Origin of the sequence: Kribbella sp. NPDC058693, from assembly GCF_042715335.1 — a bacterium.
In the GTDB taxonomy this organism is placed as follows: domain Bacteria; phylum Actinomycetota; class Actinomycetes; order Propionibacteriales; family Kribbellaceae; genus Kribbella; species Kribbella jiaozuonensis.
The window spans coordinates 307721-363249 of record NZ_JBHXSQ010000004.1; the positions used below are offsets into that span (position 1 = coordinate 307721).

58 protein-coding genes and 1 pseudogene (1 of these 59 cut by a window edge) are annotated in these 55529 nt (G+C 68.4%); 30 read left to right on the forward strand and 29 right to left on the reverse strand.

Features of this window, described 5'->3' with window-relative positions; all coding sequences use genetic code 11:
• Positions 1 to 203, forward strand: partial view of a DUF4188 domain-containing protein gene (locus ACFWUU_RS27720; RefSeq protein ID WP_137255951.1) — the final stretch only. The gene continues 277 nt to the left of window position 1, outside the view; 203 of the gene's 480 nt are visible here — the last part of the coding sequence; its start codon lies beyond the left edge, outside the window; it ends in the stop codon at positions 201 to 203.
• Between the two features lie 34 nt (positions 204 to 237).
• Positions 238 to 1575 (forward strand): MFS transporter, encoded by a 1338-nt coding sequence (locus tag ACFWUU_RS27725; RefSeq protein ID WP_380179586.1) that lies wholly within the window; start codon positions 238 to 240, stop codon positions 1573 to 1575.
• Here ACFWUU_RS27725 and ACFWUU_RS27730 read toward each other — a convergent pair.
• The 4 genes from ACFWUU_RS27730 to ACFWUU_RS27745 form a co-directional block, all read right to left on the reverse strand.
• Positions 1477 to 2664 (reverse strand): ABC transporter permease, encoded by a 1188-nt coding sequence (locus ACFWUU_RS27730; RefSeq protein WP_380179588.1) that lies wholly within the window; start codon positions 2662 to 2664, stop codon positions 1477 to 1479. The two genes, ACFWUU_RS27725 and ACFWUU_RS27730, sit on opposite strands and share 99 nt — an antisense overlap.
• 203 nt (positions 2665 to 2867) lie before the next feature.
• Complete coding sequence (locus tag ACFWUU_RS27735; protein WP_380179590.1) at positions 2868 to 3560, reverse strand: ABC transporter ATP-binding protein; 693 nt, start codon at positions 3558 to 3560, stop codon at positions 2868 to 2870.
• Positions 3557 to 4849 carry a peptidoglycan-binding protein gene (locus ACFWUU_RS27740; RefSeq protein WP_380179592.1) on the reverse strand — a complete coding sequence of 431 codons (1293 nt, stop codon included), beginning with the start codon at positions 4847 to 4849 and terminating at the stop codon, positions 3557 to 3559. Before ACFWUU_RS27740 ends, ACFWUU_RS27735 begins: the two co-directional genes overlap by 4 nt.
• Positions 4846 to 5910 (reverse strand): hypothetical protein, encoded by a 1065-nt coding sequence (locus ACFWUU_RS27745; protein WP_380179594.1) that lies wholly within the window; start codon positions 5908 to 5910, stop codon positions 4846 to 4848. Before ACFWUU_RS27745 ends, ACFWUU_RS27740 begins: the two co-directional genes overlap by 4 nt.
• 113 nt (positions 5911 to 6023) lie before the next feature.
• On the opposite strand from ACFWUU_RS27745, the gene ACFWUU_RS27750 reads away from it, so the two are divergent.
• Genes ACFWUU_RS27750 through ACFWUU_RS27770 form a run of 5 tightly spaced genes read left to right on the forward strand, consistent with a single transcriptional unit; the run spans position 6024 to position 10290 of the window.
• Positions 6024 to 6719, forward strand: a complete 696-nt coding sequence (locus tag ACFWUU_RS27750; protein ID WP_380179596.1) for a response regulator transcription factor — start codon at positions 6024 to 6026, stop codon at positions 6717 to 6719.
• Positions 6709 to 8586: a sensor histidine kinase gene (locus ACFWUU_RS27755; protein ID WP_380179598.1), complete on the forward strand. Its 1878-nt coding sequence runs from the start codon at positions 6709 to 6711 to the stop codon at positions 8584 to 8586. Before ACFWUU_RS27750 ends, ACFWUU_RS27755 begins: the two co-directional genes overlap by 11 nt.
• A complete protein-coding gene (locus ACFWUU_RS27760) occupies positions 8583 to 9206 on the forward strand; it encodes a hypothetical protein (protein WP_380179600.1) in 624 nt (207 codons plus the stop codon). The genes ACFWUU_RS27755 and ACFWUU_RS27760 overlap by 4 nt, the downstream gene beginning before the upstream one ends.
• A gap of 10 nt (positions 9207 to 9216) precedes the next feature.
• Entirely contained in the window at positions 9217 to 9639 is a 423-nt protein-coding gene (locus ACFWUU_RS27765; RefSeq protein WP_380179602.1) for an MmcQ/YjbR family DNA-binding protein, read from the forward strand.
• A 21-nt stretch (positions 9640 to 9660) separates the two neighbouring features.
• Positions 9661 to 10290: a hypothetical protein gene (locus tag ACFWUU_RS27770; RefSeq protein ID WP_380179604.1), complete on the forward strand. Its 630-nt coding sequence runs from the start codon at positions 9661 to 9663 to the stop codon at positions 10288 to 10290.
• Positions 10291 to 10392: 102 nt separating this feature from the next.
• Here ACFWUU_RS27770 and ACFWUU_RS27775 read toward each other — a convergent pair whose 3' ends face one another.
• The gene (locus tag ACFWUU_RS27775; RefSeq protein ID WP_380179606.1) at positions 10393 to 11358 is read right to left on the reverse strand and encodes an LLM class F420-dependent oxidoreductase; all 966 of its coding nucleotides are present in this window, start codon (positions 11356 to 11358) and stop codon (positions 10393 to 10395) included.
• Positions 11359 to 11495: 137 nt separating this feature from the next.
• Here ACFWUU_RS27775 and ACFWUU_RS27780 point away from each other — a divergent pair, with 137 nt between their 5' ends.
• Positions 11496 to 12146 carry a hemerythrin domain-containing protein gene (locus ACFWUU_RS27780; protein WP_380179608.1) on the forward strand — a complete coding sequence of 217 codons (651 nt, stop codon included), beginning with the start codon at positions 11496 to 11498 and terminating at the stop codon, positions 12144 to 12146.
• 4 nt (positions 12147 to 12150) lie between these two features.
• On the opposite strand, the gene ACFWUU_RS27785 is transcribed toward ACFWUU_RS27780, so the two are convergent.
• Genes ACFWUU_RS27785 through ACFWUU_RS27805 form a run of 5 tightly spaced genes read right to left on the reverse strand, consistent with a single transcriptional unit; the run spans position 12151 to position 16616 of the window.
• Entirely contained in the window at positions 12151 to 12894 is a 744-nt protein-coding gene (locus ACFWUU_RS27785) for an SDR family oxidoreductase (protein WP_380179610.1), read from the reverse strand.
• Between the two features lie 8 nt (positions 12895 to 12902).
• Positions 12903 to 13556, reverse strand: a complete 654-nt coding sequence (locus ACFWUU_RS27790; RefSeq protein WP_380179612.1) for a histidine phosphatase family protein — start codon at positions 13554 to 13556, stop codon at positions 12903 to 12905.
• Positions 13557 to 14606, reverse strand: coding sequence for a phosphotransferase family protein (locus ACFWUU_RS27795; protein ID WP_380179614.1), 1050 nt, complete (start codon positions 14604 to 14606; stop codon positions 13557 to 13559). It abuts the gene before it with no gap.
• Positions 14599 to 15378, reverse strand: a complete 780-nt coding sequence (locus ACFWUU_RS27800; RefSeq protein ID WP_380179616.1) for an SDR family NAD(P)-dependent oxidoreductase — start codon at positions 15376 to 15378, stop codon at positions 14599 to 14601. The genes ACFWUU_RS27795 and ACFWUU_RS27800 overlap by 8 nt, the downstream gene beginning before the upstream one ends.
• On the reverse strand, positions 15375 to 16616 hold the full coding sequence (locus ACFWUU_RS27805; RefSeq protein WP_380179618.1) for an acyl-CoA dehydrogenase family protein: 1242 nt from the start codon (positions 16614 to 16616) through the stop codon (positions 15375 to 15377). The genes ACFWUU_RS27800 and ACFWUU_RS27805 overlap by 4 nt, the downstream gene beginning before the upstream one ends.
• A 56-nt stretch (positions 16617 to 16672) precedes the next feature.
• On the opposite strand from ACFWUU_RS27805, the gene ACFWUU_RS27810 reads away from it, so the two are divergent.
• The gene (locus ACFWUU_RS27810; protein ID WP_380179620.1) at positions 16673 to 17260 is read left to right on the forward strand and encodes a TetR/AcrR family transcriptional regulator; all 588 of its coding nucleotides are present in this window, start codon (positions 16673 to 16675) and stop codon (positions 17258 to 17260) included.
• A 735-nt stretch (positions 17261 to 17995) separates the two neighbouring features.
• On the opposite strand, the gene ACFWUU_RS27815 is transcribed toward ACFWUU_RS27810, so the two are convergent.
• Complete coding sequence (locus tag ACFWUU_RS27815; protein WP_380179622.1) at positions 17996 to 19456, reverse strand: M81 family metallopeptidase; 1461 nt, start codon at positions 19454 to 19456, stop codon at positions 17996 to 17998.
• A 103-nt stretch (positions 19457 to 19559) separates the two neighbouring features.
• On the opposite strand from ACFWUU_RS27815, the gene ACFWUU_RS27820 reads away from it, so the two are divergent.
• The 3 genes from ACFWUU_RS27820 to ACFWUU_RS27830 are packed head-to-tail and all read left to right on the forward strand — an operon-like array spanning position 19560 to position 21576.
• Complete coding sequence (locus ACFWUU_RS27820; protein WP_380179624.1) at positions 19560 to 20009, forward strand: hypothetical protein; 450 nt, start codon at positions 19560 to 19562, stop codon at positions 20007 to 20009.
• Complete coding sequence (locus tag ACFWUU_RS27825) at positions 20006 to 20383, forward strand: YciI family protein (protein WP_380179626.1); 378 nt, start codon at positions 20006 to 20008, stop codon at positions 20381 to 20383. Before ACFWUU_RS27820 ends, ACFWUU_RS27825 begins: the two co-directional genes overlap by 4 nt.
• Positions 20384 to 20385: 2 nt before the next feature.
• The gene (locus ACFWUU_RS27830; RefSeq protein WP_380179628.1) at positions 20386 to 21576 is read left to right on the forward strand and encodes an RNA polymerase sigma factor; all 1191 of its coding nucleotides are present in this window, start codon (positions 20386 to 20388) and stop codon (positions 21574 to 21576) included.
• On the opposite strand, the gene ACFWUU_RS27835 is transcribed toward ACFWUU_RS27830, so the two are convergent.
• The gene (locus ACFWUU_RS27835; protein WP_380179630.1) at positions 21573 to 22586 is read right to left on the reverse strand and encodes a LacI family DNA-binding transcriptional regulator; all 1014 of its coding nucleotides are present in this window, start codon (positions 22584 to 22586) and stop codon (positions 21573 to 21575) included. The genes ACFWUU_RS27830 and ACFWUU_RS27835 overlap by 4 nt on opposite strands.
• 113 nt (positions 22587 to 22699) lie before the next feature.
• Here ACFWUU_RS27835 and ACFWUU_RS27840 point away from each other — a divergent pair, with 113 nt between their 5' ends.
• On the forward strand, positions 22700 to 24595 hold the full coding sequence (locus ACFWUU_RS27840; RefSeq protein WP_380179632.1) for a discoidin domain-containing protein: 1896 nt from the start codon (positions 22700 to 22702) through the stop codon (positions 24593 to 24595).
• Here ACFWUU_RS27840 and ACFWUU_RS27845 read toward each other — a convergent pair.
• Positions 24555 to 25796 carry an amidase gene (locus tag ACFWUU_RS27845; RefSeq protein ID WP_380179635.1) on the reverse strand — a complete coding sequence of 414 codons (1242 nt, stop codon included), beginning with the start codon at positions 25794 to 25796 and terminating at the stop codon, positions 24555 to 24557. The genes ACFWUU_RS27840 and ACFWUU_RS27845 overlap by 41 nt on opposite strands.
• A gap of 67 nt (positions 25797 to 25863) precedes the next feature.
• On the opposite strand from ACFWUU_RS27845, the gene ACFWUU_RS27850 reads away from it, so the two are divergent.
• Positions 25864 to 26313: a GNAT family N-acetyltransferase gene (locus tag ACFWUU_RS27850; protein WP_380179638.1), complete on the forward strand. Its 450-nt coding sequence runs from the start codon at positions 25864 to 25866 to the stop codon at positions 26311 to 26313.
• Here ACFWUU_RS27850 and ACFWUU_RS27855 read toward each other — a convergent pair.
• Entirely contained in the window at positions 26310 to 26921 is a 612-nt protein-coding gene (locus ACFWUU_RS27855; protein WP_380179640.1) for a hypothetical protein, read from the reverse strand. The genes ACFWUU_RS27850 and ACFWUU_RS27855 overlap by 4 nt on opposite strands.
• An 18-nt stretch (positions 26922 to 26939) precedes the next feature.
• Here ACFWUU_RS27855 and ACFWUU_RS27860 point away from each other — a divergent pair, with 18 nt between their 5' ends.
• Positions 26940 to 27695, forward strand: coding sequence for an aminotransferase class IV (locus tag ACFWUU_RS27860; RefSeq protein ID WP_380179642.1), 756 nt, complete (start codon positions 26940 to 26942; stop codon positions 27693 to 27695).
• Here the strand turns inward: ACFWUU_RS27860 and ACFWUU_RS27865 are convergent.
• Both ACFWUU_RS27865 and ACFWUU_RS27870 read right to left on the reverse strand, forming a co-directional pair.
• Complete coding sequence (locus tag ACFWUU_RS27865; RefSeq protein WP_380179644.1) at positions 27692 to 28324, reverse strand: hypothetical protein; 633 nt, start codon at positions 28322 to 28324, stop codon at positions 27692 to 27694. The genes ACFWUU_RS27860 and ACFWUU_RS27865 overlap by 4 nt on opposite strands.
• Positions 28325 to 28364: 40 nt before the next feature.
• A complete protein-coding gene (locus ACFWUU_RS27870) occupies positions 28365 to 29825 on the reverse strand; it encodes a CCA tRNA nucleotidyltransferase (RefSeq protein WP_380179647.1) in 1461 nt (486 codons plus the stop codon).
• A gap of 24 nt (positions 29826 to 29849) precedes the next feature.
• Between ACFWUU_RS27870 and ACFWUU_RS27875 the strand changes: the two genes are divergently transcribed.
• The 9 genes from ACFWUU_RS27875 to ACFWUU_RS27915 all read left to right on the forward strand — a co-directional run bounded on the left by ACFWUU_RS27875 (position 29850) and on the right by ACFWUU_RS27915 (position 40179).
• Entirely contained in the window at positions 29850 to 32147 is a 2298-nt protein-coding gene (locus ACFWUU_RS27875) for a hypothetical protein (RefSeq protein ID WP_380179649.1), read from the forward strand.
• Positions 32140 to 33786, forward strand: a complete 1647-nt coding sequence (gene murJ, locus ACFWUU_RS27880) for a murein biosynthesis integral membrane protein MurJ (protein WP_137255924.1) — start codon at positions 32140 to 32142, stop codon at positions 33784 to 33786. The genes ACFWUU_RS27875 and murJ overlap by 8 nt, the downstream gene beginning before the upstream one ends.
• Positions 33787 to 33888: 102 nt before the next feature.
• Positions 33889 to 35556, forward strand: coding sequence for a hypothetical protein (locus ACFWUU_RS27885; protein ID WP_380179651.1), 1668 nt, complete (start codon positions 33889 to 33891; stop codon positions 35554 to 35556).
• Complete coding sequence (gene sigM / locus ACFWUU_RS27890) at positions 35553 to 36269, forward strand: RNA polymerase sigma factor SigM (protein WP_380179653.1); 717 nt, start codon at positions 35553 to 35555, stop codon at positions 36267 to 36269. Before ACFWUU_RS27885 ends, sigM begins: the two co-directional genes overlap by 4 nt.
• A 117-nt stretch (positions 36270 to 36386) precedes the next feature.
• Positions 36387 to 37148, forward strand: coding sequence for a hypothetical protein (locus ACFWUU_RS27895; RefSeq protein WP_137255922.1), 762 nt, complete (start codon positions 36387 to 36389; stop codon positions 37146 to 37148).
• A gap of 96 nt (positions 37149 to 37244) precedes the next feature.
• A complete protein-coding gene (trxB, locus tag ACFWUU_RS27900) occupies positions 37245 to 38225 on the forward strand; it encodes a thioredoxin-disulfide reductase (protein WP_137255921.1) in 981 nt (326 codons plus the stop codon).
• A 33-nt stretch (positions 38226 to 38258) separates the two neighbouring features.
• On the forward strand, positions 38259 to 38588 hold the full coding sequence (trxA, locus tag ACFWUU_RS27905; protein ID WP_137255920.1) for a thioredoxin: 330 nt from the start codon (positions 38259 to 38261) through the stop codon (positions 38586 to 38588).
• A 41-nt stretch (positions 38589 to 38629) separates the two neighbouring features.
• Positions 38630 to 39766 (forward strand): N-acetylmuramoyl-L-alanine amidase, encoded by a 1137-nt coding sequence (locus tag ACFWUU_RS27910; protein ID WP_137255919.1) that lies wholly within the window; start codon positions 38630 to 38632, stop codon positions 39764 to 39766.
• A 62-nt stretch (positions 39767 to 39828) separates the two neighbouring features.
• Positions 39829 to 40179 (forward strand): VOC family protein, encoded by a 351-nt coding sequence (locus ACFWUU_RS27915; RefSeq protein ID WP_137255918.1) that lies wholly within the window; start codon positions 39829 to 39831, stop codon positions 40177 to 40179.
• A gap of 2 nt (positions 40180 to 40181) precedes the next feature.
• Here the strand turns inward: ACFWUU_RS27915 and ACFWUU_RS27920 are convergent, their stop codons facing one another.
• Positions 40182 to 42317 carry an MMPL family transporter gene (locus ACFWUU_RS27920; protein WP_380179655.1) on the reverse strand — a complete coding sequence of 712 codons (2136 nt, stop codon included), beginning with the start codon at positions 42315 to 42317 and terminating at the stop codon, positions 40182 to 40184.
• Between the two features lie 84 nt (positions 42318 to 42401).
• Between ACFWUU_RS27920 and ACFWUU_RS27925 the strand changes: the two genes are divergently transcribed.
• Positions 42402 to 42728, forward strand: a complete 327-nt coding sequence (locus ACFWUU_RS27925; protein WP_137255916.1) for a PadR family transcriptional regulator — start codon at positions 42402 to 42404, stop codon at positions 42726 to 42728.
• Here ACFWUU_RS27925 and ACFWUU_RS27930 read toward each other — a convergent pair.
• From ACFWUU_RS27930 to ACFWUU_RS27945, 4 genes are all read right to left on the reverse strand, one after another.
• Complete coding sequence (locus ACFWUU_RS27930) at positions 42708 to 43346, reverse strand: permease prefix domain 1-containing protein (RefSeq protein WP_380179657.1); 639 nt, start codon at positions 43344 to 43346, stop codon at positions 42708 to 42710. The genes ACFWUU_RS27925 and ACFWUU_RS27930 overlap by 21 nt on opposite strands.
• A 29-nt stretch (positions 43347 to 43375) precedes the next feature.
• Complete coding sequence (locus ACFWUU_RS27935; protein WP_380179659.1) at positions 43376 to 43768, reverse strand: DUF2784 domain-containing protein; 393 nt, start codon at positions 43766 to 43768, stop codon at positions 43376 to 43378.
• On the reverse strand, positions 43765 to 44418 hold the full coding sequence (locus tag ACFWUU_RS27940) for a GNAT family N-acetyltransferase (RefSeq protein ID WP_380179661.1): 654 nt from the start codon (positions 44416 to 44418) through the stop codon (positions 43765 to 43767). The genes ACFWUU_RS27935 and ACFWUU_RS27940 overlap by 4 nt, the downstream gene beginning before the upstream one ends.
• 61 nt (positions 44419 to 44479) lie before the next feature.
• Positions 44480 to 44680, reverse strand: coding sequence for a hypothetical protein (locus tag ACFWUU_RS27945; protein ID WP_137255913.1), 201 nt, complete (start codon positions 44678 to 44680; stop codon positions 44480 to 44482).
• Between the two features lie 196 nt (positions 44681 to 44876).
• Between ACFWUU_RS27945 and ACFWUU_RS27950 the strand changes: the two genes are divergently transcribed.
• From ACFWUU_RS27950 to ACFWUU_RS27970, 5 genes are all read left to right on the forward strand, one after another.
• Positions 44877 to 46187, forward strand: a complete 1311-nt coding sequence (locus ACFWUU_RS27950) for a PLP-dependent aminotransferase family protein (protein WP_380179663.1) — start codon at positions 44877 to 44879, stop codon at positions 46185 to 46187.
• A gap of 143 nt (positions 46188 to 46330) precedes the next feature.
• Entirely contained in the window at positions 46331 to 47278 is a 948-nt protein-coding gene (locus ACFWUU_RS27955) for a D-alanine--D-alanine ligase (RefSeq protein WP_380179665.1), read from the forward strand.
• An 8-nt stretch (positions 47279 to 47286) separates the two neighbouring features.
• Positions 47287 to 48099 (forward strand): SURF1 family protein, encoded by an 813-nt coding sequence (locus ACFWUU_RS27960; RefSeq protein WP_380179667.1) that lies wholly within the window; start codon positions 47287 to 47289, stop codon positions 48097 to 48099.
• The gene (locus ACFWUU_RS27965) at positions 48096 to 48449 is read left to right on the forward strand and encodes a DUF3817 domain-containing protein (protein WP_233714838.1); all 354 of its coding nucleotides are present in this window, start codon (positions 48096 to 48098) and stop codon (positions 48447 to 48449) included. Before ACFWUU_RS27960 ends, ACFWUU_RS27965 begins: the two co-directional genes overlap by 4 nt.
• A 42-nt stretch (positions 48450 to 48491) precedes the next feature.
• On the forward strand, positions 48492 to 49289 hold the full coding sequence (locus ACFWUU_RS27970; protein WP_380179669.1) for a class I SAM-dependent methyltransferase: 798 nt from the start codon (positions 48492 to 48494) through the stop codon (positions 49287 to 49289).
• Positions 49290 to 49302: 13 nt separating this feature from the next.
• Here ACFWUU_RS27970 and ACFWUU_RS27975 read toward each other — a convergent pair whose 3' ends face one another.
• The 8 genes and pseudogenes from ACFWUU_RS27975 to rpmH form a co-directional block, all read right to left on the reverse strand.
• Positions 49303 to 50265, reverse strand: a complete 963-nt coding sequence (locus tag ACFWUU_RS27975) for a ParB/RepB/Spo0J family partition protein (protein ID WP_380179671.1) — start codon at positions 50263 to 50265, stop codon at positions 49303 to 49305.
• Between the two features lie 77 nt (positions 50266 to 50342).
• Positions 50343 to 51278, reverse strand: a complete 936-nt coding sequence (locus ACFWUU_RS27980; protein ID WP_170989828.1) for a ParA family protein — start codon at positions 51276 to 51278, stop codon at positions 50343 to 50345.
• Between the two features lie 521 nt (positions 51279 to 51799).
• Positions 51800 to 52474: a 16S rRNA (guanine(527)-N(7))-methyltransferase RsmG gene (gene rsmG, locus ACFWUU_RS27985; protein ID WP_380179673.1), complete on the reverse strand. Its 675-nt coding sequence runs from the start codon at positions 52472 to 52474 to the stop codon at positions 51800 to 51802.
• Positions 52475 to 52484: 10 nt separating this feature from the next.
• Entirely contained in the window at positions 52485 to 52997 is a 513-nt protein-coding gene (locus ACFWUU_RS27990) for a R3H domain-containing nucleic acid-binding protein (protein WP_130443839.1), read from the reverse strand.
• A 338-nt stretch (positions 52998 to 53335) separates the two neighbouring features.
• A pseudogene (gene yidC / locus ACFWUU_RS27995) lies at positions 53336 to 54256 on the reverse strand (membrane protein insertase YidC); the annotation flags it as partial.
• A gap of 66 nt (positions 54257 to 54322) precedes the next feature.
• Positions 54323 to 54655, reverse strand: a complete 333-nt coding sequence (yidD, locus tag ACFWUU_RS28000; protein ID WP_371406099.1) for a membrane protein insertion efficiency factor YidD — start codon at positions 54653 to 54655, stop codon at positions 54323 to 54325.
• On the reverse strand, positions 54652 to 54993 hold the full coding sequence (gene rnpA / locus ACFWUU_RS28005) for a ribonuclease P protein component (protein WP_137255906.1): 342 nt from the start codon (positions 54991 to 54993) through the stop codon (positions 54652 to 54654). The genes yidD and rnpA overlap by 4 nt, the downstream gene beginning before the upstream one ends.
• Positions 54994 to 55019: 26 nt before the next feature.
• Positions 55020 to 55157 carry a 50S ribosomal protein L34 gene (gene rpmH, locus ACFWUU_RS28010; RefSeq protein ID WP_130386492.1) on the reverse strand — a complete coding sequence of 46 codons (138 nt, stop codon included), beginning with the start codon at positions 55155 to 55157 and terminating at the stop codon, positions 55020 to 55022.
• Positions 55158 to 55529 lie beyond the last annotated feature (372 nt).

The following is a 55529-nucleotide window of genomic DNA, read 5'->3' on the forward strand; positions in this document are numbered from 1 at the left end:
GGCCGGCGTGGGTCGAGTACTTCCGCAAATCGTTCAAGGGCGGCGCGGTCGGCATCTGGCACGAGACGTACGTCGTACCAGCCGGCAACACCGAAACCATCTACGGAAACATGCCCCTGTTCGGCCTGGGCCGCGTCAAGGGCGTCCAGCCGGTCAGCCAACGCACCGACACCGCAGCCCAACGCTTGCATCAAACCGACTAGTCCGGGCGACATGTAGTGCGGTTACAGTGCAGGCGTGCGGTTTCTCCGGGATTTGTGGACGTTGCTGCAGCGTCGCGATTTCCGGCGGCTGTTTGCGGTGCGGCTCACGTCGCAGTTCGGCGACGGGGTGTTCCAGGTGGCGCTGGCGTCGTACGTATTGTTCTCGCCGGAGCGGGCGCCTGACGCGGCAGCGATCGCCGGGCTGTTCGCGGTCGCGCTGCTGCCGTACTCGATCCTCGGCCCGTTCACCGGCGTACTCCTCGATCGATGGTCGCGACGGCAGATCCTCTTCGCCGCGAACCTGACCCGCGCCGTCCTCGTCATCGGCGTCGGCGCGATCGTCGCGGCCGACAACGCCGGCGTGCTGTTCTACATCGCCGTACTGCTCACGCTCGGCGTCAACCGCTTCCTGCTGTCCGGCTTGTCCGCCGGCCTCCCGCACGTCGTCGAGCGCGACGAGCTGGTGATGGCCAACGCAGTCACCCCGACCAGCGGTACGGCGTTCTTCCTCATCGGCGGCGGTGTCGGCGCCGGGGTGAAGCTGCTCGTCGACTCCGACCTGACCGTCCTCACGCTGACCGTCGTCATCTACACGGCCGCCGCATTTCTCGCCCTCCGGCTGCGGCGCGACCAACTCGGCCCGGACCTGAACGGCGACGAGCCCAGCATCGGCGAAGCGCTCCGCACCATCGCAGCCGGCCTGATCGACGGCGCCCGGCACCTCAAGTCACGCCCGCAACCAGCGCTCGGACTAGCCGCGATCGGCTCGCTCCGGTTCTTCTTCGGGCTGATGACGGTCTCGATGATCCTGCTGTACCGCAACTACTTCTACGGCCCCAGTCAGCTGGATCAAGCGTTCGGTGCACTGGCGATCGCGACCGGCGCGGTCGGGGCCGGGCTGTTCGTCGCCGCGCTCGTCACGCCCTGGGGTACGCGCGTGATGTCGCTGCGGCAGTGGATCACCTGGCTGTTCGTCGCCGCGGCAGTCGTGAGCGCCGTACCGATCGGGTTCTACACCAAGCCCGCGCTGGTGCTCGGCGGATTCCTCACCGGGTTCTGCGCGCAGGGCGTCAAGATCAGCGTCGATACCCTCGTACAGACAGGTATCGACGACGTGTACCGCGGACGGGTGTTCTCGCTCTACGACATGATCTTCAACGTCGGGCAGGTCTCCGCGGCCGCACTCGGCGCGGCGATCCTGCCCGACAGCGGGAAGTCCTACGCTGTGCTCGCTCTGATCGTGGTCGGGTTCGCGGTCACCGCGCTGCTCTACTCACGTGCCTCGAAGCGCAGTGATGGGCTGGATGGCGGAGGCCTTCCAGGCGGGATACGTGCCGGCGACCAGACCGATGAACGCACCCAGCAGGGGTGAACCGAACGCCAGCCGGTTGTCGAGGATCGGTGTCCAGTCCCTGATCCACGACACGCTCACGGTGAGGATCACGCCGACCGCCGTACCGAGCAATCCGCCGAGGAACCCGACGATCACGCTCTCGACCAGGAACTGAACCGCGATATGTCTTCGCGCCGCGCCCAAGGCTCTTCGCAGGCCGATCTCCGAGATGCGTTCCAGGACTGACAGCAGGGTGACGTTGGCGATGCCCAGACCGCCGACGAGGAGTGCGACGGCGCCTAGCAGCAGGAAGAGCGCGTTGAGGTCGGACTCGACACCTTTGCGTACGGCGCCTTGTTTGGGCGGAGCGTCGACGCGCACCGTGCTCGGGTTGTTGGGCTCGATCGCGATCGGTGCTTGTTCCGCGATCAGTTGCGCGGCGCCCACCGCCGTACGGATCTCGACTGCGTCCGGGGACTCGAGGTTGTAGGCGTTGCGGGCGGCGCCGTTCGGCATGATCACGGCGTCGTTGAGCTCGGCGCGGCCGCTGACGGAGTCGAGGATGCCGATCACCGTGTACGGCTCGTCGCCGATGAAGACCGCGGGTTGGGAGTCGACGCGGTTGATTCCCAGCCGCTCGGCCGCATGCTTGCCAAGGACAACCACTTTGTCGGCGCGCTGGTCGTGGCCGGCGTCGAAGAACCGGCCTGTTTGGAGAGTCGCGCGTACGGCGTCCCAGAGGCCGGCTGATCCGGCCATGACCTGCAGGGCTTTGCCGGCGCCGTTGTCGAGGCCGGTCACGTTCTGGACGAGGTCGTCGCCGATCTCCAGGTTGCTGACGGTGCCGACTGCTTCTACTCCGTTGAGTCGCTTGATGCGGTCGGGTGCGTCCCATGGGAGTTGGGTTGCTGCTTCGCCTTCCTGGCCGCCTTTGTCGTCCGGTTGGACGACGACGCGGGTTGCCGCAGCCAGGTCGAACCGCTGCGTGATCTGCCCGGCGGCTGTTTGCCCTAGGCCCACAGTTCCAACCAACGCGGCAACGCCGAGCACAGTCCCCAGCGTGGTGAGAACCAGCCGGGTGGGCCGAGCGGCGACACCCGCCAATGCTTCGTCCAGCAGGTCCCGCACGGCGGGACGAGATCTTCGCCGCGGCCGTGGTGGGTGAGGCGGGGTGTGGTGGGTGCGGGAGGGGCGCCCGATGAGCCGCGCGAGCGCGACGCGCGGACGCGCGCGGCGGCGGCCCGGCGGCACCCCGGCGCCGGGGTGGATGGAGGGCCCGGCGCCGGGTGGGGTGGACGGCCCGCCGGCGGGATCCGGGGGGCCTGCTTGGGTTACCACTGGAGGGTTCCGTCGACGATGCGGACCTGGCGTTGGGCGCGGCGGCTGACCTGGGCGTCGTGGGTGATGACGGCCAGCGTCATACCTTCGGAATGCAGTTCGTCGAACACTTGCAGGATCGCCTCCGCGTTGGCGCTGTCTAAATTGCCGGTCGGTTCGTCCGCCAGCAGCAGGCTCGGTTCCGCGACCAGCGCCCGCGCGATCGCAACCCGCTGCCGCTCACCACCCGAGAGCGTCGTCGGCGCGAACTCCATCCGATGCGCCAATCCCACCCGCTCCAACGCGACGCGCGCGCGGGCCAATCGCTCCCGGCGCGGCACCCCGACGTACACCATCGACAGCGCCACGTTCTCCAGCACAGTCCGGTGATCGAGCAGGTGGAACGACTGGAACACGAACCCGATCCGCTCCCCCCGCAGTACGGCGCGACGCCGCTCGCGCAGGCTCATCGTGTCCACGCCGTCGAGCCGATAGACCCCGCCCGTCGGGTTGTCGAGCAGCCCGAGCAGATGCAGCAACGTCGACTTCCCCGACCCGGACGGCCCGACGATCGACAGGTACTCCCCCTGCCCGATGGTCAGATCGACCCCGTTGATCGCCCGTACCTCGGGCGGCCCCTCGAAGAACCGCCGTACGCCGATCATCTCGACCACCGGCGCGGGCAGGGCCACCGCGGTCGCGCTCATTTCCCGACCACCACCTGGTCGCCGTCGGACAACTTCGCGTCGCCCTTCGGCGTGACCTGCGCGAACCCGTCCGCGGACAGCCCGACCGTGACCGGCACCAGCTCCACCTGCCCGTTCCGCAGTACTTCGACCCGCGAGCTGCCGTCCGACCCGGACGACAACGCGGCCAGCGGTACGGCGAGAACCTTGCCGCTCGTGCTCTTCACCGGGATCGTCACCCGCACGTTCGCGTCCCGCAGCAGCGCCAGCTGGCTCGCGGTCAGCGTGTTCGGCGCGACCACGACGTCGTACGTCGTGCCGTTCTTCGCGACCCGGCGGACCTTCGCCGCGATCGCCGTACCGTCGAGGTCGAGCGACGCGACCATGCCGGCCTTCAACCGCTGCGCCGTCTCCGCGTCGACCTTCAACGTCACGACCAGGGACGATCCGCTGGCCGACATCACCACGCCGTTCACCGTCCCGCCGCGCTCGACCTTCACGTCGTCGACCCGGCGCGGCAGCGTCTTCACGTAGACCACCTCGGCGACCGGCAGCGGCGTACCGGCCTTGAACTCGGCCTCGCTCCGCGCGTCCTGGGCGTCGGCGAGGTTCGCCTCGGCGTCGTCGACGGCGCCCTGCTGCACCGACGTGTCCTTCGCCTTCGCGTCCTTGGCGGCCTTGAGCTGAGCCTGCGCCTGCCGCAGCTGCTTCTTCGCGGCGTCGACCTGCTTCTTCGCGGCGTCCACTTCCTGGGTCAGCTGCTTGTCCGGCTCAGGTGCGTCGTACCCGGCCTCCTCGTACAGCCGCTCCACGGCGGCGGACGTGTCGAGGTCGTACTCGTCGTCGACGGTCCCCGGGTCGAGCCCGAGCCGGTCAAGAGTCTGCTCCAGTTGCAGCACGTCCGGTCCCTTGCTCCCGGGCGAGAGCGACCGATACATCGGCAGTACGCCGGCCAGCCCGATCACCGGCCGGCCGGTGATCTCGAGCAGCGCCTTGCCCTCCGTGATCGTCGACCCGACCGCGGGTACCTTCCCGGTCACGATCGCCGGCGTACTGAGCCCGCTCGTCTCGACCCGGATGTTCACCGCGCCGTCGAACGAGGCGTCACCGCGGCCGACCACCTTGCTCGACAGCGCCTTCTTCGCCACCGGCACGGTGATCTGGGAGGCCTTCGGCGGCGCGGTCTTCGCGGCCGCGTCCTCCGGCGAGCTGATCCGGCTGCCCGCGACCACACCAACACCGAGCGAGGCCACGGCTATCCCGGCCACGCTGACGAGGACCCGGCGACGGGACTTGGGCGAAGCGGTCACCGGTTCGCCATCTCGTCACGGTACGACTCGAGCTCGGCCTTGTGCTGGTCGACGAACTCCTTCTCGGCGTCGTACTGCACCTTCTTGTACGCGTCGTCGTACCCCTTGGCCTTGCACTTCTGGTCGGCCACCGCGAGGTCGATCTCGAACTTGCGCAGCTCGGACAGCTTGGCCGAGTCGACCTTGTCGAACGACGGCGGTCCGGTGATGGTCTTGCCCGGGCCGCCCTTGGGCGGCGGCGTGCTCCCGGTCAGCGCGTCCAGCTTCTGCTGGACCTTGGTGCGCGGGTCGTCGACCTTGGTGAATCCGGCATGCCCCGCGTCGGCCATGCAGTCGGACCACGCGCTGGTCGCGTCGACGACCCGCTGGTCGGAGTCGATCCGCTTCTGCAACGCCTGGATGTCCTTGAACAGGCTGTCGAACTTCTTGAAGTCCGCGGCCCGGTCCTGGCCCTTGCCGTAGACCTGCTCGACCGCCTGGCCCCGGCAGCCGAGATCCTGCTTGCCGCTGTTGGTCCGGCTGTCGCCACCGCCCTGGATCACCACAGCGCCGCTGCCATTCGCGTTCGGTCCGTTCAGCGCCTTGTCGTACGCCTTCTGCGCGGCCGGCGAGAGCGCGTTGCGGATCTTGGTGTTCGGGTTCGTGTCGTCGTCGCCGGCCTTGGACCAGTCGATCGTGCTGATGCCGTACCCGTACTGCTGGGCGAACTTGTCCGGCGGCAGGTTGAACGCGTCGGTGAACTTGCTCTTCGCGTTCTGCTCCGGCGGTACGGCGACGTACTCGAAGCCGGCCGTCTTCATACACGACGCGGTGGCGTCCTCGACCTTGCGCTGCTTGGCCAGCTCCTCCTCGCTCGGCTGCTGCCCGCCACCGGCCCGCAGCGCGACCTTGAACCCGCCACCGCCGGACGAACTGACGAACCCTTCGCCCATGTACTCCGCCAGCGGGCTCTTGTCGCCGTTCTGGTCGCCGGACGCGACCGGTGCCTTGTCGTTCCCGCAGCCGGCCACCGCGAGGACGGCCAGGATCGCTAACGCGGATGCAGTTCGTGAGGTCTTCATGGCGGTCGAGCGTGCCGCCGCGGCAGTGAAGAACCTGTGAAGGACCGGTTTGCACTCGATGCTCTCAGCCGATCTTCATCGGATTCTCATCAACTTCGGGGACATTGAGGGCTATGCCAGCGCGGATCCTGGTCGCGGAAGACGACCTGAAGCAGGCGGAGCTGATCCGGCGGTATCTCGAGCGGGAGGGGCACCTGACCGTCGTCGTCCACGACGGCCGGGCCGCGATCGACGAGGCCCGCCGGCGCAGCCCGGACCTGCTGGTGCTCGACGTGATGATGCCGAAGGTCGACGGCCTGGACGTCTGCCGGGTACTGCGTGCCGACGGGGAGGTGCCGATCATCATGCTGACCGCCCGCTCCACCGAGGACGACCTGCTGCTCGGACTCGACCTGGGCGCGGACGACTACCTGACCAAGCCGTACAACCCGCGCGAGCTCGTCGCCCGGGTGCGGACGGTACTGCGGCGGACCCGCGTTCGCGCCGAGGGCGAGGTGTACCGCGTCGGCGAACTGGAGATCGACCCGAGCCGGCACGAGGTCCGGCTGGCCGGGGAGCTGATCGACCTGACGCCGGCTGAGTTCAAGATCCTTGCCTGTCTCGCCGCATCGCCGGGGCGTGCGTTCTCGCGGCAGCAGTTGCTCGAGCACGCGTTCGGGTTCGACCACTACGTGTTCGACCGCACCGTCGACGTTCACGTGATGAATCTGCGCAAGAAGATCGAGCCCTCGACGGTTCCGACGTACCTCAAGACTGTGTACGGCGTGGGCTACAAGCTGGCCGACAAGGTGGCCAGCCATGCGTCGTAGCGTGCTCGTCCGGTTCCTCGGACTGTCGCTGGCGGTCGCGCTCGGCGCGGTGATAGCGACCGCGTTGATCGCGACGTACAGCACGTCGGAGAAGCTGCAGGGCGAGATCGACGCGAACACCGGGCAGCTCCAGGTCGACGGCGAGATCTACGGGCAGCTGTCGAAGTACGCCGCGGACCACCCGACCTGGTCGGGTGTGGACAAACTCGTGCACGAGCTGGGCGACAAGCTCGGCCGACGGGTCGCGGTCACCGCCGCCGACGGCTCGGTGATCGCCGACTCGGCCCGGATGCTCGGCGCCGCGCCGGCACTCCCATCGGTGCCTGCAGCAACCATCGACGCACGCGGCGGGGGTGTCTCGAAGCTGGCCGCGCTGTCGGACGCGACGGTCTACACCGCCCGTAAGACTTTCGCCGCCGGGACGACGGGCGGCTTCGTGGCGACGACGGCAAGTCCGCCGTTCGTCGCCGCCCCCGACTGGGGCATGACCGACGAGGAGCAACGGCAACGCGAACAGCTGGCCCAGAAGGCGGTCGCGTGCTGGGCGACGAAAGGCAGGTCCGCGACCGTCGCGAAGGCCGGCAGCGTTCCACAGGTGATGATCGAGTCCACCCAGTCGGTCGCCGGGATCCGCGTGATGGAGAAGCCGGGCCTCGCGGCGAACGACGACGCGTGCACGCCGCCTGGGCTGTACGCGCCGAGCGCCAAGGCGAAGGTGGTGAACGACGACGAGATCCGCCGGGCGACCGCCTGCCTCGATGCCGCGGGCATCAAGTACCTGGTCAACGACTTCGAGGGCCTGAAGTCGGTCGAGCCGAAGGCCAAGGGTGACGTCACCGACAAGTTCCTCGACTGCACCACGCAGGCGCGGGTGCAGGCGTTGACGCCGTACGTCGCTCCGCCGGCGAAGCTGTATCTCGGCGCGAAGAGCACGTTCAACGTGTTCTCCGGCGAGGGCTTGCTGCGTACGGCGGCGACCGCGCTCGGCGTACTGCTGATCGCCGCGCTGGTGATGATCTTCGCGGGTCGTCGGCTGGTCCGTCCGATCGTGGCGCTGACCGGTGCCGCGCAGCGGATGCGGAACGGGGATCACGCGGCGCGCGTACCGGTGAGTGGGAAGGACGAGGTCGCGCGGCTCGGGCACGCGTTCAACGACATGGCCGAGTCGATTCAGCGACACGACTTCCAGCGGAAGGCGATGGTGAGCGACGTCGCGCACGAACTGCGTACGCCGCTGGCCAACATCAAGGGGTATCTGGTCGCGTCCGAGGACGGCGTGGTTCCGCTCGACAGCGAGCTCGTCACATCGTTGCTGGAAGAGACTGAGCTGCTCGAGCACCTGGTCGCCGACCTCCAGGACCTGGCGCTCGCCGATGCCGGCATGCTCCGCCTCCACCCCGCTCCCCGCGACCTCACCGAACTCGCCCAGCAAGTCGTCGCCGCCCACCGCCCCACCGCGGAAGAGGCCTCTGTCACCCTTTCGTCCACAGCTTCTGGGTCTACTCCGGCAGTCATCGACAGCGCACGCATTCGGCAGGCGCTGGGCAACCTCGTCGCCAACGCGATCCGGTACACACCACCGGGCGGTCAGGTGCAGGTCGGCGTACGGCGGGTCGGCGACGGCTACAACCTGAGCGTCACCGACAACGGGACGGGGATCGCCGAGGAGCACCTGCCGTATGTGTTCGACCGCTTCTACCGGGCCGAGCACTCCCGCAGTCGCAGTACCGGCGGAAGCGGGCTCGGGTTGGCGATCACCAAGCACCTGGCCGAGGCGCACGGCGGGAAGATCACAGTCGCCAGCCGGCTGGGCTCCGGCTCCACCTTCACGATCTGGCTCCCTGCGGCTGCCACACTGTCCGGGTGACACAGCCTCCGTACTCGTCCGGCCCGCAGAACAGTGGCTCGCAGCAACAGCCCCCGGGCGGACCGGCCTGGGACGGGCGGGGATACGCACCCGGCTTCGCGCCGCGTCGCAAGAGTCCGCGGACCACGCTGTACGTCGTGATCGCGGCTGCCGGCATCATCGTGTTCCTCGGCGTCGTGGCGCTGCTCCTGCCCGGCCTCATGGGTGGTGACGACCCGGGCGGTCCGACCGCGCCGTCCCCCGCGGCTGCCCGGCCGACGGCGCCAGCGCAGCCGTCTGCTCAACCGTCCGAGACCCCGGGCGGCCCGCGCCTCACCGAGGCCACGACGCTCGCCACCAGGTTCCTCGCGTACCTCAACGCGAACGACCAGAAGCACGCGACCACGCTCGCCTGCGCGGACAGCAAGAACCTGCTGGCCGGCCAGCTCATCGTCATGATCGACCCGCCGACCAGGCTGGCGGTCAGCGGACCCGCCGCCTCGGTGAGCAGCTACTACCCGCGGATCTCGGTCCCGTTCTCCGGCACCACGAAGGGCGGCGTACCGCTGGCGGGTACCGTCGACATCATGGACCAGCCGACCCGTCCGCTCTGCGTTCGCCTGACCTCGCTCGCGCACTAACTGGTTGCGAATGGCACCGAAGAAGGCCCGCGTGGCCGACGTACACGAGATCGCATCGGGGATGCCGCACGTCACCAAGTGGGAACGCGACGACGGCACCGATCGCCCGGTCTACCAGGTCGGCGGGAAGTCGTTCGTCTTCTTCCGTACGCCGCGACCGGACGCCGTCGATCCGGACACCGGCGAGAAGTACGACGACGTGATCATGATCTGGGTCGAATCCGAGGACGAGAAGCTGGCCCTGGTCTCGGACGAGTCGACCCCGTTCTTCACCACACCCCACTTCGACGGCCATCCGTCCGTCCTCGTCCGCGGCAGCCAACTGCCCGAGATCTCGAAGCAGGAACTCACCGAGATCATCCAGGACGCCTGGCTCTCGAGAGCCTCCAACCGCCGCGCAACGACGTGGCTCAAAGAACACCGCTTGAGCTGACCGCGCTGCCACACTATTCCCGTGAGCTCAACGCCGCCCGGCCCGAACTACAGCTGGCAACCCCAACCCAGCAACTTCAAGTCAGCCCCGCCATACGGCCAACCACCTCGCAAGAGCCGAGCCGGCCTGATCATCGCGCTGATCGTCCTCCTGATCTTCGTTGCCATCGGCGCCGTCGGCATACTCGCCTACCGCCTGGTCGCCAACCACCAGGACTCCAAGTCGAACCCCGCCCCAAGTAAGTCGGTCGCACCCCCGCCCGCGACGACGACTCATCCCACGGCCTCCAAGCCCACAAAGCCGAGCACCCCCGCGACCAAGCCCACTTCGACACCTCCGGCAACCTCTGTCGCCGACCTAGGCCGCCGCTTCGTAGCCCAACTGAACGCGAACAACTCCAAGGGCGCCGCAGCGTACGCGTGCAGGGAATCGCAACAGGTGATCCCCCTCCTGATGCAAACCCTCGTAGGCCCACCCACCAAACTCACCCCCGGCACCCCCACCGGTCACGCCCCCATCTTCACCATCCCCCTGTCCGGCACCTCCAAAGGCGCAACAGTCACCGGCTTCCTGGTAGTCAGCCAAATCTCCCCGGACCCGATCTGCATCCGAGCCTTCACCATCACCACCAAATCAACCACCACCAACTAACCGCGGACCCACCCGCTCCGTTCGCGCACATCACCAGCTCCCCCAAGACGCCGCGCCCGCCGCCGGAGGCGGCCAGCAAACAGCCGCCGCGGAGCGTGTCCTTTAGTTGGGGGCGAGGGCTCGGGCTGTGTCCAGCAAGTTGGTGCCGGTGGGGAGGGCGGCGATTATGGGGGTGTCCAGGCCGTTTTCTACATAGCGGTTGATGTGGGTGCGGCATTGTTCCGGTGTGCCGTGGACGATCAGGTCGTCTAGGACCTCGACGGGTACGGCGGCCATCGCGGCGTTGCGGTCTCCCGCGGCCCACGCGTCGCGCATGGGTTTCATCGCCGTACCGCGGCCCAACCAGTCGTGGAAAGCGGCGTACCCAGGCACCGTCAAGTACGTCGCGATCAAGAACCGCCCGATGTTCCGCGCCATCTCCGCATCCTCCGTGACACACACGAAGATCCGCGCAGCCAGCTCCTTGTCAGCCCCCAGCTCAGCCCGCACCTGGCGCACATCGTCCGCCGACAGCCAGTTCGTGATCGCCCCATCGGCCTCCCGCGCCGCCAACCGCAGCATCTGCGGCCGGAGCGCGGCGAGCATCAGCGCCGGCGGCACCTCCGGCGCCTTCTCCAACCGGAAGCGGTTGATCGTGAAGCTGTCGAACGACCCGTCCACCTTCTCCCCCGCGAACGCCTGCCGCAGAAACCGCAGTACGTCGCGGGTCCGCGCGAACGGCGGGTCATAAGCGATCCCGTTCCACCCGGTCACGATCGTCTCCGACGACGCCCCGATCCCGAGCACGAACCGCCCCGGCGCCAGATCCGCCAACGCCGCCGCGCTCATCGCCAGCGCAGCCGGCCCCCTCGTATGCACCGGTACGACGGCCGTCCCGAGCCGCAACCGCTGATCCCACTCCGACGCCAGCACGAGCGGCGTGAACGCATCCGCCCCAGCCACCTCCGCCGACCACAGATCCGTATACCCCAGCTCGAACAACGAGGAGATCAGCGCGCGATGATCCCGCAGCGGCACCCCGGTCAGCGGAACAGTCAGACCCCAACGCTTCTGAGCATCAGCAGGCATGCGGTCCATCATCCTCTCCGGCAGCGCCGGACGCGGGGAGCGAGGCGCGAGATGTTCCTCGCGAGTTCAATTGCCGGCAGACGACGCGCGCCTACGCTTCTGACGTCAAGGGGAGGACCGACCGGGTGGGGAGTCGCATGACCGGGATCAACACGACCGAGCAGGCCGACATTCGCGAGATGCTCGTCGTCCATCGCGTGTTCCGCCGCGAGTTCGCCGTACTGCCGGACTACGTGCGCGGCGTACCGGAGGACGACCACGAGCGGCGGAAGATCGTCGCCGACCATGCCCGACTGGTCCTCGACGGGCTGCATTTCCACCACGAGGGTGAGGACGCGGAGTTGTGGCCGCTGCTCGCAACTCGGGTCGAGTCCAGCGCTGAGCTGACCAAGCGGATGGAGGCCCAGCACACCGAACTCGCGTCCCTGGTCGCCGATGCAGAGCGGATTCTCCCGACCTGGGACCCGTCCACAGCCGAAGAGTTGGCACAGGTCCTCGACGCCATCAACGCCGCCGTACTCACGCACCTCGCGGAGGAAGAGGCCGAGATCCTCCCACTGGTCGCCGAGCACATCACCCCCGCGGAGTGGGCCCGGCTCGGCGAACACGCCCGGCGCGCGATGCGGCCGAACCAGCTCCCGTTGATGTTCGGCGCGGTTCTCGAGGACTGCGACGCCGACGAGCGCATCCTGATGCTCGCCGGCCTGCCGCTGCCTCTGCGCCTGCTGGTCAAGCCGGTGATCGAGCCCAGGTACCGCCGCTACATCTCGAAGGTCAGAGCCCGGTGACGCGTCACAGCATCCTCTTCAGTACGGCGAGTGGCGCGAACCGCATCACCTGAGCCAGCGGCGCCCACGGCCACGGCGGCACGTACGCCTTCGACTTCTCGGACTCGATCGCGGCGACGATCGCCCGTACGCCGGGTTCGGTGTCCACGATCAGCGGGGTGTTCGCGACATGCTCGTTCATCTCGGAGCGGATGTAGCCGGGATAGATCGTGCTGACCTTGATCGGCTTCCCGAGCAGCTCCATCCGCAGGCCCTCGGCGAGTGAGGCGATCCCGGCCTTGGTCGCGGCGTACGTCGTCACCGTCTTCGGCAGCCCGCGCAGCCCGGAGATCGACGAGATGAAGACCAGGTGCCCGGCGTTCCGGGAACGGAAGAGCTCCATGGCCGCCTCCGCCTGAGCGAGGGCACCGACGAAGTTCGTCAGCGCCGTCTGACGGTTCGCGTCGAAGCGGCCGGTGCCGAGCGGAGCGCCCTTACCGAGGCCGGCGTTGACGACGATCCGGTCCAGCGGCAGCTCGGCGTCGATCTTGCGGAACACCTCGAACACCTGGTCGTGATCGTTCACATCCAGGCTGTGGATAACTGCCTGGACCTGTGGATAACGCGAGACCAGCTCAGCCTGCAGCGCCTCCAACCGCTCCGTACGGCGTGCAGTCAGCGCCAGATTGTGCCCCTTCGCGGCGAACTGCCGCGCCATCTCCGCACCGAGCCCCGAACTGGCACCCGTGATCAGGATGTTCCGTCGCATCGCGATCCTTACCTATAGGAGAGCATCTCAGCGCCGACGTGGACATGCTCGTTGTAGCTCACCACAGTCAGCCCGCCCCGCCCGGACACGACCTTGGTGATCGCGGTGTTGATCGTCACCGGGTTCAGCTTCGCCCACAGCCCGTCCCCGCCGGACAGCAGCCGGCTCACCACGGCCGCGATCGGCCCGCCCGACGTGAACACCAGCGCCGTTCCGCCCTTGCCGAGTCGCTCGGCAGTACGCCGTACCGCCGACTCGGACCGCTCGCAGAACCCCGCAAAGCTCTCGGTGTACCCGTCGCCGCCGTCGATCCACCGCTGCGTGGCCGCTGTGAACATGTCCTGGAACGCCCGCTGCGGGTTCCCGGTCCGCGCCAGATCCGCAAGCATCACCGGCCGCACGCGGTACGCCGGTTTGTGCGCGATGATCACCTGCTCGTGGTCGAACTCGTCGTACCCGTTGTCGACCTCAGGCGTGAATCCGGCGAGCGTCGCCGTCTGCTCATGCCTGCGCATCGAACCTGCAACCACAAGATCCGGCTTCACGTCCGACAGCGTCTCGCCCAGCCGTGCAGCCTGCTGCTCACCCAGCGATGACAGCTTGTCGTAGTCGCGGGCGCCGAATGACGCCTGCGCGTGCCGGATCAGGTAGATGACCGCCATCTACGCCTGCCGGATGATGCGACGGCAGCGCCGCTCGAGCAGGTTGACCGGGAGCCAGAAGTTCTTGAACCGCGGGTTCCGGGTCTGCTTGTGGTGGTAGCGGTAGTAGATCTGCTGCGCGATCACCGCCAGCCGGAACAGCCCGAACACCTCGTAGAACGCCCAGTTGTCCGCCACGATCCCCGACCGCTTCGCGTAGTACTCGACGATCTCGTCCCGGGTCAGCATCCCGGGTACGTCGGACGGCTGGAGCCGGAACCGGCGGAACGCCCAGTCGTCGTCGGCCTGCACCCAGTACGCGAGCGCGCTGCCGAGATCCATCAGCGGATCGCCGAGCGTCGCCAGCTCCCAGTCGAGTACGCCGACCACGTGCAGCGGATCGTCCGGCGCGAGTACGACGTTGTCGAGGCGGAAGTCGTTGTGGATAACGCACGTCCGTACGTCGGCCGGCTGGTTCGCCGCGAGCCACGCCATCACGCGTTCGTAGCTGGGCACGTTCCAGGTCTTCGCCTTGCGGTACCGGTCGGACCAGCCGGTGACCTGGCGCTCGACGTACCCCGCGCCGCGACCGAGATCGGAAAGCCCGGCCGCGGCAGGGTCGACCGCATGCAGCTCGGCGAGCGTGTCGATCAACGTGAAGCCGAGCTGCCTCGTCTGCTCGGAAGTCAGGTCGACGCCGAGCTTGTGGTGTCCCGGGATCGTGCCCGCGACCCGCTCCATCACGTAGAACTCGGAACCGATCACCGCATCGTCGTTGCAATGGGCAACCATCTCCGGGACGTACCGGAACACCGGCTTGAGGCCCGCCTGGATCCGGTACTCGCGGCCCATGTCGTGCGCACTCTTCGCCTTCGTCCCGGCCGGCGGCCGGCGCAGGATCAGGTCGCGACCTGGATAGCCCAACAGGTAGGTCAGGTTGGACGCGCCACTGGTGAACTGCTTCACCTCGGGCAGAGCGTCGGGCAGCTTCGTCCGCTCCCGCAGCCACGCGTCGACGGCGCGTACGTCGAACGCATCCTCGTCCCGGACCGCCCGCGCGGCATCACCCATTCGACGTCTCGGCCCGCTGCCGTGCACGCTCCGCGATCTTGCGCATCTGCCGGTTGTACAACGGCCGCGCGAACCTCTTCGTACGCCAGGCCATCGCGGCCGGCCGGTCCGGGATGATCAGGAACTGCTTCTTCTTGATCCCGGCGAGCACAGCGGTCGCGATGTCGTCCGCCGACCGTGGGGACTTCTCGATCAGCTGCCGCGCGGTCGCGCCCATCGCACTGTCGGCGCCGCGGATCGAGTCGGCGAGGTTGGTCCGGAAGAACGACGGGCAGACGACGGACACGGTCACGCCGTACGGATAGAGCTCGTGCGACAACGTCTCCGACAGCGCGACCACGCCGGCCTTGACCGTGTTGTACGAGCTCATCATCGGCGGGTGGACCAGCCCGGCCGCGGACGCGGTGTTCACGATGTGGCCCGAGCGCTGCCGCTTGAACAGCGGCGCGAACGCGCGGCAGCCGCGCACCACACCCATCAGGTTGATGTCGACGACCCGGTCCCACTCGTCCAGCGTCTCGACGTCGATCCGCCCGCCGGTCGCGATTCCGGCGTTGTTCACCAGGATGTCGAGGCCGCCCCAGTTCTGCTCGCACCACGCGACCGCGGCATCCCAGTCCTCCGGCCGGCGGACGTCGAGCTTGAGGTACGCCGTACCCTCGCCGTCCTCGCCGACGTCGGTGGTCAGGACTTGGTGGCCCTCAGCAACAAACTGGGAAACCAGCGCGGCGCCCAGACCACTCGCGCCGCCGGTGACGAGGACTCGGCTCACTTGCCCTCCTGAACAGCAGACAGGTACGACGCGAGCTCGATCCTCGCGATCACCCCACGATGCACCTCGTCGGGCCCGTCGGCCAGTCGCAACGCGCGCGCACTCGTCCACGCGGCCGCGAGCGGGAAGTCGTCGGACAGCCCGCCGCCGCCGTGCAGCTGGATCGCCATGTCGATGACGTCCTGCGCCATCCGCGGTACGGCGACCTTGATCTGGCTCACCTCGCTCAACGCACCCGCGAGCCCTTCGGTGTCGAGCAGGTACGCCGTTTGCAGCACGAGCAAGCGTGCCTGGTTGATCGCGATCCGCGCGTCGGCGATCCGCTCGCGGTTGCCGCCGAGGTTCACGAGCGGCTTGCCGAACGCAGTACGGCTGGTTCCTCGTTGCAGAGCGAGCTCGAGCGCCTTCTCCGCCAGGCCGATCAGCCGCATGCAGTGATGGACGCGGCCCGGACCGAGACGACCTTGTGCGATCTCGAAGGCGCGGCCCGGTCCCATGAGGATGTTCGACGCCGGGACGCGGACCTCGGTGAACGAGACCTCGCCGTGGCCGTGCGGTTCGTCGTACCTGTGCATCGCCGGCAGCAGGCGCTCGACCTTCACGCCGGGGGTGTCGCGCGGGACGAGGACCATCGTGTGGCGCGCGTACCGGTGGGCATCGGGATCGGTCAGGCCCATGAAGATGAGGAGTTGGCAGTCCGGGTGGCCGACGCCCGTGCTCCACCACTTGCGGCCGTTGATCACGACCTCGTCGCCGTCAACGACCGCGGTTGCCTCCATGTTCGTGGCGTCGGAGGACGCGACGTCCGGCTCGGTCATGCAGAACGCGGACCGGATCGTGCCGTCGAGCAACGGCTCCAGCCACTGCTTCTTCTGCTCGTCGGTGCCGTAGCGGAGCAGGACCTCCATGTTGCCGGTGTCCGGCGCGTTGCAGTTGAAGATGTACGGCGCGATGAACGACCGGCCGGTGAGCTCGGCGATCGGGGCGTAGTCGAGGTTGCTGAGGCCTTCGCCGTACTGCTCGTTGCCCGGCTCGGCGGGTGGCAGGAACAGGTTCCACAAGCCGGCGTCGCGCGCCTTCGCCTGCAGGTCCTTGATCATCGGTTGCGGCTGCCACGGGTCACCGGCGGTACGGATCGCGGTCTGCAGCTCCGCCTCGACCGGCTCGATCTCGGTCCGCAGGAAGGCGTCCACCCGCGCGACCAGATCCTGAGCCCGGGCCGAAGGTTCGAACCCCATCAAGACTCCTCTCCTCGCCTTGACCGTAGCTCAGCTTCTAAGCAATGCTCAATAGCATGGATCACCGGCTGTCGGCGGACGACCGCAAGAAGCAACTGGTCAAGATCGGCCTGATGATGCTGCGGACCCAACCGATCCACGAGCTGTCGATCGATGCCATCGCCGGCCAGGCCGGGATCTCGCGCGGTCTGTTGTTCCATTACTTTCCGAGCAAACGCGACTACTACGTCGCCGTCATCTCCGCGGCCGGGCGGCGGCTCCTCCGGGTCACCAAGCCTGACGAGTCCCTTCCACCGGAGGAACAGCTCCGGGAGATGCTGACGCAGTTCGTCGCGTTCATCGAGCGGCGACGTACGGCGTACATCTCGTTCGTGCGGGGTGCTGCTGGTGGGGACGATTTCGCGGTCGAGGTGTACGACGAGACTCGTGCTGGGCTTACGAAGCGGGTGCTGACGTACATCGGCACCCCCGAGGTCGCCGACGAGCCGACGTCGCTGGATTACCTGCGGATTCATGCCTGGCTCTCGTACGCCGAGGACCTCGCGATCGAGTGGTCCGGGCCGCCCGAGGCCGACCGCCCGTACGACGCGAACTACTTGATCAACCACGCCATCGACGCGCTCCACACCTTGCGCAAGCTCTAGCCGCGGGAGTCCCCCGCGGGCTCCGCGGACGCTTCCTTCGTCGCTCCGCTCCTCAGCGCGCCCACTACGCGCGCACCCGCCCACCCCCGGCTCATCGCCGTGCATCCCCTTCCGGCTATCGCCGGGGCATCCGGCTCCCGCCGGACCTGCCGGCTGCCGCCGGCGCCTAGCGGGCTGCCGCCCGCGGTCGACTACGGGCTTATCGCCACGCGCGACCACGCTCGGTGGAACGAACGCCCCGCGACGAACCCGCTGCTGGGACCGCAGCCGCAGCTGGGTAAGCGATGCGGCTTGGTCCGGAGGTCCGGCCGATGTCCTCGGCGGGGCGTCGGCGGAAGGCTGCTGTCGACGGACCCGGCTGGCAGTCGTCGGCCGCAGCTGAGCAGGCGATGCGGCTTGATCGGGAGAGCCGGCCGACGCAGCCGGCAGAGAGTCGCCGACGGGCCGGACGAGTCAACGGGTCGGACCCCCCCCACCCGCGGCACGCACGAACACCGGTCGCCTGTTCGACACGAGTCGACGGCAGCACATGGCAGTCACCGCGCGGCAGCGCGCACAGTCCGGCGGCAGCCGGAAGCACCGGCGACAAGCCGAAACCCCCGGCGGCAGCCGGCAGGTCCGGCGATAGCCGGAAGGGGATGCACGGCGCTGAGCCGGGGGTGGGCGGGGTGCGGGCGTAGCAGGTGCGGGTGAGGAACGGAGTGACGAGCGGAGCGCCCGCGTAGCCCGCGGGGGTCAGCTGTTGGGGAGGAGTTCGGGGGTGAGGTCTGGGGTGGACATGTCTGGGTCGAAGGGGAACAGAGGGCGGAGTACACCGTGGTGGCCGAGGCGGAGGAGGTCCTGGTCTACGCCGCCGGGGGTCAGGGCCAGCAGCCAATCAGCCGCGAGGTTGTAGAGCTCGGGCTCGAGGTAGCCGATCTTCACGATGACCAGATCCGTTGCCGAGGGGTCGAGGCCTAGCAACGTGAAGTCGGCGATGTGGTGGTACGGCTTGCGGCGGGTGGTGAGGATCGAGTGGAGGCCGCCGACCTTCACCACCGCGACTGTGCCGCCGACCGGGTCCTCCGAGATGGAGAAGACTGTGCCGGACATGGGGACCGGGCCAGCCGGAATGTTGTCGACCTTGCCTCCTGCGGTTACCTCAACGGAATTGCCGACGCCGGCCGCGACGCAAGCCGCAACAGCTGCGGGGTCGGTGATGCTGGCGTGGATCGCCGTCGCCTTGCCTGAGGTCAACTCCTCGATCGCGAGCAGCTGGCCGAGCGTCCACGAGGTGTCGCCTGCGCCGCCGGCGGTCGGGTTGTCGCCGGAGTCGCTGATCAGGAACGGGCGGGCGGTGCTGGCAAGACCCGCGGACACGCACTCCTGCAAGGCCCCCGTCGGCGCAACGAATTCGAACCCGTCGCGCGCATCCCAGTACGCAGCAGCCAGCTCAGCAGCGCGCGCAGTGATCAGAGCAGAATCATCACCAGTCACAACAACAGCAGCCCGGCACCGCGGCTCATCGGCCCACGCGTACCCGACCCACACCGCCGCATCCAGCACCCCGGGCTCGTCCGCGATCTCGCCGACCCGGCGATAGATCGACTTCGCCGGCTCGAGGCGCGTCGACGTCTTCTCGCCGGGCAGTAGCACCGGCACCTGGATCCACGCCTTCCCCGGCTTCCCGAGCCCGGAACGCAGCCGCTCCACCAGGTTCCGCAACGCCCGCTCGCGGCTCTCCATCGCGTCCTCGTGCGGCGCCATCCGGTAGCAGGTGATCAGATCCACCGCCGTACCGAGCTCGCGGGACACGTTCCCGTGCAGGTCCATCGACGCCGACATCAGTACGTCGGGACCGATCACGGCCCGGATCCGCGTGGCGAGATCGGCCTCCGCGTCCTGCCGCCCGACCACGCTCATCGCGCCGTGGATGTCGAAGAAGAACCCGTCCAGCTCACCGGCCCCTTCGGTGCGCGTGATGATCTCCGCCGACAGGTCGTCGTACACCTCCGGCAGTACGGCGCCGCCCGGCAGCGACCGGGCGTGCAGCAGCGGGACCCACTCGATTCCCTGCGCCCAGTCCTTCCCGAGGAACTCGTACCGCTCCATCAGGTGGTCCCCACGCCGTACGTCGAAATCGGCCGGCCCGGCCCGATGCGGCGAGAACGTACTGGACTCGATGGCGATCCCGGCAATGCCGATCCGAAGGTTCATGTCTAAAACCTGCCACAACCGAGCCGTTTCGCGCACTGCCTGTTGGCCGGATTTGAACATCCCGAACCTGTCGAAAGCCGCTGCCCGGCTTCGAGGTAGCAGCATGACCAACGACATGAGCAACGACACGACCAACGAACTGCAGCGCCTCGGCCGCCTCGTCGGCACCTGGGACGTCAGCGGCGGCGCGACCGGTACGACGACCTTCGAGTGGATGGACGGCGGCCACTTCCTGGTGCAGCGCGGCCGCCTCGATCACGACGGCCACGAAGGACGGATGACCGAGATCATCGGCTACGAGCACCCGTTCGGCGGGGAGCGGGGGACGGAGGTGAAGTCGCGCGTGTACGACGCCGACGGCAACACGCTGGACTACGTCTACGAGCTGGCCGGCGACGAGCTCACGATCTGGGGCGGCTTCAAGGGGTCGCCCGGCCACTTCAAGGGCGTCTTCACCGACAACGGCAACCGCCTCACCGGAGACTGGGTGTATCCGGGCGGCGGCTATCACGCCACCATGGTCCGGACCGCTGCCTCAAGGAGTGACCGATGAAGTACCTGCTTCTCGCGTACGGCGACCAGACCGCCTGGGACACCGTCGACGTGAACAGCCCGGAGTTCCTCGCGGCCTGCAAGTTCTACGAGGACCTCGCGGCGGAGCTGACCGCGACCGGCGAGCTGCTCGGCACCGAGGGCCTGGCGCATCCGGCGCTGAGCCGCACGGTACGACGTACCGCGGCCGGACCGGTCGCCAGTGACGGACCGTTCGCGGAGTCCAAGGAGGTCCTGGCGAGCTTCGCGATCGTGGACTGTGACAGCCACGACCGGGTGATGGCGATCGCGGCCCGGATCGTCGACGCTGTCGGCGAGACGGTCGAAGTACGGCCGATCATGGCCGGACCGGAAGACGTCCGCCCGGACAGCTGACGATGGAGGAGCTGTGGCGCGGCCTCGCCCCGCAGGTGCTCGGCGCACTGGTCCGACGGTACGGCCATTTCGAGACGTGTGAGGACGCGGTCCAGGAGGCGCTCCTGGTCGCCGCGCAACGGTGGCCCGAGCAGGGCGTCCCGGATGAGCCACGGACCTGGCTGATCCGGGTCGCCTCCCGGCGACTGATCGACCTGTTGCGCAACGAGGAGTCCCGCCGGCACCGCGAGGACGCCGTTCGTACGCCGGATGTCGCTCCGGAACCGGTCAGCGCAACCGACGACTCGCTGACCGTTCTGTTCCTCTGCTGCCACCCGGCGCTGCCGGCTGCGTCCCAGATCCCCCTGACGCTTCGAGCGGTCGGCGGCCTGACCACGAGCGAGATCGCCGCCGCTCTGCTCACTCCCGAAGCGACGATCGGGCAGCGGATCAGCCGCGCGAAGCAGAAGCTGCGGGGACAACCGTTCCGGCGGCCCGACGACTACGAGGAGCGGCTGGCCGCCGTACTGCAGGTTCTCTATCTGATCTTCAACGAGGGCTACACGAGTACAGCCGGCGACGAGCTCGCGCGGGCCGACCTGTCCCGGGAGGCGATCCGGCTCGGCCGGATGCTGCACGGTCTGCTGCCCGATGACGGTGAGGCGGCCGGACTCCTGGCCCTGATGCTGCTGACCGACGCTCGCCGATCCGCGCGTACGGCGGCCGACGGTGCGCTCGTCCCGCTCGACGAGCAGGACCGGTCGCGCTGGGATCACGCGGCGATCCGCGAGGGCACCGAGCTGATCACCCGGGCGATGCGTACGACGGCACTCGGGCCGTACCAGTTGCAGGCCGCGATCGCCGCCCTCCACAGTGAGGCGACGACGGCGCGGGACACCGACTGGCGGCAGATCCTTGCCCTGTACAACTTGCTCGAACCGTTGCTGGACGGTCCGGTCGTCCGGATGAACCGGGCCGTCGCGACCGCGATGGTGCACGGCCCCGAGGCCGGCATCCGGCTCCTCGACACGCTGGCGACCGACGAGCGCGCGCTCCGCGGCCACCGCTTCCATGCCGTCCGGGCGCATCTCCTCGAGCTGCGGGGCGATCACCGCGAAGCGGCCGACACCTACCTGTCAGCGGCAAAACTCACCACGAATACCCCCGAGCAGCGCTACCTCCGCAACCGCGCGGCACGTCTCCGCGAGCGCTAGCGGGGTGAGCCCGTGCTGCCGCGGACGATCAGCTCGGTCGCGAGCTCGACATGCAGCGCTTCGACTTCGTGGCGGTCCAGGAGGCGGGTCAGGAGGCTGACGGCCATCCGGCCCATCTCCTGCAACGGCTGGCGGACCGTCGTGAGTTGAGGCGTCGTCGCGCGGCTGAGGTCGAGGTCGTCGAAGCCGGCGATGGAGAGATCACCCGGGACGGAGAGGCCGCGCTCGGTCGCGGCTTGGAGGGCGCCGATCGCGGTCTTGTCGTTGAACGCGACCAGCGCGGTCGGGCGCGGGTCGAGCTCGAGCAAGGAGAGCGCGGCGCGGTAACCGTGCAGCGTGGTCGGTTGGTCGTGACGGACCAGCGATGGGTCGGGGAGGATGCCGGCGTCGGCGAGCGCGGCGGCGTGACCGCTCAGGCGAGCGTCGGCGGCCAGCCATTCGCGCGGGCCTGCGATGACACCGATGCGGGTGTGGCCGAGTGCGGTCAGATGGGCGGTCAGTTGGCGGGCGCCCGAGTGGTGAGCCGCGGAAACCGACGGGATGTCGCGTGGCAGCGCGGTCCGTGGATCAACGACGACGAACGGGAAACGACGCGAACTCAGCCGGACCAGGTCCTCGCTCGGCTCAGGCGGAAGGATGAGGACGGCGCCGCCGACGCCGCGGCGAGACGCCAGGTGCGGCAGGACCGGATCGTGCTGCGCGGCCTCGCCGGCGTTGAGGATCACCTGCCGGCCGTGCCGGTCCAGCGTCTCCGCGATCGACGAGACGATCAGGCCGAAGTAGTCGGTCAGCACGTACGGGCAGCGCACGTAGACGGCGCCCTCGACCGGCTTCGGCATACCACCCCGAGGCACGGGCGCGGGCAGCCCGAGGTCCTCGATCGCCTGCTCGACCAGCCGGCGAGTCTCCGGCGCGATGCCGCCGACCTGGTTGACCACACGGGACACGGTTGCGAGCGACACCCCGGCCGCGGCCGCGACGTCGCGCATGGTCGCTCTAGCGCGCGGCATTTGTTACATCGCTTTGTTTCACGCTCAGCACTCTAGACCTACGCTCCCAGACCTTGACATTGGTCGACAGCGGGCGTGTCCTGAGGCCGTTTGTTTCATCCCTGAGGAGCGCGATGAGAACACCCGCCTTCGGCGTCGCCCTTGCTCTCACGGTGGCGTCACTCACCGGACCTGCCCAGGCCCATCCCCCGACGACCCAGGTCAATGTCTGGGTCACCACGCCGGACCGCGCCGAGCTGCTGCACCAGCGTGCGCCCGTCACGTTCCACGACGGAGCGAGCGACCGGACAACGATCACGGTCGACCCGCGGACGTCGTACCAGACCATGGACGGCTTCGGCGCCTCGATCACCGACTCGTCCGCGAGCGTGCTGTACAAGCTCAGCCCGGCCGATCGCGAGCAGACCATGCGCAAGCTCTTCGACCCCCGCCAAGGGATCGGCGTCAGCTTCCTGCGCCAGCCGGTCGGCTCGTCCGACTTCACCGCCGCGGCCGAGCACTACACGTACGACGACGTGCCGGCCGGCCAGACCGACTTCGGCCTGAAGCACTTCACGATCGCGCACGACCAGCAGCAGGTGCTGCCGTTGCTGCGGCGGGCCAAGCAGCTCAACCCGCAGCTCAAGGTGATGGCGACGCCGTGGAGTCCGCCCGCGTGGATGAAGACCGGCGACACGCTCGTCGGCACTCGGCTCAAGGACGACCCCAAGGTCTACGACGCCTATGCGCGCTACCTGGTGAAGTTCGTCCAGGCGTACGCGAAGGCCGGCGTACCGGTCGACTTCCTCTCGATCCAGAACGAGCCGCAGAACCGCAAGCCGAGCGCGTACCCGGGCACGGACATGCCGGTGCGGCAGGAAGCAGCGGTCATCACCGCCCTGGGACCGCTGCTCAAGAAGGCCAGCCCGCGGACCAAGATCCTCGGCTACGACCACAACTGGACCACGCATCCCGGTGACATCGCCTCCACCCCTCCTGGTGAGGACCCGGAGACCGACTACCCGTACAAGCTGCTCCAGACCTCGGCCGCCAAGTGGATCGCGGGTACTGCGTACCACTGCTACTCGGGCGATCCGTCCAAGCAAACCGATCTGCACAACGCGTTCCCGTCGAAGGGGATCTGGTTCACCGAATGCTCCGGCTCGCACGGGCCGACCGACACCCCGCCGCAGATCTTCCGCGGCACGCTCACCTGGCACGCCCGCACGTTGATGCTCGGTACGACGCGCAACTGGGCCAAGTCCGTCGTGAACTGGAACATCGCCCTCGACTCCACCGGCGGCCCGCACCTCGGCGGCTGTGACACCTGCACCGGCCTGGTCACGCTGCAGCCGGACGGGACGGTCACGACCGATGCGGAGTACTACACGATCGGCCACCTGTCGAAGTTCGTGAAGCCGGGCGCGGTGCGGATCGGGAGTACGTCGTACGGGACGACCGGATGGAACGGCCAGCTGATGTCGGCCGCGTTCCGCAACCCGGACGGTACGACGGCGCTCCTGGTGCACAACGAGAACGACGACCCGCGGAGCTTCACGGTCGCGGTGGGCGACAAGACGTTCGACTACGAGCTGCCTGGCGGCGCGATCGCGACGTACACCTGGGGTCGGGTGGCGGCCGACGTACCCCAGCAGCTGGCTGTTGCAGGTGCGACGGCGAGTGTGAACGCGACGGATGCTGGGCTGTTGACCGATCAGGACGGGTCGACGGTGTGGCAGAGCAAGGAGGCGCAGGCGCCCGGGCAGTGGGTGCAGGTGGATCTGGGCAAGACGCAGACGATCCGTCAGGTTGCGCTCGACAGTGGCGGGAACGCCGGCGACTACGCGCGCGGCTACGAGGTTGCTGTCAGCAAGGATGGTGTGAGCTGGCAGACCGTCGCGTCCGGTGCTTCCACCGGCCAGCTCACAACGGTCGAGCTACGGCCGACGCATGCGCGCTATGTGCGCGTGACGTCGACGGGTTCAGCGGCTAACTGGTGGAGCCTGGCTGACCTTCGAATCTATCGCTGAGCCAGCACGCGACCGCGGCGGCCTTCTCGTTGCTTGCAGCAATAATCTGCAAGCCGACGGGGAGGCCGTCGGTCGGTGCCGGGATGCTGACCGCGGCGTGCCGGGTGAGGTTGGCCAGGCGGGTGTTGTTCAGCAACTGCTTGCGTACTTCGAGCCCGCCGTCGAGCGTCGCCGCTTCGGAGATGAGCGGTGCAGTCGTCAGCACGGTCGGAGTCAGCACCGCGTCCACCTGCTGCAGCACGGCGTCCAACTCTCGCCTGATCACCACCGCGTCTTCCTGCGCCCGCGCATAGTCCGCCGGCTGCACAGCCGAAGCCTCACGCAACCGCTGCTGGACGTCGGGCTGATACCGGTCCTGGGAACGCGCTGAATGATTCGCCACCGCTTCAGGGCCTTGGAGGTTGGCGGCTGTGGTGAAGCTGTGGGACCAGTCCGGCAGCTGTACGTCGACCAACTCGAATGCGTCCGACCACGGGCCGAGAGCGCCGTATTCGGGGTTGGCGGCCACACCGAGGCGAGGCGTGGCCAGGTCCACGGTGCGCACGTCGGCGAGAGCGGACAGGGCGTACGCAGCGCCGTTGGCGGTGCGGGTCAGCACGCCTACGTGATCGAGCGACTGCGACAGCGGGAACACGCCGTCAGTCGGAATGGTGTTGTAGGACGGTTTGAAGCCGACAACCCCGCACAACGCGGCAGGGATCCGCACCGACCCCGCAGTGTCGGTCCCGATCGCCAGCGGCACCACGCCGGCCGCCACTGCAGCAGCTGACCCGGAGCTCGAGCCACCTGTCATCCGCAACGGATCGTGCGGGTTCCGGCAGGGTCCGACGCGGTTCGACGTACCTGTGCAGCCGTACGCGAACTCGTGTGTGTGCGACAGCCCGACGATGATCGCCCCGGCCGCGCGCAACCGCCGTACGACCTCTGCGTCTGTCCGAGCCACCTCGTCCATCGACGCGGAACCACAGCGGTACGGAAGCCCCTCGACCTCGACGATCTCCTTCACCAGCACCGGAACACCTGCCAGCGCACCGGTCCGGTCATGCGCGGCGGCCGCCTTGCGCGCACCCTCCACATCGAGGTGCACAACAGCGTTCAGCTCGGCCGCGTCGGCAGCGCGCGCCAACGCGTCCTCAACCAGCTCCACCGGGTCCAGCGTCCCGTCACGTACCCCAGTGGCGATCTCGACCAGTGACCTCACCCGGTCATCAGATCACAGAGAGGAAATGGAAACAGCAGCGTCACGCCATCTTGCTACCGTCCGATTCATGCTGATCGAGGGAGTGGAACTGCAGGCAGCACCCGCGACGGACCCCGCCGTCCGGGCGTTGGTCACCGCTCAACAGGCCGAGCTCGCCGCGATGTACGGCGAGGACCAGCCGCTCGTCGCCCTCCACCCCGACATCGCCTTCACGCTGCTGACCCTCGACGGAACCCCGGTCGGCTGCGTCGGCCTCCAGCCCGTCGCCCCGAACCTCGGCGAGATCAAGCGCATGTACGTCGTCCCTACCGCCCGCGGCTGGGGCCTGTCCCGCATCCTCCTGGACGCCGTCGAATCGCAGGCCCGCTCCACCGGCCTGACCCGCCTGCGTCTGGAGACCGGCACCAAACAGGCCGAGGCGATCGCCCTCTACACGAACCACGGCTACCAGCCGACCCCGCCGTACCCGCCCTTCGAGCACGAGCCGGTCTCGCTCTGCTTCGCGAAGGATCTCTAGAGGTTCAGCACCACGTGCTCGCCCTCGCGGCGGAAGCCGAGGTTCTTCAGGTACGGCGTGGAGTCGAGCATCCGCGGTGGGGCGAGGACCTGCCGGAAGCCGTGGTCGGTGAAGACGTCGCTGCGGCGGTAGACGAACTCGCCGGGCGTGAAGTCGCGGTACTTCGGGACCACGTAGTCGAGGTCGATCTGCGCGCGGCCGGTGCCGGCGTCGTGGGCGAGGACCACGCCTACGGTGCGGTCGTCGTGCTGGACCAGGAACGCGTACTCGCTCGCCCCGGGCGTGAACCCCGGGTTGAACCGGGTGATGTCCTTCGCGTGCCGATCCAGGACGTAGCCGAGGTACGCGTCGGTCTTGTCGACCTCGAGCACCTGGTACGCCGCCTCGTCGTGCCGGTGCCGGAGCAGCCGCCACAGATGTACGACGTTGATGACGGCCAGCACCGCGTTCATCCCGACCATCGGCCAGACGCCGACCGCGGCGTTGAAGCCGACCAGGATCACACAGCCGACCAGGTTCAGGATCCGCAACCTCAGGATCCGTGTCTGCAGCAACGACCACACGACGAGCGCGGATCCGCCCCACCCGATGATGCTCCATACGTCCACACCGCGAGACTAGAGTGCGTGACCGATTTCTTGCTGCTGGACGGGGCCTTGTTGCGCGCGGTCGACCCGGTGTTGCTGCGCGCAACCACCTTCGGCCACTTCACCTCAATGCAGGTCCGCGACGGCCGCGTCGACGGCCTCGACCTGCATTTCGACCGGCTGGACCGCAGCACCCACGAGGTCTTCGGCGAACCGATGCCCGCCGACCGCGTCCGCACCGACCTCCGCGCCGCCGTCGACGAGGCCGGCTCCGGCGACCTCTCGATCCGCGTCAACGTCTTCGCCACCACGCGCCTCCACCTACTGGTGCGCGTCGGCCCTCCCGTTGCACCGACCACAGATCCCGTTCGCCTCGTCACCTACGAGCACGAACGAGCGGTCCCGCACCTCAAACACACCGGCACCTTCGACCTCACCTACTACGCCCACAAAGCAAAGGACGAGGGGTACGACGACGCCCTCTTCCACACCCGGACCGGCGAGATCTCCGAAGCCTCCATCTGGAACATCTGCTTCGCGCGCGGCACCGACATCGTCTTCCCGTCCGCCCCGGTCCTCCACGGCATCCGCCAGCAGATCCTCCAACGCGGCCTGCCCGCCTACACGACAGCACCGGTGACAGCCCTCGAGCTGTACGACGCGGCATACCTGACCAACTCGATCGACCCCGCGCTGCCGGTCGCGTCGATCAACAACACGACCTACAAACCGCACCCAGAATCAGCCGAGCTCATCGCCCGGGCATACGCAACCCAACTCCCACAGGCGATCTAGCCCGCAGTGTGGCTTCCGCCTTCACTCGGATCCTGCTCGGCCGCGAACACCGCAAGCGCGTGCTCGTCAGTGGAGAAGTAGGCCTGCCCGTAAGCACCCGTGTCCGCCTCCCAGTACGGGACCTGCACCCCGTCGTAGTCGACCGTGCGGACGAACGGCTCCGCCCCGGCGCTGATCCGCTCCGCGTCGCCCGTGCAGGCCGGCAGCCTCCGCCGCCCACCGCCCGGCTCTGTCCACAGCACGTCGGCGGTCGACGGACCATGCCGCGGATCGAAGAAGCAAGGCACCCGCTCTTCCGGCAACTCCCGGCCGTCACGACCGGCCCGCACGCAGGCGACCTCGTAGTTCCCCTCCGCGACCGCCTCGGCCACAGTCTCGATCTCCTGCGACTGCGCGAGCGCGGCCCGAGCTGACTTGTAGGCCCGTTGTGCCTGCACGTAATGCGGATCTGCCGTGACGCCGTCCAGAGTGTCGAGTTCGGCGCCGAGCTGCTCTACGTCCTCGGTCACGAGGTCGCGCATTCGCTTCATCGCGCCCGCTGCCGCTCGCGCCGGCGCACCCCGAGCCCGGAGGTAACCGCCGACGACGATCAGAACCCCCGCGCCCACGGTGAGATATAGCCACACCATTGCCCGACCGTACTGCCCGGGACCGTCGCGCCACGAGGGCTCAGGAGCGCGCCGACCACCAGCGCAGGAGCTCCTCGCGGGCGCGGTCCTCGCCGAGTGGCCCCTCGTCCAGGCGGAGCTCCATCAGGAACTTGTACGCCTCGCCGACTTCGCGGCCGGGCGGGATGCCCAGGATCTCCATGATCTGGTTGCCGTCGAGATCGGGGCGCAGGGCATCGAGCTCCTCCTGCTCCTGCAGCCGGGCGATCCGCGCCTCGAGGTCGTCGTACGCGGCCCGGAGCATCTCGACCTTGCGCTTGTTCCGGGTCGTGGAATCGGCCCGGGTCAGCACATGCAGCCGCTCGAGCTGGTCGCCGGCGTCGCGGACATACCGCCGTACGGCGGAATCCGTCCACTCACCGTCGCCGTACCCGTGGAAGCGCAGGTGCAGCTCGATCAGCTTGCTGACCTGCTCGATCTGCTCGTTGCTGAACCGCAGCGCCTTCATCCGCTTCCGGGCCAGCTTCGCCCCGACCACGTCGTGGTGGTGGAACGTCACCTTCCCGCCGTCCTCGAACTTCCGCGTCTTCGGTTTCCCGATGTCGTGGATGAGCGCGGCGAACCGAACGACGAAATCGGGCGTCGGAACAGACAGGCGGGATTCCAGGTCGATGGCTTGATCGAGGACGGTGAGCGAGTGCTGGTACACATCCTTGTGCCGGTGGTGCTCGTCCCGCTCCAGTTTGAGCGCCGGCAGCTCCGGCAGCACGTACTTCGCCAGCCCGGTCGACACCAGCAGATCGAGCCCGATCCGCGGCTGGTCGGCGCAGATGAGCTTCTCCAGCTCGTCGCGGACCCGTTCCGCGGACACGATCGTGATCCGGTCGGCCATCGCGGTCATCGCAGCCACCACCGCCGGGTCGGGCGTGAACCCGAGCTGCGCGGCGAACCGGGCCGCGCGCATCATCCGCAGCGGATCGTCGGAGAACGAGTCCTCCGGCGTGCCCGGCGTACGGATGACCTTGTTCGCGACGTCGGTGATCCCGCCGTACGGGTCGACGAACTGCCGCGACGGCAGCCGGACCGCCATCGCGTTCATCGCGAAGTCCCGGCGGGCCAGATCGCCCTCCAGGCTGTCGCCGTACGCGACCTCGGGCTTGCGCGAGGTGGGATCGTAGGTTTCCGACCTGTAGGTCGTGATCTCCAGGACCCACTCGCCCTGACGACAACCGATGGTGCCGAACGCCTTGCCGATGTCCCACACATGGTCCGCCCACCCGGACAGCAACCGCTCGATCACATCGGGGTGTGCTGACGTGGTGAAGTCCAGATCCTTGCTCCCCCGGCCGAGGAGAATGTCCCGGACAGGACCGCCGACCAGGGCGATCTCATGGCCGGCGGCATCGAACCGGGAGCCCAGTTCGTCGACCACCGGAGCGAGTTGCAGCAAGGCCTGGACGGCTCGTCGCTGCACTGCGGGCAACGATCCGGCAGAGCCTGACTGGTCGGCAAATGGTGACACGGGGAACTAGGTTACGGTGACGGCGTGTTCAGACGGCGACTGAGGCTCTCTGCGGTGGCGGGAGCCTGCCTGCTGGTTGCTGCTTCGGCAGCGACTCTCGGCGCTCCGGCCGACGCCGCTCCGGCCGACGATCCGACCGTCCAGGTCACGATCGACTCGTTCGGCCCGGTCGCTCCCAGGCCCGGCCAGCCGGTGGTGATCAAGGGCCGGGTGACGAACACCAGCTCGGTGACGTTCAACGATCCGCAGGCGCTGGCCTGTATCGACCGCACCCGGCTCGCGAGCACGGCCGCCGTCGACGCGATCCCGACCGAGCAGAACACCCCGATGAACGACCGGGACAGCTGCAGCAACCTGACCAACGACCCGCAGACGTTCAAGCCGTTCGACCAGCCGCTGGCGCCGAAGCAGACCGTCGAGTTCACGCTGACGGTGCCGTGGAAGGAATGGCGGATCAACGACCAGACCGGCGTGTACGTCGTCGGCGTCACGTTCCGCGGCGAACCGCCGAACAGCGCCCGGATCATGGCCGGCCGCGCCCGCACGCTGATGCCGGTGGCCGGTACGACGCCGCTGACCCGCACCGTCGACACCGCCCTCGTCATCCCGCTGCGGCACCGCCCGACCCAGCTCGGCGGCAAGAACTTCGCCAACGACTCCCTGGCCCAGTCGCTCGCGCCGACCGGCTCGCTCGGCCGCCTGCTCGCGCTGGGCAAGGCGCACAAGGTCACCTGGCTGCTCGACCCCGCGATGCTCGACGAGATCCGGCAGATGACCAAGGGCTACGTCATCGTCGGTCAGAACGGTCAGACCACCCAGGGCGCCGGAGTGACCGTCGCGACGACGTGGCTCAAGGAGCTCGACGCCACCCGGGCCGCGGGCAACCAGGTCGTCCTCCTGCCGTACGGCGACCCCGATGTGGCCGGCCTGCTCGATTCGGGCGAGCCGCTGAAGAAGCTCGTCGCCGATGCCCGCAAGGCGACCCAGGGCTACGCGTTGCCCGCCACCTCGGTGAACGTGCCGCCGTCCTTCACCAACGGCCTGTGGCTCGAGGGCGGCGCCGCTGCCGGCCGCTACCTCGGCGCTGCCTCGGGTGGCTTCGCCGGCGCCAGCTCCAGCGACCTGAACCTGGTCAGCAGCGCCTCGTGGTCCGCCGCGACCCGGCCCGTGCTCACCACGACCCCGGTGTACGACGTGACCACGCCTGGTCCGGACACCTCCGTCCGTACCGTCATCGCGAACTCCGCCCTCACCGACGGCGGCCCCGACCCGGAGACCGCCTCCAGCCCGCTGCAGGTCCGCCAGCGGTTCGCGGCCGAGACCGCGCTGATCGCCGCGAGCGGCAAGGGCACCTCGTCGGTCGTCGTCCTGCCACCCCGCGGCTGGGACACCGACGGCGCTGCCACCGCGCAACTGGCCGCCAGTCTGTCGCTGCCCTGGATCAAGGCCACCGACGTCAGCACGGTCGTGGCGAGCAATCCCCGTCCACAGGCCGTCAGAGCTCCGAAGGCGGGCCAGAACAACGGCGTACTGACGGAGTCGCACCTGAGCAGCATCCGCGACCTCGACGCCGCGACCAGCACGATGCAGGCCCTGCTCGTCGACGAGAACGCGCTGCCGGAGGTGATGACGCACGCACTGCTGCGGTCCACGTCGTCCGGCTGGAACGGCTATCCGGAAGAGGCCCGGCACTTCACCGCGATCGAGCTCGGATCGGCGAACCAGCAGCTCGGCAAGGTGCACCTGGTCAACGCCAGCGTCGACCGCGGGCTGCGCAAGGAGATCAAGGTCAACCTGGCCGGCAGCAAGGGCACGTTCCCGCTGACCATCACCAACGACACCGAGTGGTCGGTCCGGGTCGGCATCCAGGTCACCGCGGCCAACCGGTCCGACCTGAAGATCACGCCGCCGCAGAGCGCCGTCCTCGGCCCGCGGCAGAAGTGGACCCCGCGGATCACCGCGAGCGCCGAGCAGAACGGTCTGATCCGGGCCAACGCCCAGGTGGTCACCGCGGGCGGCCAGTCGGTCGGCAAGTCCCAGGAGCTGCTGATCCAGGCCAGCCAGTACGGCAGCGTCGGCTGGGTCCTGGTCGGCGCCGCCTGCGCCCTCCTGTTCGGTACGTCGTTCGTCCGCATCTACCGCCGGATCCGGACCGAGCGCCGCAACCCGACTCCCGCCGCCGAGGCCGCTGAGGCCAGTGAGGTCGCCGAGTCCACTGACACCGCTGATCCCGCCCACGATCGCCCCGCGGCGAACGGCGTACCCGAAGCTGCGGCTCCGGATGCGTCCTTGAAAGAAGGAGTCGGTTCGAAGGATGGCTGACCGCACCCTGCGATCCGCGGCGGTGATGGCAGCCGGAACGGTGCTGTCCCGCCTGCTCGGATTCATCCGGATCGCCCTGCTTGCCGCCGCCATCGGCACCGCGCTGCGCGGCGACATCTTCACCGCCGCGAACACGATTCCGAACAGCCTGTACATCCTGCTCGCCGGCGGGGTGTTCAACACCGTCCTGGTCCCGCAGCTGGTCCGCGCGATCAAGAACCACGACGACGGCGGTCAGGACTTCACCAACCGGGTGCTGACGTTCGGCTTCGTCGTACTCGCCGTCGTCACCGTCGGGTGCGTGCTGCTGGCGCCGGCGATCGCCGAGCTGTACCTGCCGAAGGAGCTGCACGATCCGTCCCGGATGACCGAGAAGGCGAACATGGTGATGTTCGTCCGGCTCTGTCTGCCGCAGATCTTCTTCTACGGCGCGTTCGTGCTGGTCGGTCAGGTGCTGAACGCGCGGCGCCGGTTCGGTCCGATGATGTGGGCGCCGATCGCGAACAACATCGTCGCGTGCGCCTCGATCGTCATCTTCCTGTTCGTCTACCGGGTCGGCGACACGCCTCCGACGTACAGCCGCGGCGAGGAGCTGCTGCTCGGGCTCGGGCACACCATCGGCATCGCCGTCCAGCTGCTGGTGCTGCTGCCGTACCTGAAGGCGAGCGGGCACACCTATCGGCCGAAGTTCGGCCTCCGCGGTACCGGTCTGGGGCACACTGCCCGATTGGGCCTTTGGACGGTTCTCTTCGTCGCCGTGAACCAGGTGACGCTCGTCGTGGTCACGCAGCTCGCCATCGCGGGTAGCGCGTCCGACGACCCCGGCGCGAAGGCCGGTCTGTTCGCGTACAGCACGGCGATGCTGATCATCCTGGTGCCGCACGGCATCGTCACGGTCTCGCTCGCGACCGCCGCACTGCCGCAGATGTCCGCGCTGGCGGCCGAGGGCGACACCGCGGCGGTGGCCCAACTGTCGGCTCGTTCGATCCGGCAGACGCTGGCGATCGTCGTACCGGCTGCGGCCGCGATGATCGCGTTCGCGTATCCGATCGTCACGCTGATCGCCGGGTACGGCTCGGGTAAGAACAACCTGACGCTGATGTCGTACACGCTGATGACGCTGGCGCTCGGCATCGTGCCGTTCACCGTGCAGTACTTCCAGCTCCGCACGTTCTACGCCTTCGAGGACACCAAGACTCCGTTCTTCCTGCAATGCGTGATCGCGGCAACCAACATCGCCGCGGCCGTGATCGGGGTCCGGGTGCTGCTCGACGCCGAGCACCTGCGGTTCAGCGGCGTGGTGCTCGGCGCGGCATACGCGCTCGCCTATCTGGTCGCCGTACTCATCTCCAGGCCGGTGCTGCGGCGGCGGGTGCCGCGCGTGCCCGGTGCGGGGATCGGGCTCCCGCTGCTCGCGATGGTGATCGCGGCGGTGGCCGGCGTCGGTACGGCCCGTCTGGTGATCTGGGCGCTGAGCCTGGCAATCGACTGGTCCGGACCGCTCGGCGCCATCCTCGAACTGGTGATCGCGGCGGCCGTCATGCTCCCGGTATACGCCGCAGTGTCCCGGGTACTCCGTATCCACGAAGTGAACGACGTGGTGTCCATGGTCACATCGAAGTTGCCTGTACGCCGCTGAACCGGAACGCTTGTGCATTCGTGCACCACGTGTCGTCTCGGTGGGGCACTAACATGGGGCTGCGAAAGGGCCGCTGGGGCATCAAGGAGGGCGAGAGACACCGTGTCGAACCAGACCGTGAGTCCTGGTGCCCTGCTGGCCGGGCGGTACCGGATCGCCGAGTTGCTGGCAGAGATCGACGGGGCGCGGGTGTGGCGGGCCGTGGACGAGGTCCTCAGCCGCGCGGTCGTCGTCGACGTACTGCCGGTCGGTGATCCGCGGACGAACCTGCTGTTCGACGCCGCGCGCCGGGCCGCCGCCGCGAACGATCCGCGGTTCCTGCGGGTGCTCGACTGCGACATGCACGACGGTGTGACGTACTGCGTCCGCGAATGGGCCGGCGGGCGCTCCCTGGAGCGCATGCTCGGCACCGGGCCGCTGACCGGGCAGCAGGCAGGCTGGCTGGCCCGTGAGGTCTCCGAAGCGCTCGAGAACCTGCACCGCACCGGCTACGCGCACGGAGCGATCAGCCCGGCGACGGTGATCATCACCGACGCGGGCGCGATCAAGGTCGTCGGTGTCGCCACCGAGGCAGCGCTGCGGTCGTCCGGAGCGGGTTCACCTGAGGAAGACGTGCACTCGCTCGGCGAGCTGCTGTTCGCGTCCCTGACCGGCCGCTGGCCCGGTCCGGCGCCGGCCTGGGGGCTCCAGCCCGCACCGGTCGAGCACGGCCGCCTGCTGAGCCCACGCCAGGTGCGAGCCGGCGTACCGCGCTCGCTCGACGACATCAGCGACCGCCTGCTGGGCGATCCGCCCCGGCACCACGCCCCGCCGATCACCAGCGCGGCCGGCCTGTCCGCCGCGCTGTCCGGAGTCGTCGGCAGCTCGCACGAGCCGCCGAACCAGATGGACGAGACGGTCCAGGTCGCCCGGCAGAACGGCAGCATCGACGACGCCACCCAGGCCATGCCGCCGGCCGGCCCGCCGGCCCTCGACCCGAACCCGCAGCCGACGTACGACGCCGAGCAGAACGGGTACCGCCCGCCGCAGCCGGCGTACAACACCGCGGCCGAGACGCGACCGGTCCGCCGCCAGACTCCCCCGCCGTCGAACGGGAACGGCCGGCGCCGGCACGACGAGCCGAAGCCGAAGGGTTCCTGGGGCGGCCGGATCCTGATCCTGCTCGCGATCCTCGCGCTGCTGTCGGTGATCGCGATGGCGCAGTTCCTGCTCAAGGGCGCGATGAACAACGACCAGGACAGCAACAGCGGCGGCGCGAAGAGCAGCGCCCCGCCGCAGACCAGCACGACGCCGTCCGCGACCAGCGGCCCGGCGAAGATCGTCGCGGCCAAGGACTTCGACCCGGAGGCCGACGGCGGGAACGGCGAAGAGCACCACGAGGACGTCCCGAACACGTACGACGGCAAGGCCAGCACAACCTGGCAGACGCAGACGTACCACAACAAGCCGAACCTGGGCGGCACCAAGCCCGGCGTGGGCATCGTCTACGACCTCGGCGCGAACACGTCGATCGCGAGCGTGGCGGTCGCGCTGCAGGGTGACGACACGAGCATCCAGCTGATGGTCCCGAAGGGCGACACGACCAAGTCGCCGACCTCGGTGAGCGGCTGGAAGGCGGTGGACACCAAGGCGGACCAGCCGGAGGGTACGGTCACCTTGACTCCCCAGTCGCCGACCACCTCGCGGTACGTCCTGGTGTACCTGACCAAGCTGCCGAAGGCCGACGGCGGATTCCGGGGCATCATCTCGGAGGTCTCAATCCAGAAATGACGGCCCACCTGGACTCGGGCGACCAGCCGCCCCGCCCGGACGTCCCGCGCATCGGCGCCGGCGAGCCGGTGCATCCGGCTGCTCCTTCCGGTGCGCCGACGAGCTACGACCAGCTCGACGACCACGAACTGCTGCGGATGCACGTAGCCGGCAACCCGGACTCGTTCGGGTTCCTGGTCAAGCGGCACCGGGACCGGATGTGGGCGGTCGCGATCCGGACGCTCGGTGAGCCCGAAGAGGCGGCCGACGCGCTGCAGGAGGCGTTCATCTCGGCGTTCCGGCGGGCCGACTCGTTCCGTGGTGACGCGAAGGTGACCACCTGGCTGCACCGGATCGTGGTGAACGCGTGTCTGGACCGGATCCGCCGCCGTCAGGTGCGGGCCGCCGACCCGCTCCCCGAGGACGAGGACCGTGCGGCCGAGCTGGCCGGGCCGTCCGAGGAGGACCCGGCGGAGGTCCGGGAGCGCCGCCTGGACGTGCTCAACGCGCTCAAGCAGATCAACGAGGACCAGCGCGCCGCGCTGGTGCTGGTCGACATGGAGGGCTACTCGATCGAGGAGGCTGCAGCGATCCTCGACTGCGCCCCGGGCACGGTGAAATCCCGCTGCGCCCGCGGTCGCGCCAAGCTGCTCCCGCTGCTGCGGCATTGGCAGACGACCCGGGAGTCCGACGTACCGGAGAAATCCGCCGCGGAAGCGGTGGGAACCGAATGAACGGGTACACCGTCGAAGCGAGGTCGCCTGCCTCTGGCGACCCGACTGCACCTGCCTTCGACCCGGAGCTTCATATGATCACGCCGCCGCATACCTCCTGTGAGGAGGCGAGCCCCGATGACCGAATCCGGTCTGCCGACCAGTGAGCACCTCGAGCACCTGGATACGGACACGATCGCCGATCTGATCGAGAACCTGCTGCCTGCCCCCGAGGCGCACCGCGCTCGTGAGCATGTGAAGGCCTGCCCGGAGTGCCAGCAGACGTACGACGCCCTGGTGAAGTTGTCCGAGGACCTGGCCGAGGAGGGCCGCGCCGACATCCCGATGCCGACCGACGTCGCCGAGCACCTGGACGCCGTCATCGTGTCGGAGTCGGTACTGCGTGCCTCGACGGTCGGCGTGCACTCACTGGCCCAGATCCGCGAGGAGCCCCGCCGCCACCTGCCGAAGCTGCTCGGCGCGGCGGCCGGCGTCGTACTGATCGCCGCGATCGGCGTCGGCGTGGTGTTCGCGACCAAGGACAACGCCGGTGACGGCGCGGCGAGCACCGACCAGAACTCCCCGCCCGCGGATGCGGTGACGACCACCACCAACGACCTCGGCCCGCAGATCCAGCAGTGGCTCGAGCACAACCCGGGCGCGATCATGCACGGTTCCGCGGCCGAGCAGGCCTGCGCGCGGACGTTCGCGTCCGCCCGGCCGAACCCGAACGTCCGGCTGGTCCAGCCCGCCAAGATCGACGGCAAGCGGGCCACGATCATCGGTCTGCAGGGCGGCTCGCCGCGCGACATCCAGGTGTTCGCGGTCACCGGATGTAGCGAGCCGGGCGGCGTTGCGAGCCCGTTCTACGACACGACGGTGACACTGCGCAATCGATGACGACCCGCCCTGACGGGGTGGGTACCGTGGGAATGGACGGCCTCTAGGATCCGTTGAGTACGACGTACCAATCTCGACTCCCCGAGGAACGCCTGAATGAGCGACTCCACAGTTCGCAACGTCATCATCGTCGGCTCCGGCCCGGCCGGTTACACGGCCGCTGTGTACGCCGCTCGCGCGGCACTGGAGCCGTTGGTTTTCGAAGGCTCCGTGACCGCCGGTGGCGCGCTGATGAACACCACCGAGGTGGAGAACTTCCCGGGCTTCTCGCAGGGCATCATGGGCCCGGCCCTGATGGACGAGATGCGCACCCAGGCCGAGCGCTTCGGCGCCGAGCTGGTGCCGGACGACATCACCAAGGTCGACCTGACCGGCGACATCAAGGTCGTCACCGACTCCGCCGGTGTCGAGCACCGCGCGAAGACCGTGATCCTGGCCATGGGCTCGGGCTACCGCAAGCTCGGCCTGGCCGACGAGGACCGGATGTCCGGGCACGGCGTGTCCTGGTGTGCGACCTGTGACGGCTTCTTCTTCCGTGACCACGAGATCGCGGTCGTCGGCGGTGGCGACTCCGCCGTCGAGGAGGCCACCTTCCTGACCAAGTTCGCCAAGAAGGTGCACCTGGTGCACCGCCGCGGCGAGCTGCGCGCCTCGAAGATCATGGCCGACCGGGCGCACGCCAACGACAAGATCCAGTTCCACTGGAACTCGGCGGTCGACAAGATCCACGGTGAGGACAAGCTCAGCCACCTGACGCTGAAGGACACCCAGACCGGCGAGACCCGTGAGCTGCCGGCCACCGGATTGTTCATCGCGATCGGGCACGACCCGCGCTCGGAGCTGGTCAAGGGCCAGGTCGACCTGGACGACGAGGGGTACGTGCTGGTCAAGCCGGACAGCACCCAGACCAACCTGCCGGGCGTGTTCGCCGCCGGCGACCTGGTGGACCACACCTACCGGCAGGCGATCACCGCGGCCGGCACCGGCTGTGCGGCCGCCCTGGACGCCGAGCGCTACCTGGCCACGCTGGAGGACGCGGAGCACGCGGCCGCCACCACCGAGCCTGTCTCTGTCTGAACCTGACTCATAACCACTGAAGGAGATACGCCCATGGGCGAGAACATGAACGCCGTCACCGACGCCGAGTTCGACCAGACCGTGCTGAAGAGCGACAAGCCGGTGCTGGTGGACTTCTGGGCCGAGTGGTGTGGCCCGTGCCGCCAGGTTTCGCCGATCCTGGAGGAGCTGGCGCAGGACCACAGCGACAAGCTCACCTTCCTGAAGATGAACGTGGACGAGAACCCGGTCACCCCGAGCAACTACAAGGTCACCGGTATCCCTACGATCAACGTGTACGTGAACGGTGAACTGGCCAAGTCCATCGTCGGCGCGAAGCCGAAGGCTGCCCTGCTGAAGGAGCTGGCAGACTTCACGGCCTGATCTACCCAGGACCCCCGTCCGCCACGGCAAGGAGCAGTTGCATGGCAGTGTCACCGTCTGGCCCGCACGGCGTGTACCGGATCGGCGACAGCGGTGAGGCGGTCGCCGAGATCGTCGGCAAGCTCCAGCGGCTCGGGCTGCTGGCCGGCGGTCATGACGTCTACGACGAGGCGACCGCGCACGCTGTCCGGGGGTTCCAGCAGCAACGCGGGCTGATGATCGACGGGATCGTCGGCCCGCAGACCTATCGGGCCATCGACGACGCACGGTGGCGGCTGGGCGACCGGCTGCTGACGTACGTTCCGTCGCATCCGCTGTCCGGTGACGACGTACTCGCTCTGCAGGCGAAGCTTCAGGAGCTCGGGTTCGCCGTCGCGCGGATCGACGGGATCTTCGGAGCCGACACCCAGCGCGCGGTGACCGACTTCCAGCGCAACATGGGGCTTCCCGGCGACGGGACATGCGGACCGTCGACGTTCAAGGCACTGCAGCGGATCCGCCCGATGGCGACCGGCGGCCGGCCCGACGCGCTGCGTGCGCGGGAGGCCGTCCGCGCCGCCGGACCGCGGTTGTCCGGCAAGACCGTGGTGATCGACCCGGGCCACGGCGGATTCGACTACGGCTGGGAGGGCTACGGCCTGCGCGAGTCCGATATCGCGTACGACCTGGCCGCCCGGATCGAGGGCCGCCTCGGCGCCACCGGCGTACGGGCGTATCTGTCGCGGGGCCGCGACCAGGGGCCGGACGAGCTGGCCCGGGCCGCCTTCGCGAACGAGACCGACGCGAACCTGTGCGTCTCGCTGCACGCCGACGGTTCGATGAACCCGGAGGCGCAGGGCGTCGCGACGTACTACTACGGCAACGACCTGCACGGCGCCTCGTCAAGCGTCGGTGAGCAGTTCGCCGGCCTGGTGCAGCGCGAGATCGTCGCGCGGACCGACCTGCTGGACTGCCGTACCCACGAGAAGACCTGGGACCTGCTGCGGCGGACCAAGATGCCCGCGGTCCGGCTCGAGATCGGCTACGTCACGAACCCGCACGACTCCGCCCGCCTGGCCGACCCGGCCTTCCGCGATGTGATCGCGGAGGCGATCGTGGTCGCGATCCAGCGGGTGTACCTGCCGCCGGAGCAGGATGCCGCCACCGGCATGCTCCGCTTCGGGCAGCTGACCGTCTGAGTCGATTTCCGGCTGGGCCGTTCGTCAACTGGTTGACGCATCAGTTGACCTAGGAGGGGCTCATGGCACATCCAGTCGTCCATGCCGAGATCCGATCGGCGGACCCAGACAAGACCCGGCAGTTCTTCGCTGACCTGTTCGGGTGGAAGATCGCGTCCGAGGGCGCGTTCCCCGGTTACACGTTCATCGACACCGGTACGCCGGAGGGGACGTACGTCGCGATCAGCCCGCGGCAGAGCGCCGAGGACGAGGTGCTGTTCTTCGTCGCGGTCGAGGACGTCGCGGCCACGCTCGCCCGCGCCGAGGAGCTGGGCGGACAGATCGTCCAGCCCGCCCAGCAGGTCCCCGGCACGAGTTTCGGCGTCTTCGCCGACGCACAAGGTCACAAGATCGGCGTGGCCGCCAACGGCTGACCTCAGTCCTTCTCGAGTGCGATCCTCGGCAGCGCCCGGTCGAGCCAGCGGGGTAGCCACCAAGCACGGTTGCCCATCAGGCGCAGTACGGCCGGGACGATGATGCAGCGGATCAGGAGGGCGTCGAGAAGGACGGCGGTCGCCAGGCCGAGACCGAACTGCTTCAGCATCCGGTCCGGGCTCAGCAGGAACGCGGCGAACACCACGATCATGATCGCGGCCGCCGCCGTGATCACACTGCCCGTGGTCGCCAGTCCTTCCCGGACGGCGGCCCGGGCGTCCTGGGTACGCCGCCACTCCTCGTGGATCCGCGACACCAGGAACACCTCGTAGTCCATCGACAACCCGAACACGATCGCGAAGATCATCACCGGTACGAACGCCTCGATCGGCCCCGCCTGCGCACCGAACCAGCCCTGCTGGAACACCAGCGTGATCACGCCGAGCGAGGCGCCGATGCTGAGCAGATTGAGTACGGCGGCCTTCAACGGGATCAGCACCGACCGGAACACCGCCGTCAGCAGCAGCGCCGACAGACCGACCACCACGAGTACGAAGATCGGCAGCCGCTTACTCACGGCCGACGCGAAGTCGTCCGCGGCCGCCGTCGCTCCCCCGACCAGGTACGTCGCCCTGGTCTGCGATTCGAGCTTCGGCAACGTGTCGTCGCGCAGTCTCTGCACGAGGTCGCTCGTCGCCGCGTCCTGCGGCGCCGACTTCGGGAACGCCAGCACGGTGGCGACCTTGCCGTCCGGAGTCAGCTGCGGCGGCGTCACCGCTGCAATGCCGGGATCCGCGGCCAACGTCTGACCAAGTACCTGCGCCGCAGTCTTGTCGCCCTCGGACACCACGACGAGCGGACCGTTGAATCCAGAACCGAACCCGTCGGCCAGCAGGTCGTACGCCTTCCGGCTCGTCTTCGCCGGATCGTCCGTACCCGCGTCCGCGAACCCGAGCCGCATGTTCAACGCCGGCAACGACAACGCCACCAGCGCAACGGTCCCGAGCAACAACGGCACCCACGGCCCACGCTGCACCAGTCCGGCCAGCTTCCGCCAACCGTCAGCAGGGGTACGACGCTGTTTCGCGGCATGCTTGCGAACACTCCGCTCGATCCGCTTCCCGAACAAAGTCAACAGAGCGGGCAGCAACGTCACTGCGGCGAGCATCGTCATCAACACCGTCAACGTGACCCCGAGCGCAACGCCCTGCAACGAACCGAGTCCGAGCGCCAACAGCCCGAGCAACGCGATCACGACAGTGCAGCCGGCGAACAGCACCGATCGCCCAGCGGTGTCCAAGGCAACCATCTTCGGATCGGCCGTGCCCTTCAGCAGCTCATGCCGATAGCGCGAGAAGATCAGCAACGCATAGTCGATGCCGACGCCCAGCCCCACGAGCATCATCACCGGCGTCGTGTACTCCGGCACCGGGAACAGATGCGACGCGAGCATCAGCAACGCGACCGTGCTGCCCACCGCGAACACCGCGGTCAACAGCGGCAACGTTGCCGCAAGCAACGACCCGAACAGGAACACGAGAATCACCAGCGCGGCCAGGATCCCCGCGCCCTCGGACGCACCGCCCGAACTGTCCGCCGCGTTCCGGGCCAGATCCCCACCGACCTCGACCTGGAACCCCGGCCGTGCGAAGTCCTGCGCCCGATGGATGATCGTTCGCACGTCCTCCACCGGCATATCCGTCGCCGCGACGTCCAGGCTGACGGTCGAGTAAGCAGTACGTCGATCTGTCGACATACTGCCCGGGGCGGTGAACGGGTCCGCGACCGATGCGACATGCGGAAGGGTCCGGACGACTGCCAGCATCGACGCCATCCGGCTCTTGTCCGCGTCGAGACCGCCGTCGGCCTGGACGACGATCTGCACCGAAGCCGTGTCGCCCTTCGGCTGGTGCGCCTGGAAGATGTCGGTCACCCGCTGGGAGTCGGTGCACGGGAGCGAGTTGTCGTTCTTGTAGTTCGCGCCCACGACGGTCGCTGTGGCGGTGACGGCGGCCAGCACGACCACCCACAGCAGAACTGCGAGACCGGCGTGCCGCATGGCCCAGCCGGAGACGCGGTGGAGCGGACCCGGTGGTTTCGCGCCGGGCGATCGTCGTACAGGGGTCTCCACGGTCATCGCCGGGCCCTCCTCACTGTCCTATAAGTAGATTGGCTACATGTTGCCTCTCGACAGTAACAGACATATGAGTAGACTGGCTACATGAAGGCGGATGCGCTGCGTGGGCACCTCGACCCGATGATCCTGGCGGTCGTCGAGCACGAGCCGCTGCACGGTTACGCGATCATGGAGGCGCTGCTCGAGCGCAGCGGCGGCGAGCTCGACCTGCCGACCGGCACGCTGTACCCGGCGCTGCGGCGGCTGGAGCGGGCCGGCTACCTGGCCAGCGAGTGGAGCACGGTCGGCGGCCGGAAGCGCCGGACCTACCAGCTGACCAGCGCCGGCACGAAGATGCTTGCTTCAGGCAAGCAGGAGTGGATCACCTTCCGGGCTGTGGTGGAAGGCGTGCTACGCCCGGGCCAGGCGTAGGCAGCGAGCGGCCTGGACGCTCACCAGCGCGAGCGGCAGGACGACGAACGTCCCGACGATGCCGTACGCAGGGATGCCGGGAGCGTGTGAACTGGTCGCGGTCATCGTGACGCCGATCCCCGCGATCAGCGCGGAACCGCCCAGCGTGAAGAGTGCGGTCGCCCGGCTCAGGTGCTCGCGCACCACGGGATAGCGGACCCCGATGCCGGTGGCCAGGACAGCCAGTACGGCACCGGCGATGACGACCATGCCGACAGCTCGGACCACCGTCTGCAGTAGATCGTTGAGCGGCGTGGCCTGATCGGGAACGCTGGTCCAGATCCACGCGCCGCTCTGCCACACGATCGGCTGGATGATCAGCGCCGCGAACAACAACAACGCCGTACGGCGGCTCTGGCTGATCGCGAGCTCGGCCTGGTATCTCGGCGCGACGTCCTCGATCGCCCCGAAGTCGGCGACCGCGTGCTTCTCCGCGTCGTACCGGTCGAAACCGTCGGCCTCGAAGGCCTCGGTCGCGTCGGTCAGGTGATCGCCGGCCTCGGCCAGCAGATCAGCCTTCCGGCGCCGCGGCCCACTGAGCTGCTTGCTCAATGCGGCCAGGTACTCGTCGACAGGCACCCTCCCAGTATGGGGACCGTCCACCCGGCTCACGTCCGGGGTCCCACTGACTCGCCCCTGACCTTGGCCTTCCGCCGGTGCTGTACGACGAAGAACCCGGCGTACCCGATCAGCACCAGCGCGAACCCGATCCGCTCCGCCCAGGGCGTCTGCCCTTCGGGCCAGAGGTGTCCCTCGAGGTAGTGGTGGATGTACCCACCGGCGTAGACGCTCTCGCCGCCCTGCCGGCGGAAGAACTTCTCGGTCGCGGTCACCGGGCAGCCGAAGTCGACCACGACGATGACAACGTTCCAGACCACGATCGCGAGGTGGTCCCAGATCAGCTTGGGCCATCGCCAGGCGAGGAAGCTGCCCACCACGAAGAACAGCAGCAAGGCGCCGTGCACGACCATCACCACGTCGGCCAGCGCGCGCCAGATCACTCGGGACCTGACCTCAACGCGTCCCGGACCGTCACCGGGCCGGACGGCGACGGCTCGGGGCGGATCGCACCCATCAGCCGCTCGACGGCGGCCTCCATCTCGCTACGCCAGGTGATCGCCGAGCGCAGATCGAGCCGCAGCCGCGGATTACGCGGATGCTCGCGGACGACACCGAAGCCGACCGCGCGCAGGAACTCAGTCGGCCACACGCAGCCCGGCCCGTTCCACCGGGAGTCCCCGAACGCCTCGACGGCCCGGAATCCACGCTTCAGCACATCCTTGGCGACCGCCTGGACGAGGATCTTGCCCAGCCCGAGTCCCAGGTACCGCGGTTGGATCCGCCCGGTCGCGAGTACGACGGCGTCCGGGCTGACCGGAGCCGTCGGGAACGCCTGGATCCGGGGCAGGTACGTCGCGGGCCCGTAGAGCGCGAACCCGGCCGGGTCGTCGTCGACGTACAGCACGACTCCTGCCTGACCCCAGTCGAGCAGCAGCTGGGACAACCAGGCTTCCTTCTCCAGCGCGGTGTCGCCGTTTCGGTCGGCCTGGCGTGCGGCGACCGGGTCCAGCTCCCAGAACACGCAGTCACGGCACGGAACCGGCAACTCGCCGAGGTTGGCGAGTGTCAGCGGTTCGAGCCGTCGGGCCATCAGCGCGTCCGGTCAGCGGCGCCGCATCGACGGACGCTTGTTAGCTTCGTCACGATGCGTGTCATCGCGTAGCGGGTTCGGTCGCCGGTTCCGGCACCGGGGCCGGGGTCCGTGCGTCCGTCGTGCGAGTCGCCTCGGGGGCGACGTACCGCTGTTGCACCTTGGCGGCGGGTTGCCGCCGGAACAGCTCGGCCGCGAATCCGGCCAGCACGCCCAGTACCAGTCCGCCGAGTGTCCAGCCGGCTGTCTTGCCCACGCTCATCCCGAATCCTGCCTTCCGCAGTCCACCTCCCAGGCCGCACCGCACCGGCCGGCTGTCTCAGCAGCCAGATCACGGCATGGTCGAACCTGCCCCTATAAGGCATGGTAGTGAGAGGTCGCGCCGATCCACAGCCCGGACTCGGGTCTCTCGACGTAACCTGGTGACTTCCCCCTCGATCACCGTTGGAGTGGCCCTCGTGAGTGCTGACGTGCCCGATGTCCGGCAGACCCGCCTCGACAACTACGTCGAGGCGTATGCAGCACGGACCAAGGGCATGACCGCATCGGAGATCCGCGCACTGTTCTCCGTTGCCAGCCGCCCCGAGGTGGTCTCACTCGCCGGCGGTATGCCGAACATCGGCGGCCTGCCGCTGGACGTGGTCGGCGGCGCGGTCCGCGATCTGGTGATCGACAACGGCGCGACCGCGATGCAGTACGGCTCCGGCCAGGGCGATCCGGCGCTGCGCGACCAGATCTGCGACATCATGCGGCTGGAAGGCATCGAGGCCCACCCCGACGACGTCGTCGTGACGGTCGGCAGCCAGCAGGCGGTCGACCTGGTCACGCGGGTGTTCTGCGATCCGGGCGACGTGGTGATCTGCGAGGCACCGTCGTACGTCGGTGCGCTCGGGGTGTTCCGTGCCTACCAGTGTGAAGTGGTCCATGTCGCGATGGACGACGACGGTGTCGTGCCGGAGGCGCTGGAGCAGGCGATCGCTTCTGTGCGCGCGGCCGGCAAACGGATCAAGTTCTTCTACACGATCCCGAATTTCCACAACCCTGCTGGGGTTTCGCTGTCGGACGAGCGCCGGTCGCGGGTGCTCGAGATCTGTCAGCGCGCCAATCTGCTGGTGCTGGAGGACAACCCGTACGGGCTGCTCGGTTTCGAGGGCGAGCCGCAGCGCGCCCTGCGGGCCGACGATCGCGAAGGTGTGATCTACCTCGGGTCGTTCTCCAAGACGTTCGCGCCCGGTTTCCGGGTGGGTTGGGCGGTCGCGCCGCATGCGGTGCGGGAGAAACTCGTGCTGGCACAGGAATCCGCGACGCTCTGCCCGCCGACGTTCAGCCAGCTCGCCATCTCGTCGTACCTGGTCCGGCACGACTGGATGGGCCAGGTGAAGCAGTTCCGCGAGATGTACCGCGAGCGCCGGGACGCGATGCTCGCGGCACTCACCGAAAAGATGCCTGCAGCAACGACCTGGACGCGGCCGCGCGGCGGGTTCTACGTCTGGCTGACGTTGCCGGAGGGTCTGGACGCGAAGTCGATGCTGCCGCGTGCGGTCACCGCGCGCGTGGCGTACGTCCCCGGAACTGCCTTCTTCGCCGACGGTTTCGGCTCCCAGTGCATGCGGCTGTCGTACTGTCACCCGACGCCGGAGCGGATCACCGAAGGTGTCGGCAGGCTCGCCGCGGTGATCAACGAGGAGCTCGAACTCCGCGAGACGTTCGGCCCGCTTCCCCCTGGTGCCGGGCGCGACTACGACGCTCCGGGCCCGGAGCTGAGCTAGACCACGGGGTTTGACGAGCGCAAAGGTTGCGCAATGGATCTACGGGCGGTCGTGGGTCGCTGACACGCTAGCGGTACCGTTCGAATGGGCCTCGGGACCGGCGCCCGTGCCGGAGTCGCCCACGAGTGATCGGGATATTTGTGATGAGTGATCTGGGTCGAGTGCTTGTTCTGGCCGGTGGACTGTCGCACGAGCGGGACGTCTCGCTCCGGTCCGGCCGGCGGGTGGCGGACGCCCTGCGCAGCGTCGGCGTAGAGGTCGAGCAGCGTGACGTCGACGCCTCCCTGGTCGAGCGGCTGCGCAACGATCCGCCGGACGCGGTCTTCCCCGTCCTGCACGGCGTCACCGGCGAGGACGGCGCACTCCGCCAGGTCCTCGACCTGTACGGCGTTCCGTACGTCGGCGCCGACGCGGCCGCCTGCCGCACCGCCTTCGACAAGCCGGTCGCGTCGACGATGGTCGGATCCGCCGGGCTGCACACGCCCGCGTCCGTCGTACTCGGGCATGACACGTTCCGCGAGTTGGGCGCCGCGTCGCTGATGGAGTCGGTCATCCACCAGATCGGTCTGCCACTGGTCGTGAAGCCTGCTCGCGGCGGTTCTGCGCTCGGCGCTTCGATCGTGCGGTCGGCCGAGGAGCTGCCGTCCGCGATGGTGAACTGCTACGCGTACGGGCCTGTGGCGCTGATCGAGCAGTACGTCGATGGCACCGAGGTCGCCGTCACCGTTGTCGACACCGGCGACGGGCCGCGGGCGTTACCAGCGGTGGAGATCCGGCCGGACTCGGGCTTCTACGACTACGAGGCGCGGTACACGGCGGGCGCGACGCAGTTCGTCGTACCTGCTCGGCTCGAGCCTGAGGTCGCGGGTGCGTGCGCGGCTGCGGCAGTTCAGGCGCACCAGGCGCTGGGGCTGCGGGACCTGTCGAGGTCGGACCTCGTAGTGGACGCGGCCGGAGTGCCGTGGTTCCTCGAGGTGAACGTCGCGCCGGGGATGACGGAGACGTCGCTGGTCCCGTTGGCCGCCGAGGCTGCCGGGATCGAGCTCGGTGTGCTCTGCCGCGATCTGCTCGCGGCAGCTGCTGGTCGCTGAAGGTTGTGATGCCCGAAGCTCATCGGCCGCCGCTGTGGCGGACCGTTCTGACACCGCGATGGATCGGCCTGCTGGTGCTGGCGCTGGCCATTGCTGCGGTGATGTCGGTGATGGGCGTGTGGCAGCTGGGCGTGTACCGGTCGAAGACGGCCGACGCGACGGCCCAGCGTGCTGAAGCTGCGCCGGTGGCTTTGCAGTCGCTGTTCTCGATTGACGAGGGCCTGCCGTCAAAGGCCGTCAGTCGGCGGGTGACGGTCGATGGGACGTGGGGGCCTGCTGCGGACCAGGTGTTCATCGCAGACCGCTCACAGGACTCGCGGGTCGGCTTCTGGGTTGTGTCGCCTGTGAAGCTTTCCTCGACCGACGCCGTGATGGTCGTGCGGGGTTGGGTGCCTTCGGTGACCGACGCGGCTGCTCGCGCTCCTAGCGGGCCGGTGCAGCTGACCGGGACGGTGATCGCGTCCGAGGCGGAGGACTCGTCGGACGATGCCGCCAAGGGACGGGTGCTGTCCTCACTGCGGATCCCGACGATCGTCCACCTTGTCGACTACCGGGTGTACGACGCGTTCGTCGTACAGCAGTCTGTGTCCGGCGTCGTACCGTCTCCGGCGCCGACCGCTGTACAACCGCCTCCGCCGCCGACCGATCATGCCGGGCTGCGGAACATCGCGTATGCCTTCCAGTGGTGGATTTTCGCGGCCTTCACGCTGTGGATGTGGGCGAAGATGGTGCTGGACGCGAACCGCGCCGTCGACGAGCCGGACCCGGACGAGGACCGGCCCGAGGAACGTGTGGAGCCGAGCGGTACCGTTTCAGCGTGACTTCTCCAGCCGACCCCGCCACCTCCGCCGGCACCCAGCCGCTGACCCCGGCCGTCCGCGGCGCGCTGATGCGCTACCGCGTGATCGCGTACGTCGTCGGCGTGATGCTCCTGCTGCTGGTGTTCCTCGCGATGCCGCTCAAGTACTTCGCGGACAGCCCCGGCGCGATGGACGTGATCGGCCCGACGCACGGGTTCCTCTACATGGTCTACCTGCTGCTGACCTTCGACCTGTTCCGCCGGGTCCGTTGGTCGTTCCCGCGGCTGGTGATGATGGCGCTGGCCGGCACGATCCCGTTCCTGTCGTTCTACGCCGAGCGCAAGACGTCGCACGAACTGCAGGGCCGCTAATCCCGTTGTCCTGTTGGGGTATCCACCCCTAGCGTCGACTCCGTGCTGACTGACATCACGGAGTCGAACCGCGCCAGCTGGAACCAGATCCACAACGCGCGTCCCGGTCAACCCGCGTCGTACTTCGCAGGCGGCGGCTCGACGCTGTCAGCAGACGAACTCGCGGCCGCCGGCTCCGTGCGCGGTCGTCGTGTCCTCCAGCTGGCTTGCTCCTGTGGCGACGAGGTCCTCTCCTGGGCCCAACTGGGCGCCGTGGTTACCGGCGTCGACATCTCCGAGGTCGCTTTGGAGATGGCTCGATCGAAGTCCGCTGCCGCCGGCATCCCGGCCGACTTCCGCCGGTCCGACATGCTCACCCTCCCGGCCGACCTCACCGGCTTCGACCTCATCTACCTCAGCTGGGGCGCCATCTGCTGGGTCCCGGACCTAACCGTCTTCGCCACTCTGATCGCATCGCGTCTGGCACCTGGTGGATCGATCCTGCTGGCCGACCATCACCCGGTCTGGGAGGTCCTCGCCGTCCAGGGCCCGGGGCAGTTGACCGTCACCGCCGACTACTTCGGCCGCTCCAATCCACGCGCCACCATCGAGAACTCCAAACTCCCGACCGGCGCCCGTGACAATCCCGACGCCCCCACGTTCACTGCCTTCATCTGGCCGCCGAGCGACATCATCACCGCGCTCCTGGCGGCAGGCCTGACCCTCAGCGCCTTCCAGGAGTCCCCCGTCGCGGAGATGTACCCCGCTATGGGCCCGGTGGCGACCCACCTCCCGGCCGTCTACCTGATCAAAGCCACCCGCAATGTTTCACATGAAACATTGCAGCAAGTCGCCGAGTAACTTTGTCGACAAATCAGTCGGTCTGCTTGTTCGGGTCCATCAGCGTGACGATGCGCTCGAGGTCGTCCAGCGAAGCGAACTCGACGGTGATCTTGCCCTTGGTCTTGCCCAGGTCGACCTTCACCCGGGTTTCGAAGCGGTCCGAGAGCCGGTCGGCCAGGTCGACCAGGCGCGGCGCTACCGGCTTGTTCCGGCGGCGGGCCGGGGTCGGGTCCTCGGCGTTCATGTCGCCCAGGGCAACGATCTCCTCGACCGTGCGGACAGACAGGCCTTCGGCAACGATCCGCTGGGCGAGCCGCTCGATGGCGTCACCGCTCGGGAGACCCAGCAGGGCTCGGGCGTGGCCCGCCGAGAGCACGCCGGCCGCGACGCGGCGCTGTACGCCCGCCGGCAACTTCAACAGCCGGAGCGTGTTGGAGATCTGCGGACGCGATCGCCCGATCCGATTCGCGAGGACTTCCTGGGTGCAGCCGAAGTCGTCGAGCATCTGCTGGTAGGCGGCCGCTTCTTCGAGCGGGTTCAGCTGGCTGCGGTGCAGGTTCTCCAGGAGCGCGTCGCGGAGCATCGCGTCGTCGGACGTGTCCCGGACGATAGCGGGGATCGTCGCGAGGCCGGCCTGCTGCGTCGCCCGCCACCGCCGCTCGCCCATGACGAGTTCGTACTTGTCGCCCTCGAGCCGGCGGACCACGATCGGCTGCAGGAGCCCGATCTCCTTGACCGAGTGGACGAGCTCCTCCATCGCCTCCTCGTCGAAGACGCTGCGCGGCTGCTTCGGGTTCGGCGTGATCTTCTCGACGTCGATCTCGGCGAACGAGGCACCCGGCACCGCGGCCAACTCCGGGCCCTGCGGCTCCGACGGCTTGGCGACCGGCGGCGCTCCGGGGATCGAGTTCGACTTGCTGCCGAGAGTCGTGGTGCCGGGGGCCGGCGAGCTGGGGATCAGCGCGCCAAGTCCGCGTCCGAGTCGGGTGTTCATCGCGCTCCCTCGAGATCGAATCCTGCTACTGCTGACGTTCCCGTTTCACGTGAAACGGTGCCACACCGATCCAATGATCAGGCGTTGTTCCGCATGGCGATCTCTCGGGAGGCCTCCAGGTACGACAGCGCGCCGGCCGACGCCGGGTCGTATGCGAGCACGGTCTGCCCGTGGCTCGGCGCCTCCGAGATCCGCACCGAGCGCGGCACGGCAGTCCGCAGTACGGCGTCCTTGAAGTGGCCACGGACTTCGGCCGCGACCTCGCCGGCCAGCTTCGTCCGGGCGTCGTACATGGTCAGCAGGATCGTCGACACGTCGAGGCCGGGGTTCAGGTGTGACTTCACCATGTCGATGTGGCGGAGGAGCTGCGAGAGACCCTCGAGTGCGTAGTACTCGCTCTGGATCGGCACCAGGACCTCGCGCGCGGCGGTCAGCGCGTTGACGGTCAGCAGGCCGAGTGACGGCGGGCAGTCGATGAAGACGTAGTCGTACTTCTCCCCCGCGGCCTCGGTCTTGGCCAGGTACGCGTCGAGCACGTTCTTCAGCCGGCTCTCGCGGGCGACGACACTGACGAGCTCGATCTCGGCGCCGGCCAGGTCGATGGTCGCCGGGATCACCTGGATGCCCGGGTGCTCCGCGCACGGCTGGATCAGATTGTCGAGCGCCTCGCCCTCGATGACCGCCTCGTAGACACCGGGTGTCCCTTCGGCATGGTCGATGCCCAGGGCCGTCGACGCGTTGCCCTGGGGGTCGAGGTCGATGACCAGGATCTTCGCGCCGTACAGCGCGAGGCCGGCGGCGACGTTCACGGTCGTCGTGGTCTTGCCGACGCCACCCTTCTGGTTGGCGACCACGAAGACTCGGGTCTGGTCGGGCAGCGGGAACTCGCGGCCCATCGTGCGTCCTTCATTCACCAGCAGGGTCCGTTCGGTCGCGGCGGCGATCGGAGTCTCGAGAAGTCGTCGCTGAAGCTCGTCCGACGTGGCCCGCGCGGCGATCTGTGCGGCAGTCATAGCGCCCATTCCAATAGGTGCGGGACTTGGCCCGAAGAGGATGTCGGTAGGGGTCGGGGCGGGTCTGCCCCCAGCTCCGTCCACAGGGTGCTGTGGACGAATTCCCGTGTGCAGAGGCAGTTTCATGCGGTGGTCATCCACAGGCGGTGGAGAGTCCGAGAAGCCCGGCTCGGCGTCCACCAGTGACGCCGATTCGGGCTCGGAACCATCATCGCGCATGTCCGGCGTTTCACGTGAAACGGAACCGCCGTTGGTCTCAACAGGTAGGTCAAGACCGGCCGCCGCGACCGCCCGGAGTCCCGAACTGTCGATCGGCGGAGTCGCCACGATCGGGTCCGGGGACTCGTCGGAAGGAGAAGTCTGGACAGGAGGTGCCGGCGCGGGAGTGAGGTCGGGAGCCGGCTCCTGGATGACCACCCGAACGGTGGAATCCGGATCGGTCGGCCAGCCGATGCCCTGCGATGACCTCGGCTCACCTGTGCTCTTCTCGGGCCATCCGAGGGCACGACTCACCAACCCGCTCACCTCCCGCGTCTTCCGTGCCGGGATCCCCCTGCAGCACGTCCGGCCACAATACTCACCACAGTCGTGGGGAGGGCCAGTTCATCGCCGCCGAGTTGATGAATGTGCCAAAGCTCTGCCCCGAGCTTCGCCAATTCGGGTTCGGAGGCGTCCAGTTCCTCCTCTGCGGACGACCCCTTCATCGCCAGCATCAGTCCGCCCTCGACGCAGAGCGGCAGGCACCAGCGCGCGAGTTTGCCCAACGGAGCAACAGCCCGAGAGGTCACGACGTCGTACGACGCCCGTGGCAGATCCTCCGCCCGGGACCGGACGACCGTCGCGTTGTCGAGCTCGAGTGCGTCGACGGCTTCCTGCAGGAAGGTGCTGCGTCGGAGCAACGGCTCGACGAGCTCCACCTGGAGATCGGGACGGACGATCGCGAGCACGATCCCTGGCAGCCCTGCTCCGGTGCCGATGTCGGCGACCAGTGCCTCCTCCGGGATCAGCCGCTCGACGACGGCACAGTTCAACAGGTGCCGGTCCCAGAGCCGCGGAACCTCCCGCGGTCCGATCAGTCCCCGCAGCGTGCCCTCGGTCGCGAGCAGTTCGGCGTACTCCGAAAGCCGGACCGCCGCCCGTGGAAACAGCTTCTCCACGAGCGGCGGCGGCGTTTCACGTGAAACGTGTTCGGTCACGGGCGTGCGTTCATGGCTGGACCACCACGCGGCGGCGGGGCTCCTCGCCCTCCGACTCGGACGTCAGGCCGGCGGCGGCAACCACGTCGTGGACGACCTTGCGCTCGAACGGAGTCATCGGGTCGAGCCGGACCGGCGTACCGGTCGCCTTCGCCTCTTCGACGGCCTTCCGGCCGACCTCTTCCAGCTCGGCCTTCCGGTTCGCCCGGTAGTTCGACACGTCCAGCATCAGCCGCGACCGCTCACCGGTCTCCCGGTACACCGCCAGCCGGGTCAGCTCCTGGAGCGCCTCGAGCACCTTGCCGTTCTCGCCGACGAGGTTGTTCAGCTCCGCGCCGACGATCGACACCGCGGCACGGTCGCCGTCGATGTCCATGTCGATATCGCCGTCGAGATCGGCGATGTCGAGCAACTCCTCGAGGTAGTCCGCCGCAATATCGCTCTCGGCCTCGAGCGCCTTCAGGCGATCCTCGGCCGAGTCGTTCGTACCGGCGGACTGCTCCGCCGCCTCGGTGTTCTGCATGCCGTCACTCACGGCCACTCCTTCGCAATATCGAGATCCGCCCCACGGGGACCCCGTCGTTCACAAGGCAGGATGTGCAAATCAGAAGAGCGAGCGGGTCAGCGCGAACCGCCGGAGCGCTTCTGCGCTGCCCTCTTCTGCGCGGCCCGCTTCTGGGCGGCCGACTTGGCGGCCGGCTGGCGCTTGCCCGACCCGGCCGGCTGCTTCTTGGCAGCACCACCCTGAGGCTTCTTCGGTGCGTCCTGCGGCCGCGGCTCGTCCTGGGGTGCGGCCGAGGTCTGCCCGTTGCTCGACGCCGTCGACTCGGACGCATTCGCGCCACCCGCAGCCGGACCGCCCTTACGGTCGCTGCGCGACTGCCGCTTCGGCTGCTGCCGCTGGGCCGGTCGCCGGTCGGTCTCGGTCTCGGTCGCGGCGCCCGCCGTACCGGGAACGCCGTCGTCGGCCGGCCGGCCGTGGCGCATGTTGTGCTCACGCTTGCGGGCCTGCATCGCGTCGTACGCCGGGGTGCCCGGAGCCGGGTTGCGGCGGATCACGTAGAACTGCTGGCCCATCGTCCACAGGTTCGAGACGAACCAGTAGATCAGCACACCGATCGGGAAGTTGAAGCCACCGATCAGGAAGAAGACCGGGAAGACGTACAGCATGACCTTCTGCATCTGCGCGGCCTGGCCGGTGAGGGCCTCCTTCGGCATGTTCTTGCGCATCAGCTGCAGCTGCGTGGTGAACATCGTCGCCGTCATCAGGATGATCAGCACGATCGCGACGACCTTGACGTTGGCCGCACCCGGGCCGTTCGCCTTCAGGAAGGTCTGCGAGATCTCCGCACCGAAGATCTTCGCGTGCTGCAGCGAGCTGACGTACGGCTTCATGATCTCGCTGTGCCACTGGCCCTTGGCGGCGTAGTCGAGCACCCGGAACAGGGCCAGGAAGATCGGCGACTGCAGCAGCAGCGGAAGGCACGAGGAGAACGGGTTGGTACCCGTCTCCTTGTACAGCTTCATCATTTCCTGACCGAGCTTCTCCCGGTCGTGGCCGTACTTCTTCTGCAGCTCCTTCATCTTCGGCTGCAGCAGCTGCATGTTCCGGCTGGAGCGGATCTGCCGGACGAACAGCGGGATCAGCAGGGTCCGGATGACGATGGTCAGGCCGGCGATCGACAGCGCCCAGGCCCAGCCGCCGTCCGGGTCCAGCACCTGGCTCAGCAGCCAGTGCCAGCCGACGAGCAGAGCCGAGACGGCCCAGTACAGCGGCGTCATGACCGTGTTGAACAGATCTACGATCCCGTCCCAAACGGCGAGCCCGGGGATGGCCAGAAGAGTCACTCATGCACCTCGCTGCACAGGCCCGGCGTCGGCTGACGGTCCGGGCTGGTTGGCGGATCCGTGAACACAGGGGTCCTCACGGTCTCCGCGCTGGTCGACATCTGTGGGTGGAACGGGGTCGTAGCCTCCGGGGTTCCACGGGTGGCAGCGGATGAGTCGCCTCATCGCCAGCCAGCTACCGCGCACCGCACCGTGGCGCTCGACCGCCTCCAAGGCGTACGCCGAACAACTCGGGTAGAACCTGCACACCTGCCCGTACATCGGGCTGATGACCAGGCGGTACAGCTTCAGGAATCCGATGATCCCGCTCCGCACGGGATTGATCCGCATCATGGCTTCAGCAACCGGGTCAGGGCGCTGTCGACGTCCGCGGCCAGCTCGTCGTACGACGCCGAGGCGGACGACGGGAGCGCGCGGACGACGGCCAGGCTGCCGGCCGGAAGGTCGGGAAGCCGCGTTGCCAGCACAGCACGCAGACGGCGGTGGACCCGGTTCCGCAGAACCGCGTTGCCCACCGCCTTGTTCACAACGAATCCGACACGTGGAGGCTCGGCACAGCCGTCCTCCGCCAGCAGGTGGAGAACCACCGCGCGCCGCGACGCGCGCCGCCCGGACCGGACGGCGCGACGGAAGTCGTCGGACCGGCGGAGCCGGTTCGACGCTGGCAGCACGAGGTGGTCACCGTCGAGCAGGTCGCTCAGGCCGCGAGGCGCTGGCGACCCTTGCCACGGCGGGCGGCGATGATCGCGCGACCCGCACGGGTACGCATCCGAAGACGGAAGCCGTGCTTCTTGTGCCGGCGACGGTTGTTCGGCTGAAACGTCCGCTTGCTCACTGGAATGACTCCGGTTACTCGAGATCACAGAATGTCGACAAATCCACTGATTGAATCTGTCCAAGGTGGCTGTCCTGCACACCGCCGGAGGTATCCGCAGGGAGCGCAGCACGAAACGGCCGGCTCAACACCGACTGATCCACGGTACGTGGCCGCCTGTGGACAGGTCAAACCAGGTATCCCCAGACTTTTCCACAGGCTTGTGGACAGGATAGTGGGCAACGCCAGTACCGAGACCTCGTCACCCTCCGGTCCGGGCCGCCACTGAGAGCGATGACCAACCATGACTACGCTCCGGCGTCCACCCGACACGCCGCAGGTTGCCCCCAATTTCCTGTTCATAGCCTGTGGATGACGGCTTGAAGCTGCCTA

Coding starts and splice junctions, on each gene's coding strand:
- ACFWUU_RS27735 (WP_380179590.1), bottom strand. CDS start 3,560: ATGAGCGCGACCGCGGTGGCCCTGCCCGCGCCGGTGGTCGAGATGATC.
- ACFWUU_RS27745 (WP_380179594.1), bottom strand. CDS start 5,910: ATGAAGACCTCACGAACTGCATCCGCGTTAGCGATCCTGGCCGTCCTC.
- ACFWUU_RS27750 (WP_380179596.1), top strand. CDS start 6,024: ATGCCAGCGCGGATCCTGGTCGCGGAAGACGACCTGAAGCAGGCGGAG.
- ACFWUU_RS27755 (WP_380179598.1), top strand. CDS start 6,709: ATGCGTCGTAGCGTGCTCGTCCGGTTCCTCGGACTGTCGCTGGCGGTC.
- ACFWUU_RS27765 (WP_380179602.1), top strand. CDS start 9,217: ATGGCACCGAAGAAGGCCCGCGTGGCCGACGTACACGAGATCGCATCG.
- ACFWUU_RS27775 (WP_380179606.1), bottom strand. CDS start 11,358: ATGCCTGCTGATGCTCAGAAGCGTTGGGGTCTGACTGTTCCGCTGACC.
- ACFWUU_RS27780 (WP_380179608.1), top strand. CDS start 11,496: ATGACCGGGATCAACACGACCGAGCAGGCCGACATTCGCGAGATGCTC.
- ACFWUU_RS27785 (WP_380179610.1), bottom strand. CDS start 12,894: ATGCGACGGAACATCCTGATCACGGGTGCCAGTTCGGGGCTCGGTGCG.
- ACFWUU_RS27790 (WP_380179612.1), bottom strand. CDS start 13,556: ATGGCGGTCATCTACCTGATCCGGCACGCGCAGGCGTCATTCGGCGCC.
- ACFWUU_RS27795 (WP_380179614.1), bottom strand. CDS start 14,606: ATGGGTGATGCCGCGCGGGCGGTCCGGGACGAGGATGCGTTCGACGTA.
- ACFWUU_RS27805 (WP_380179618.1), bottom strand. CDS start 16,616: ATGGGGTTCGAACCTTCGGCCCGGGCTCAGGATCTGGTCGCGCGGGTG.
- ACFWUU_RS27810 (WP_380179620.1), top strand. CDS start 16,673: ATGGATCACCGGCTGTCGGCGGACGACCGCAAGAAGCAACTGGTCAAG.
- ACFWUU_RS27815 (WP_380179622.1), bottom strand. CDS start 19,456: ATGAACCTTCGGATCGGCATTGCCGGGATCGCCATCGAGTCCAGTACG.
- ACFWUU_RS27820 (WP_380179624.1), top strand. CDS start 19,560: ATGACCAACGACATGAGCAACGACACGACCAACGAACTGCAGCGCCTC.
- ACFWUU_RS27825 (WP_380179626.1), top strand. CDS start 20,006: ATGAAGTACCTGCTTCTCGCGTACGGCGACCAGACCGCCTGGGACACC.
- ACFWUU_RS27830 (WP_380179628.1), top strand. CDS start 20,386: ATGGAGGAGCTGTGGCGCGGCCTCGCCCCGCAGGTGCTCGGCGCACTG.
- ACFWUU_RS27835 (WP_380179630.1), bottom strand. CDS start 22,586: ATGCCGCGCGCTAGAGCGACCATGCGCGACGTCGCGGCCGCGGCCGGG.
- ACFWUU_RS27840 (WP_380179632.1), top strand. CDS start 22,700: ATGAGAACACCCGCCTTCGGCGTCGCCCTTGCTCTCACGGTGGCGTCA.
- ACFWUU_RS27850 (WP_380179638.1), top strand. CDS start 25,864: ATGCTGATCGAGGGAGTGGAACTGCAGGCAGCACCCGCGACGGACCCC.
- ACFWUU_RS27865 (WP_380179644.1), bottom strand. CDS start 28,324: ATGGTGTGGCTATATCTCACCGTGGGCGCGGGGGTTCTGATCGTCGTC.
- murJ (WP_137255924.1), top strand. CDS start 32,140: ATGGCTGACCGCACCCTGCGATCCGCGGCGGTGATGGCAGCCGGAACG.
- sigM (WP_380179653.1), top strand. CDS start 35,553: ATGACGGCCCACCTGGACTCGGGCGACCAGCCGCCCCGCCCGGACGTC.
- ACFWUU_RS27895 (WP_137255922.1), top strand. CDS start 36,387: ATGACCGAATCCGGTCTGCCGACCAGTGAGCACCTCGAGCACCTGGAT.
- trxB (WP_137255921.1), top strand. CDS start 37,245: ATGAGCGACTCCACAGTTCGCAACGTCATCATCGTCGGCTCCGGCCCG.
- trxA (WP_137255920.1), top strand. CDS start 38,259: ATGGGCGAGAACATGAACGCCGTCACCGACGCCGAGTTCGACCAGACC.
- ACFWUU_RS27910 (WP_137255919.1), top strand. CDS start 38,630: ATGGCAGTGTCACCGTCTGGCCCGCACGGCGTGTACCGGATCGGCGAC.
- ACFWUU_RS27915 (WP_137255918.1), top strand. CDS start 39,829: ATGGCACATCCAGTCGTCCATGCCGAGATCCGATCGGCGGACCCAGAC.
- ACFWUU_RS27920 (WP_380179655.1), bottom strand. CDS start 42,317: ATGACCGTGGAGACCCCTGTACGACGATCGCCCGGCGCGAAACCACCG.
- ACFWUU_RS27925 (WP_137255916.1), top strand. CDS start 42,402: ATGAAGGCGGATGCGCTGCGTGGGCACCTCGACCCGATGATCCTGGCG.
- ACFWUU_RS27940 (WP_380179661.1), bottom strand. CDS start 44,418: ATGGCCCGACGGCTCGAACCGCTGACACTCGCCAACCTCGGCGAGTTG.
- ACFWUU_RS27945 (WP_137255913.1), bottom strand. CDS start 44,680: ATGAGCGTGGGCAAGACAGCCGGCTGGACACTCGGCGGACTGGTACTG.
- ACFWUU_RS27955 (WP_380179665.1), top strand. CDS start 46,331: ATGAGTGATCTGGGTCGAGTGCTTGTTCTGGCCGGTGGACTGTCGCAC.
- ACFWUU_RS27960 (WP_380179667.1), top strand. CDS start 47,287: ATGCCCGAAGCTCATCGGCCGCCGCTGTGGCGGACCGTTCTGACACCG.
- ACFWUU_RS27975 (WP_380179671.1), bottom strand. CDS start 50,265: ATGAACACCCGACTCGGACGCGGACTTGGCGCGCTGATCCCCAGCTCG.
- ACFWUU_RS27980 (WP_170989828.1), bottom strand. CDS start 51,278: ATGACTGCCGCACAGATCGCCGCGCGGGCCACGTCGGACGAGCTTCAG.
- ACFWUU_RS27990 (WP_130443839.1), bottom strand. CDS start 52,997: ATGCAGAACACCGAGGCGGCGGAGCAGTCCGCCGGTACGAACGACTCG.
- yidD (WP_371406099.1), bottom strand. CDS start 54,655: ATGATGCGGATCAATCCCGTGCGGAGCGGGATCATCGGATTCCTGAAG.